This window comes from Megasphaera jansseni, assembly GCF_047974155.1.
GTDB lineage: Bacteria > Bacillota > Negativicutes > Veillonellales > Megasphaeraceae > Megasphaera.
Genome location: NZ_JBHYRR010000016.1, coordinates 1 through 57,671 on the forward strand (window position 1 = coordinate 1; position 57,671 = coordinate 57,671).

General features: G+C 53.4%; 47 protein-coding genes (1 of these 47 running past the window's edge). 40 read left to right on the top strand and 7 right to left on the bottom strand.

Going from position 1 to position 57,671, the window contains the following annotated elements; all coding sequences use genetic code 11:
* Positions 1–661: 661 nt before the first annotated feature.
* From ACE418_RS07315 to hpf, 11 genes are all read left to right on the top strand, one after another.
* On the top strand, positions 662–1,687 hold the full coding sequence (locus tag ACE418_RS07315; protein ID WP_416449999.1) for a hypothetical protein: 1,026 nt from the start codon (positions 662–664) through the stop codon (positions 1,685–1,687).
* Positions 1,688–2,487: 800 nt separating this feature from the next.
* Positions 2,488–3,855: an S-layer homology domain-containing protein gene (locus ACE418_RS07320; RefSeq protein ID WP_416450000.1), complete on the top strand. Its 1,368-nt coding sequence runs from the start codon at positions 2,488–2,490 to the stop codon at positions 3,853–3,855.
* A gap of 183 nt (positions 3,856–4,038) precedes the next feature.
* Complete coding sequence (locus tag ACE418_RS07325; protein WP_416450001.1) at positions 4,039–4,968, top strand: protein-tyrosine phosphatase family protein; 930 nt, start codon at positions 4,039–4,041, stop codon at positions 4,966–4,968.
* A 181-nt stretch (positions 4,969–5,149) separates the two neighbouring features.
* Positions 5,150–5,344, top strand: a complete 195-nt coding sequence (locus ACE418_RS07330; protein WP_416450002.1) for a hypothetical protein — start codon at positions 5,150–5,152, stop codon at positions 5,342–5,344.
* A gap of 50 nt (positions 5,345–5,394) precedes the next feature.
* Positions 5,395–6,741, top strand: a complete 1,347-nt coding sequence (locus tag ACE418_RS07335) for an S-layer homology domain-containing protein (RefSeq protein ID WP_416450003.1) — start codon at positions 5,395–5,397, stop codon at positions 6,739–6,741.
* 367 nt (positions 6,742–7,108) lie between these two features.
* Positions 7,109–8,548, top strand: coding sequence for an S-layer homology domain-containing protein (locus ACE418_RS07340; RefSeq protein WP_416450004.1), 1,440 nt, complete (start codon positions 7,109–7,111; stop codon positions 8,546–8,548).
* A 616-nt stretch (positions 8,549–9,164) separates the two neighbouring features.
* On the top strand, positions 9,165–9,416 hold the full coding sequence (locus ACE418_RS07345; RefSeq protein WP_416450005.1) for a DUF4160 domain-containing protein: 252 nt from the start codon (positions 9,165–9,167) through the stop codon (positions 9,414–9,416).
* 4 nt (positions 9,417–9,420) lie between these two features.
* Complete coding sequence (locus tag ACE418_RS07350) at positions 9,421–9,723, top strand: DUF2442 domain-containing protein (RefSeq protein WP_416450006.1); 303 nt, start codon at positions 9,421–9,423, stop codon at positions 9,721–9,723.
* 1,362 nt (positions 9,724–11,085) lie between these two features.
* Positions 11,086–11,487, top strand: a complete 402-nt coding sequence (locus ACE418_RS07355; RefSeq protein WP_416450007.1) for a pyridoxamine 5'-phosphate oxidase family protein — start codon at positions 11,086–11,088, stop codon at positions 11,485–11,487.
* A 143-nt stretch (positions 11,488–11,630) separates the two neighbouring features.
* A complete protein-coding gene (locus tag ACE418_RS07360) occupies positions 11,631–12,014 on the top strand; it encodes a winged helix-turn-helix transcriptional regulator (protein ID WP_292297902.1) in 384 nt (127 codons plus the stop codon).
* A 130-nt stretch (positions 12,015–12,144) separates the two neighbouring features.
* A complete protein-coding gene (hpf, locus tag ACE418_RS07365) occupies positions 12,145–12,669 on the top strand; it encodes a ribosome hibernation-promoting factor, HPF/YfiA family (protein WP_014017019.1) in 525 nt (174 codons plus the stop codon).
* 477 nt (positions 12,670–13,146) lie between these two features.
* Here hpf and putP read toward each other — a convergent pair whose 3' ends face one another.
* Positions 13,147–14,652: a sodium/proline symporter PutP gene (putP, locus tag ACE418_RS07370; protein WP_416450008.1), complete on the bottom strand. Its 1,506-nt coding sequence runs from the start codon at positions 14,650–14,652 to the stop codon at positions 13,147–13,149.
* Between the two features lie 231 nt (positions 14,653–14,883).
* Here putP and secA point away from each other — a divergent pair, with 231 nt between their 5' ends.
* The 21 genes from secA to ACE418_RS07475 all read left to right on the top strand — a co-directional run bounded on the left by secA (position 14,884) and on the right by ACE418_RS07475 (position 37,066).
* The gene (gene secA, locus ACE418_RS07375; protein WP_416450009.1) at positions 14,884–17,349 is read left to right on the top strand and encodes a preprotein translocase subunit SecA; all 2,466 of its coding nucleotides are present in this window, start codon (positions 14,884–14,886) and stop codon (positions 17,347–17,349) included.
* Between the two features lie 180 nt (positions 17,350–17,529).
* Positions 17,530–18,652 (top strand): peptide chain release factor 2 gene (gene prfB / locus ACE418_RS07380; RefSeq protein WP_416450047.1). Its coding sequence is split into 2 segments (ribosomal slippage): positions 17,530–17,598 and positions 17,600–18,652, totalling 1,122 coding nucleotides; the frame shifts between segments, so codons are not numbered across the junction.
* A 5-nt stretch (positions 18,653–18,657) separates the two neighbouring features.
* Positions 18,658–19,344, top strand: coding sequence for an LmeA family phospholipid-binding protein (locus ACE418_RS07385; protein ID WP_416450010.1), 687 nt, complete (start codon positions 18,658–18,660; stop codon positions 19,342–19,344).
* A 23-nt stretch (positions 19,345–19,367) separates the two neighbouring features.
* Positions 19,368–21,416: a DUF5693 family protein gene (locus tag ACE418_RS07390; RefSeq protein ID WP_416450011.1), complete on the top strand. Its 2,049-nt coding sequence runs from the start codon at positions 19,368–19,370 to the stop codon at positions 21,414–21,416.
* Positions 21,409–22,542: a polysaccharide pyruvyl transferase CsaB gene (csaB, locus tag ACE418_RS07395; protein ID WP_416450012.1), complete on the top strand. Its 1,134-nt coding sequence runs from the start codon at positions 21,409–21,411 to the stop codon at positions 22,540–22,542. Before ACE418_RS07390 ends, csaB begins: the two co-directional genes overlap by 8 nt.
* Positions 22,539–23,225 carry a cell division ATP-binding protein FtsE gene (gene ftsE, locus ACE418_RS07400; RefSeq protein ID WP_298589085.1) on the top strand — a complete coding sequence of 229 codons (687 nt, stop codon included), beginning with the start codon at positions 22,539–22,541 and terminating at the stop codon, positions 23,223–23,225. The genes csaB and ftsE overlap by 4 nt, the downstream gene beginning before the upstream one ends.
* Complete coding sequence (gene ftsX, locus ACE418_RS07405; protein ID WP_416450013.1) at positions 23,215–24,102, top strand: permease-like cell division protein FtsX; 888 nt, start codon at positions 23,215–23,217, stop codon at positions 24,100–24,102. The genes ftsE and ftsX overlap by 11 nt, the downstream gene beginning before the upstream one ends.
* Before the next feature lies 1 nt (position 24,103).
* Entirely contained in the window at positions 24,104–25,273 is a 1,170-nt protein-coding gene (locus ACE418_RS07410) for a murein hydrolase activator EnvC family protein (RefSeq protein ID WP_416450014.1), read from the top strand.
* A 157-nt stretch (positions 25,274–25,430) separates the two neighbouring features.
* Complete coding sequence (locus ACE418_RS07415) at positions 25,431–26,588, top strand: S41 family peptidase (protein WP_416450015.1); 1,158 nt, start codon at positions 25,431–25,433, stop codon at positions 26,586–26,588.
* Between the two features lie 135 nt (positions 26,589–26,723).
* On the top strand, positions 26,724–27,995 hold the full coding sequence (obgE, locus tag ACE418_RS07420) for a GTPase ObgE (protein ID WP_416450016.1): 1,272 nt from the start codon (positions 26,724–26,726) through the stop codon (positions 27,993–27,995).
* A 111-nt stretch (positions 27,996–28,106) separates the two neighbouring features.
* Complete coding sequence (locus ACE418_RS07425; RefSeq protein WP_036203926.1) at positions 28,107–28,400, top strand: YhbY family RNA-binding protein; 294 nt, start codon at positions 28,107–28,109, stop codon at positions 28,398–28,400.
* Positions 28,401–28,413: 13 nt separating this feature from the next.
* Entirely contained in the window at positions 28,414–29,544 is a 1,131-nt protein-coding gene (gene proB / locus ACE418_RS07430) for a glutamate 5-kinase (protein ID WP_416450017.1), read from the top strand.
* A 15-nt stretch (positions 29,545–29,559) separates the two neighbouring features.
* Complete coding sequence (locus tag ACE418_RS07435; RefSeq protein ID WP_416450018.1) at positions 29,560–30,804, top strand: glutamate-5-semialdehyde dehydrogenase; 1,245 nt, start codon at positions 29,560–29,562, stop codon at positions 30,802–30,804.
* Positions 30,805–30,951: 147 nt separating this feature from the next.
* A complete protein-coding gene (nadD, locus tag ACE418_RS07440; RefSeq protein ID WP_416450019.1) occupies positions 30,952–31,593 on the top strand; it encodes a nicotinate-nucleotide adenylyltransferase in 642 nt (213 codons plus the stop codon).
* Positions 31,551–32,147, top strand: coding sequence for a bis(5'-nucleosyl)-tetraphosphatase (symmetrical) YqeK (gene yqeK, locus ACE418_RS07445; protein WP_416450020.1), 597 nt, complete (start codon positions 31,551–31,553; stop codon positions 32,145–32,147). The genes nadD and yqeK overlap by 43 nt, the downstream gene beginning before the upstream one ends.
* A 2-nt stretch (positions 32,148–32,149) precedes the next feature.
* A complete protein-coding gene (locus tag ACE418_RS07450; protein WP_416450021.1) occupies positions 32,150–33,118 on the top strand; it encodes an LCP family protein in 969 nt (322 codons plus the stop codon).
* 39 nt (positions 33,119–33,157) lie between these two features.
* Positions 33,158–33,529 (top strand): ribosome silencing factor, encoded by a 372-nt coding sequence (rsfS, locus tag ACE418_RS07455; RefSeq protein ID WP_413465155.1) that lies wholly within the window; start codon positions 33,158–33,160, stop codon positions 33,527–33,529.
* Between the two features lies 1 nt (position 33,530).
* Positions 33,531–34,385, top strand: coding sequence for a CvfB family protein (locus tag ACE418_RS07460; RefSeq protein WP_416450022.1), 855 nt, complete (start codon positions 33,531–33,533; stop codon positions 34,383–34,385).
* Positions 34,386–34,967: 582 nt separating this feature from the next.
* Positions 34,968–35,522: an ECF transporter S component gene (locus tag ACE418_RS07465; protein ID WP_416450023.1), complete on the top strand. Its 555-nt coding sequence runs from the start codon at positions 34,968–34,970 to the stop codon at positions 35,520–35,522.
* A 13-nt stretch (positions 35,523–35,535) separates the two neighbouring features.
* Complete coding sequence (locus tag ACE418_RS07470) at positions 35,536–36,357, top strand: pyridoxamine kinase (RefSeq protein WP_416450024.1); 822 nt, start codon at positions 35,536–35,538, stop codon at positions 36,355–36,357.
* 46 nt (positions 36,358–36,403) lie between these two features.
* Positions 36,404–37,066: a TatD family nuclease-associated radical SAM protein gene (locus tag ACE418_RS07475; protein WP_416450025.1), complete on the top strand. Its 663-nt coding sequence runs from the start codon at positions 36,404–36,406 to the stop codon at positions 37,064–37,066.
* A gap of 229 nt (positions 37,067–37,295) precedes the next feature.
* Here ACE418_RS07475 and ACE418_RS07480 read toward each other — a convergent pair whose 3' ends face one another.
* Positions 37,296–37,769 (bottom strand): CBS domain-containing protein, encoded by a 474-nt coding sequence (locus ACE418_RS07480; RefSeq protein ID WP_416450026.1) that lies wholly within the window; start codon positions 37,767–37,769, stop codon positions 37,296–37,298.
* 396 nt (positions 37,770–38,165) lie between these two features.
* Here ACE418_RS07480 and ACE418_RS07485 point away from each other — a divergent pair, with 396 nt between their 5' ends.
* Positions 38,166–38,978: a hypothetical protein gene (locus ACE418_RS07485; protein ID WP_416450027.1), complete on the top strand. Its 813-nt coding sequence runs from the start codon at positions 38,166–38,168 to the stop codon at positions 38,976–38,978.
* Positions 38,979–39,219: 241 nt separating this feature from the next.
* On the opposite strand, the gene pckA is transcribed toward ACE418_RS07485, so the two are convergent.
* The gene (pckA, locus tag ACE418_RS07490; protein ID WP_416450028.1) at positions 39,220–40,806 is read right to left on the bottom strand and encodes a phosphoenolpyruvate carboxykinase (ATP); all 1,587 of its coding nucleotides are present in this window, start codon (positions 40,804–40,806) and stop codon (positions 39,220–39,222) included.
* 310 nt (positions 40,807–41,116) lie between these two features.
* Between pckA and htpG the strand changes: the two genes are divergently transcribed.
* Positions 41,117–43,066 carry a molecular chaperone HtpG gene (htpG, locus tag ACE418_RS07495; RefSeq protein WP_416450029.1) on the top strand — a complete coding sequence of 650 codons (1,950 nt, stop codon included), beginning with the start codon at positions 41,117–41,119 and terminating at the stop codon, positions 43,064–43,066.
* Between the two features lie 738 nt (positions 43,067–43,804).
* Here the strand turns inward: htpG and gltS are convergent.
* Both gltS and ACE418_RS07505 read right to left on the bottom strand, forming a co-directional pair.
* The gene (gene gltS, locus ACE418_RS07500) at positions 43,805–45,067 is read right to left on the bottom strand and encodes a sodium/glutamate symporter (protein ID WP_416450030.1); all 1,263 of its coding nucleotides are present in this window, start codon (positions 45,065–45,067) and stop codon (positions 43,805–43,807) included.
* A gap of 114 nt (positions 45,068–45,181) precedes the next feature.
* Entirely contained in the window at positions 45,182–46,393 is a 1,212-nt protein-coding gene (locus tag ACE418_RS07505) for a tRNA(Met) cytidine acetate ligase (protein WP_416450031.1), read from the bottom strand.
* A gap of 258 nt (positions 46,394–46,651) precedes the next feature.
* Between ACE418_RS07505 and ACE418_RS07510 the strand changes: the two genes are divergently transcribed.
* From ACE418_RS07510 to ACE418_RS07520, 3 genes are read left to right on the top strand one after another with little or no spacing between them, the layout of a single operon-like run.
* Positions 46,652–47,188 (top strand): hypothetical protein, encoded by a 537-nt coding sequence (locus tag ACE418_RS07510; RefSeq protein WP_416450033.1) that lies wholly within the window; start codon positions 46,652–46,654, stop codon positions 47,186–47,188.
* Positions 47,189–47,219: 31 nt separating this feature from the next.
* Positions 47,220–48,416, top strand: coding sequence for an acetate/propionate family kinase (locus ACE418_RS07515; protein WP_416450034.1), 1,197 nt, complete (start codon positions 47,220–47,222; stop codon positions 48,414–48,416).
* 36 nt (positions 48,417–48,452) lie between these two features.
* Positions 48,453–49,139, top strand: a complete 687-nt coding sequence (locus ACE418_RS07520; RefSeq protein ID WP_416450035.1) for an HAD family hydrolase — start codon at positions 48,453–48,455, stop codon at positions 49,137–49,139.
* A gap of 26 nt (positions 49,140–49,165) precedes the next feature.
* Here ACE418_RS07520 and ACE418_RS07525 read toward each other — a convergent pair whose 3' ends face one another.
* The gene (locus tag ACE418_RS07525) at positions 49,166–49,555 is read right to left on the bottom strand and encodes a hypothetical protein (protein ID WP_416450036.1); all 390 of its coding nucleotides are present in this window, start codon (positions 49,553–49,555) and stop codon (positions 49,166–49,168) included.
* 5 nt (positions 49,556–49,560) lie between these two features.
* Positions 49,561–50,472 carry a LysR family transcriptional regulator gene (locus ACE418_RS07530; protein ID WP_014016983.1) on the bottom strand — a complete coding sequence of 304 codons (912 nt, stop codon included), beginning with the start codon at positions 50,470–50,472 and terminating at the stop codon, positions 49,561–49,563.
* Positions 50,473–50,963: 491 nt separating this feature from the next.
* Between ACE418_RS07530 and nifJ the strand changes: the two genes are divergently transcribed.
* The 3 genes from nifJ to recJ form a co-directional block, all read left to right on the top strand.
* Positions 50,964–54,479 carry a pyruvate:ferredoxin (flavodoxin) oxidoreductase gene (gene nifJ / locus ACE418_RS07535; protein ID WP_416450037.1) on the top strand — a complete coding sequence of 1,172 codons (3,516 nt, stop codon included), beginning with the start codon at positions 50,964–50,966 and terminating at the stop codon, positions 54,477–54,479.
* A 272-nt stretch (positions 54,480–54,751) separates the two neighbouring features.
* A complete protein-coding gene (locus ACE418_RS07540) occupies positions 54,752–56,374 on the top strand; it encodes an EamA family transporter (protein ID WP_416450038.1) in 1,623 nt (540 codons plus the stop codon).
* A 318-nt stretch (positions 56,375–56,692) separates the two neighbouring features.
* A protein-coding gene (gene recJ, locus ACE418_RS07545) for a single-stranded-DNA-specific exonuclease RecJ (RefSeq protein WP_416450039.1) crosses the window boundary here: on the top strand, positions 56,693–57,671 show its 5' portion. 998 nt of this gene lie beyond the right edge of the window; 979 of the gene's 1,977 nt are visible here — the first part of the coding sequence; the start codon lies at positions 56,693–56,695; its stop codon lies off the right edge, out of view.

The following is a 57,671-nucleotide window of genomic DNA, read 5'->3' on the forward strand; positions in this document are numbered from 1 at the left end:
GCAGGCAGTCCTTTTGAAATACACGCAGGCCGCAGGTGGCCGGTCGCAGTTCGCAAAAAAAAACACGGCCAGCGGCCTTGTGCGTAGGGGCTTCCACGTGGGAAGCCCGCTAGAGAGATTCAACCACAGCCAATTCGGGTATAATGGCAGGTTTTTACGAGCTACGAACAACGAGACACGGCTTTTCCTCGGACTCAGATGCGGCGTTCCGCCGCGACAGACTCATGGAATAAACGCAGGCCGCAGACCGCAGATGGCAGGCCGCTGCGGTCCTGTGGACCGCAAAAAAATACACAGCCCACGGCCTGTACGTAAAGGCTAGACTGTAGGGGCTTCCACGTGGGAAGCCCGCTAGAGAGATTCAATCACAGCCAATTCGGGTATAATGGCAGGTTTTTACGAGCCACGAACAACGAACCACGAGCCACTATTTTTTCACGAGCCGAGGGTCATTCGAGGCGATGCCGTCAATTTGAGTTTGTCGACGTAAAGCGGCATCTGAGTCCGAAGCGGCCTGCGAACTGCGGCCTGCGGTCTGCAGGGCCGTTAGACTCCAAACTCGATGAACGACGAACGGCTTACGATAACGAAACATAACGATTTCCTGGTTGTACAAAAAAATCAAAATTTGGTACAATGAAGTCAAAAGGAGGTGTAGCCGATGAATGAAGAGATAATGCAGGATGTAAAGGAGCAGCTGGCAGGGGCGTTGGATTACGATCAAGCAGCGAAAGGCGTTTTGTCGCAGAAAAAGGTGCTGGCTTATATCTTGAAACGGACGGTTCCCGAATTTGAATCGGCCAGCCTCGATGATATTGCCAATATCTACATCGAAGGGACGCCAGAAGTCAGTACGGTTCCGGTCTCTAAGGATAAAACGAACGCGGTTCGCCACGCCTTAGAGCGACAGGATACACCGAAGATTAAAGGGGCACAGAATGAAGATAACAGCATAACGGAAGGCAGCATCGTCTTTGACATCTTGTTTCGGGCGAAGGCTCCGGAAACGAATGAGCTCATTACACTGATTATCAATGTAGAAGCACAAAAACGATTGAAACCGAAAAAGAAGAACGGAGATACCTATCCTCTATTAAAAAGAGCTGTCTATTATGCCAGCCGCTTGATTTCTTCGCAAAAAGGGACCGAATTCATCAATAGCGACTATGATAAAATAAAGAAGGTCTATACCATTTGGATTTGCATGGAAGCCCCACAGGGAAAAAGTGCGATCAACCGCTATCAGCTGAAAGAACAGCATTTGCTGCACCGCTATAAGGAACCTTGTCAGAATTATGACCTCATGGGCATCATCTTTGTCTATCTGGGAAACAGCAAAGTCAAGGATCAGCTGATAAATCTGCTCGATTTGATGTTCAAATCGTCAAAGGACGCCAGTGAAAAGATTACAACCTTGCATAATGATTTTGGAATTGATTTGACACAAGAAGGAGAGGGGGATTTGGCAGTCATGTGTAACTTAGGAGAAGGAATATACGAAGATGGCCTGATGAAAGGCAAGCAAGAAGGATGGGAGAAAGGTAGAGAAGAAGGCAGAAGAGAAGGAAAATTGGAATTCGCTCTCGAACTGTTGAAGGATGGGATGGCCTTAGAAAAAGTAGCAAAATATAGCAAACTATCACTTTCCATTATCAAAGAACTTGCTAAACAAAATAAATTGATTTAGGAATAATTACAAAAACACCGCCACGAGGCAAGAAATCATTGGCGGTGTTTTTTATAATCACAGTTCGCAGGCCGCCGATGGCAGGCCGCCGCTGATAGCGGACCGAAAAAAATACACGGCCAACGGCCTTGTGCGTAGGGGCTAGACTGTAGGGGCTTCCACGTGGGAAGCCCGCTAGAGAGATTCAACCACAGCCAATTCGGGTATAATGGCAGGTTTTTACGAGCCACGAACGACGAACCACGAGCCACTATTTTTTTCACGAGCCGAGGGTCATTCGAGGCGATGTAGTTCATTTGAACTTGTTGCCGCGCAGCGGCATTTGAATCCGAGGTGGCCTGCGAACTGCGGGCCGTCAGGCCCTAAATTCGACGAACGGCTCTACGCCGCGAACGATGCTATGTATAGGCTATTTTGATCTGTCGTGTACAGCGATACATTGAAAACAATGAAGTAAATTATACGTTTTACTTATAGGCTAAAAAGGGGAACTGAAAATTTTGTCGAAATTGTGACATATAGCTTAACAATGCTGATTACAGGCCCTCGTTTTGTGTCATTTTTAACTATACTTTTTGACAGCATAATGATAAAAGTGTATAATGGTAAGCGTCAGGTATGGTGTATATACAGGCATACCTGTTAAAAGAGCAAAAAAACAGTACCTTTTTCAAGGCAGTAAAAGAGAGGAAACTAGGACAACTCGCCAATGAACCCTTGGAAAAAATACGTTTCGGCGCTCGCTCGTAACGGTGTAAGGCTTAACGAAACTTATTTTTATTGGAAAAGGGGTAATTCTCATGAAATCCAAAGTATTAGCAGCTCTCGTAGCAACTATGGCTGTTGGCGCAACCTGCGCATTCGCAGCTAACCCGTTCGTCGACGTACCGTCTGACAGCTGGGCTTACAAATCCGTCGTAGAATTGGCTGACGCCGGCATCATCCAGGGCGTTGATGGTTCTTATTTCCAGGGCAACCGTAACATCACTCGTTATGAAGCCGCTGAAATGGTCGCCAAAGCTATGGCTCACATGGACAAAGCTTCTGTCGAACAGCGTGCCCTCATCAACAAACTGGCTGACGAATATGCTGACGAACTCAACAACCTCGGCGTTCGCGTAAGCGCTCTGGAAAACCGCGTTGGTAACGTAAAACTCACCGGTGACGCTCGTATCCGTTATCGTTACCAGGATGGTTCTAAAGAAAAAGACAATTCTTGGGATTATCGTGTTCGCGTTCGCGCTAATGCCCAGGTTAACGACCGCACGAAAGTTACTTACGGCATCAGCTCGGACAATAAGAACTTTGCTGATAACGCCCAGGCTAGCGATGAAGATCACGACATCTATACCGATGTTGCTAAAGTCGACTACAACTTCGGTGGCAACAACTGGAACCTCAGCGTTGGCCGTACCGATGCTTATGTCCTCGGCAATGCTTATGGCTACAACTACGGTGATGTTTTCGACCGCGCTGAATTGAAGTACCAGAACGATAAATTCGCTGCAACCGCTGGTTATGGTAAATTTAAGGCTAATGGCACTGACTTGGATAGTGGTTATTATACCAACGATAAGGGCAAAAAAGTTAGCACTTTCTCTGGCAATGATGACCAGAAGATTGATGGCGTCAAGACCGGTTATGGCGAATTAGAAGGCTTCTTCGGCGGCGGCCGTGCAGCTGGTTCGGCTCTCGGTGTTTACTATAATGACTTCACTCGTGCTGGCGGCACCAACTCCGGTGATTCCTTCGCAGCTGATGATCTCTGGGGTGCATATTTGAAAGGCAATCTCGGTAAATGGACAGCTCTCGCTAACTATGAACATGTTAAAAACAATGCTAATAGTGCAGTAACTGGCGATGATACCGCTGATGTTTGGATTGGCAAATTGTCTTATGGCAAAGCCAACTTCGCTACGCCGAAGTCCTGGGATGCTTGGGTTGAATACATCAACGCTGAAGACGGTGCCTTCATCGGTGGTTCCACAAATTCCTGGCGTTTTGCTAGCCAGATGGACAACATTGAATCCTGGGGCGTCGGTGCTGATTACACCTTCGCTAAGAATGCTATGTTCCAGGTTATGCAGTCCTTCGGTACCAACACCAAAGACGGCAACGCAAAAGATCCGGAAGAACAGACACGCGCTCAGTTCGTATTCGTATTCTAATCTCTCCTTTTTCAGGAAGATTGCAAAAGACCACTCAGAAATGGGTGGTCTTTTTTCTATATATAAAGGAGGAAGCCGATGAATTTGTATAAGATATTCTTGGCAGGCTGCCTGTTAATGTGCTATGGTCTGGGAACCCCTGTCTGGGGGAAAGACATAAACGCCGCTCAATCTGTATCAACCGTGGCATCAAGGCCTATACCCGCCTTGGGGCTTGGCTCTTATCGGGGCCATTTTTGGCGCCTAGATGCCAGAAATGAATCGGGCCTGCCGCGCAACTTCCGGACCTGTCAGTCGCCGTTCCATCCGGTAGAAGCGAAGTACGCCCAAGAAGTCGATGCGGCCTATGTCCCTTTGCGGAAGGGCTTAGATGACCTGCGGATTTCCGGGTCCGGCCAGTTTTCGACCCGCCAGTTCGATGCCCTTGTCCATGAGCTGCGGAAGAAGACGAAAGGCCCTATTTATGACATCGATTTGCGTCAGGAGTCGCACGGCTTCTTCAATGGCACAGCTGTCAGCTGGTATGGCCGCCACGATTGGGGAAATATCGGCAAGTCTCAGGCCGACGTCGTCGTCAATGAACAGCAGCGCTTACAGGCCGCTTTGGGGACAGATGTCACGGTCTACGATCAAGGGAAAGGAGATTTACCTATCCATCCCCAGACCATGGCCGTCCGGCGCGTCCAGACGGAACCGGAATTGGCAGCCAGCAAAGGCATCCATTACGTCCGCCTGGCCAGTACCGACCACCTTTGGCCGACGCCGGGTGAAATCGACGCTTTCCTGGCTTTTATCCGTACCTTGCCAGCCGATGCCTGGCTGCACTTCCATTGTGAAGCCGGAGCCGGCCGGACGACGGCTTACATGGTCATGTACGATATGATAAAGAATCCTGACCTGCCCTATAAGGATATCGTCTATCGCCAGTATGAAATCGGCGGCAACTACACCCCTCATGACGTGTCCCATCCTCAGCAAGGCGATTGGAAAGGGCCGTATTATCATGAAAAGCATGAGATGATTCAGCTGTTTTATCGCTATGTACAGGCTAATTATCATAATGGTTTTCTTCAGCCTTGGTCTTCCTGGATTTCTGAGAATGTCACGCAATAGAAATGAAACGCAGATATATCTGCAAAATGTATAAGTAATCAGCAAATGAATATTTATATAATTAAAAATAATTCTGAGATATATCACATAATTCATACGGGAATATATAAAAATGATGAAGATGTAGTAATATACTCGATGATTGGCATAATATAATGTATTAGAAAACTAAAAAGTAATTTTGAGTTTTGACATTTTAACAGTGGTGATGTATAATAATGCCAACAGGGGAAGTGCGGAAACTATCGATGAAGCAGGTTCTCCTGATAAAAAAGAGCAAAAAAACAGTAACTTTTTCAAGGCAGTAAAAGAGAGGAAACTAGGACAACTCGCCAATGAACCCTTGGAAAAAATACGTTTCGGCGCTCGCTCGTAACGGTGTAAGGCTTAACGAAACTTATTTTTATTGGAAAAGGGGTAATTCTCATGAAATCCAAAGTATTAGCAGCTCTCGTAGCAACTATGGCTGTTGGCGCAACCTGCGCATTCGCAGCTAACCCGTTCGTCGACGTACCGTCTGACAGCTGGGCTTACAAATCCGTCGTAGAATTGGCTGACGCCGGCATCATCCAGGGCGTTGATGGTTCTTATTTCCAGGGCAACCGTAACATCACTCGTTATGAAGCCGCTGAAATGGTCGCCAAAGCTATGGCTCACATGGACAAAGCTTCTGTCGAACAGCGTGCCCTCATCAACAAACTGGCTGACGAATATGCTGACGAACTCAACAACCTCGGCGTTCGCGTAAGCGCTCTGGAAAACCGCGTTGGTAACGTAAAACTCACCGGTGACGCTCGTATCCGTTATCGTTACCAGGATGGTTCTAAAGAAAAAGACAATTCTTGGGATTATCGTGTTCGCGTTCGCGCTAATGCCCAGGTTAACGACCGCACGAAAGTTACTTACGGCATCAGCTCGGACAATAAGAACTTTGCTGATAACGCCCAGGCTAGCGATGAAGATCACGACATCTATACCGATGTTGCTAAAGTCGACTATAACTTCGGCGGCAATAACTGGAACCTCAGCGTTGGCCGTACAGCTGATTACGTTATCGGTGGTCCGCGTGCCTATGGTTATCAGTATGGCGATGTCTTCGACCGTGCTGAATTGAAATATCAGAACGATAAATTCGCTGCTACTGCTGGTTATGGTAAATTTAAAGCAGACGGCAATAACCTTGGTTATGAAGGTAATGGCGTTACTAATGCCAATGGCGGTTTTGATGGCGTTAAGACCGGTTACGGTGAATTGGAAGGCTTCTTTGGCGGCGGCCGTGCAGCTGGTTCGTCTGTAGGCGTTTACTACAATGATTTTACTCGCTCTGGCAATGATGGTTCCGCTGTAGATCATCTCTATGCTGACGACCTCTGGGGTGCATACTTAAGTGCTAACCTTGGCAAATGGAATGCTTTAGTTAACTATGAAAATGTTAGCAACAATTATAAGAGCAACGTAACAGGTGATGATTCGGCAGACGTTTGGATTGGCAAACTGACTTATGGTCACGCTAACATTGCTACGCCGAAGTCCTGGGATGCTTGGGTTGAATACCTCAATGCCGAAGACGGGGCTTATATCGGTGGTTCCACGAACTCCTGGCGTTTTGCTAAACAGATGGACAACATCGAATCCTGGGGTGTTGGTGTCGATTACACCTTTGCTAAGAATGCCATGTTCCAGGTTATGCAGTCCTTTGGCACCAATACCAAAGATGGCAACGCAAAAGATCCGGAAGAACAGACACGCGCTCAGTTCGTATTCGCATTCTAATCTCTCCTTTTACAGGAAGATGACAAAAGACCATTCAGAAATGGGTGGTCTTTTTTTATATATATGCCAAATTGGCATAATACGTAAAACGTAGCTAAGTTATGCGTCTTATAGGATTTTTAATTGTAACAGAAACTTACATGATTTTGACAAAAATTACAAAATAAGGTATAGTGAAAAGGAGCTAGTGTAGTGCTGTGCAGGTATACTAGTGAAAAGAGGTACGAAGAAACAGACAGTCTGAGGCAGTAAAAGAGAGGAAACTAGGACAACTCGCCAATGAACCCTCAGAAAATACGTTTCTGTCTCTCGCTTGTAACGGTGTAAGACTTTATGAAACTTATTTTTTTGAAAAGGGGTAATCCTTATGAAAACAAAAGTATTAGCAGCTCTCGCAGCAACTATGGCTGTTGGCGCAACCTGTGCCTTCGCAGCTAACCCGTTCGTCGACGTACCGTCTGACAGCTGGGCTTACAAATCTGTCGTAGAATTGGCTGACGCCGGCATCATCCAGGGTGTCGATGGCTCTTACTTCCAGGGCGAACGTAACATCACTCGTTATGAAGCCGCTGAAATGGTCGCTAAAGCTATGGCTCACATGGACAAAGCGTCTGTCGAACAGCGTGCCCTCATCAACAAACTCGCTGACGAATATGCTGACGAACTCAACAACCTCGGCGTTCGCGTAAGCGCTTTGGAAAACCGCGTTGGCAACGTAAAACTCACCGGTGATGCTCGTATCCGTTACATTCACCAGAGCGAAGGCGATAAAATCACCAATGACAAGATTAACAATGTTTACGGCACGAAGAATAAAGATGAAAAAGTTGTTAACAAAGCAACAAAGAACGACAATTCTTGGTCCTACCGTTTCCGCGTTCGTGCCAATGCTCAGGTCAACGACCGCACGAAAGTAACGTACGGTATCAGCTCGGATAATCACAACTTTGCAAGCAATGCGCAGGCTAGCGATGAAGATACCGATATCTACACGGATCTCGCTAACGTCGATTACAACTTCGGCGGCAATAACTGGGACCTCCTCGTTGGCCGCTATACTTACAAAATCGGCGGCGACCGTACGTACGGCTTCCTCTTCGGTGATACCTTCGACGGTGCTCAGTTGAAATATCAGAACGACAAATTCGCTGCTACCGCTGGCTATGGTAAATTTAAAGCCGGCGACATCGCTGGTTACACTGTTACTGTTAAAGACAATAATGGTAATGATAAAGATGTTGCTTACATGGATGGCGTTAAGACCGGTTATGGCGAATTGGAAGGCTTCTTCGGCGGCGGCCGCGCAGCTGGTTCGGCTCTCGGCGTTTACTACAATGATTTCACCGTTGCTGGCGGTAATAACGGCAGTGAAATCTATAAAGATTCCTTCAACTTTGATGATATGTGGGGCGCTTATGGAAGCTTGAACCTCGGCAAATGGAATCTCTTGGCTAACTACGAAAAATATAACAGCACAAACAGCGTTGACAACGACCCGGAAGTATGGGTTGGTAAGCTGACTTATGGTGCTGCTAACTTCGCTGCACCGAAATCTTGGGATGCCTGGGTTGAATACCTCAATGCTGACCAGGGCTTCGCTGACGCAAAGGGCAACTTCGTTGGTTCCACCGATGGCTGGAGAAATGATAGCCTCTTGAACAACGTTAAATCTTGGGGCGTTGGCGTCGACTACACCTTCGCTAAGAACGCTCAGTTCCAGATCATGCAGTCCTTCGCAACCAGTGCCAAAGACGGCAATGCTGATCCGGGCGAAGAAACACGTGCTCAGTTCGTATTCGTATTCTAATCTCTCCCTTTACAGGAAGATTACCAAAGACCACTCAGAAATGGGTGGTCTTTTTTTGCACAAAAATAAAAAGACGCAGGCCGCAGTCCGCAGATGGCAGGCCGCAAAAAAACGGCCAGTGGCCTTGTGCGTAGGGGCTTCCACGTGGGAAGCCCGCTAGAGAGATTCAACCACAGCCAATTCGGGTATAATGGCAGGTTTTTACGAGCTACGGCTTTTCCTCGGACTCAGATGCGGCGTTCCGCCGCGACAGACTCATGGAATAAACGCAGGCCGCAGACCGCAGATGGCAGGCCGCAAAAAAAAACGGCCAGTGGCCTTGTGCGTAGGGGCTTCCACGTGGGAAGCCCGCTAGAGAGATTCAACCACAGCCAATTCGGGTATAATGGCAGGTTTTTACGATGAACGAAAAAGGATAGTGTCATTATTCTGAATTTGTTGCGCGCAGCAGTATTTCAATTCGACGTAAGTTTCTATTTATGGTGCAGTTATACGGCCATAGAAATGTGTAGGATTAGTCTTAATTTGCCCTATGTTTTCTAAATAAATTTGAGTATAATATAAATATAGTTTTGCTTTCAGTATTAGGGATGTGATGATGATGCCTGTAATTAGTATGTTTTTTGGTATTCGTATTACGATTTATTATAATGACCATAATCCACCACATATTCATGCGGAATACGCAGGTAATAAAGCATTAATTGATATTCAAAATGCTTGTGTTATTCGTGGATTCTTACCGAGCAGGCAATTGAAAATTGTTTTAGCTTGGTGTGTATTGTATCAAGATGAACTTATGCAGAATTGGGAACTGGTTAAAGATGGAGAGGAACCTGTTCCTGTACCGCCAATGAGAAAGGGCTGATTTTATGGATGATTTCGTTCCGGAAGTTTTACAGGCTGTTCCCGGTGAAGGTTATTCTATATTTGTGTATTTCAATGATGGAACCGTACGGAAATATGATGCTTCTCGATTAGTTACTCAGCCAGGTGTTTTTCAGAAGTTACAGGATATGGATACATTTCGTTCATGTATGACTGTGTTAAATGGTACTGTCGCTTGGGATTTAGAAGGCAATCGTGATGAAACACGATGCATTGATATTGATCCCTTTACCGTTTATGATTCGCCAGTCGTCAAAGACCCGTTAGAAAGTATGCAGACGGCATAAAATAATACACGACGGCACTATCTTTAGATGAAATGCTGTTGTGCTTTCCTCGGACTCAGATGCGGCGTTCCGCCGCGACAGACTCATGGAATAAACGCAGTCCGCAGACCGCAGATGGCAGGCCGCCGCGGCCCTGCGGACCACAAAAAATACACGGCCAACGGCCTGTACGTAAAGGCTAGACTGTAGGGGCTTCCACGTGGGAAGCCCGCTAGAGAGATTCAACCATAGCCAATTCGGGTATAATGGCAGGTTTTTACGAGCTACGGACAACGAACAACGAGCCACGGCTCTTTTCTCGGACTCAGGTGCGGCTGCAACAAACGCATGATTGTATTACAACCGTGTGCCGTACGTCATAAATTCAGGCTGTGCCCAGGATTCACGCGGCCTTTTTGGCCCGTCAGGTGCCGACCGTCGGGAGGTGCAGGACGGCTGTCAAAACGGACAGCTGTGGCTGGGCAGCCCGTTGTGAGATTTGGCCACAACCTATTTGAGTATACTGGTAGACTTTTGCACCTATGAATCAATGCTTTTTCTGTGAGTTCATATTTGACTTTGCATAAGCATATGCTATAATAATTTTGAAAGAAGTAAAGTAATGCAATATGACGAAACCCCGCAGAGTGGTGGCTCTGCGGGGTTTCTAACGTATTTGCGGAACGTCATACCGAGGCTAGTTGCTCATAAAAAAACACGTTACTCGTCACCAAACGGACAGCCGTAGCTGGCGGACCGCTGCGATATTCAGCTACAGCCTATCCTGGCATAATAGTAAGTCTGTAGGGGCTTCCACGTGGGAAGCCCGATAGAGAGATTCGATTACAGCCCATTTAAGTATAATCGCAGACCTTTTTACGAGACACGAACAACGAGACACGGCTTTTCCTCGGACTCAGATGCGGCGTTCCGCCGTGACAGACTCATGATTATATTACGACCGTGTGCCATTCGTCATAAATTTCGGCTATACCTAGGATTCACGGCGGGACGCCCTCTGGGCGTCCCCTACGGTATCGCATACAGGCGATGGGAGAGAAAGAGGTCACAGATTGCAAAAAAACACGGCCAGCGGCCCTGTGCGTAGGGGCCGACCTTTAACCTCTCAGACCGCCTTTGGCGGCCAGCTCCCCTATAAAGGGAGCCTTGTGCGTCCCGTTGCGAGATTTCATCACAGCCTTTTCGAGTATAATGGCAGGCTTTTACGAGCCACGAACCACGAGCCACTGCTTTTCACTCATAAATTTATGAGTCGCTCATTAATTTCTTTATATCTTCCAAAAACGGTGTAATTTTCATATACTAAGTGTGTCGATAGAAAGCCATGGCTTAGTTTTAGATTATCTTTTGTTGGGAGAGATTATGATGAATGAAGCTGTAAAGAATATTTTGAAGAATTCCATGTGGGATTTGGCTACTTGTGCTAATGGGGAACCGAATGTCGTTCCTGTCGCTTTTAAGGATATCACTGATGATGGCAAACTCGTCGTCGGCGACGTATTCTTGCAGACGACGTTGGACAATTTGAAGGCCAATGACGGCAAGATTGCTATTTCGGCTTATGATGCACAGAAACTGGAAGGCTATCAGATCAAGGGCAAGGCTGCTTATGTTACCGAAGGGCCTGTCGTCGATACGTTCAAGAAAATCGTCGAAGATATGTTCAAGGGCGCTGCTACGGCTAAAGGCGCTTTGGTCATTACGCCGGAACGCATCATCGTTACGACACCGGGTGCCGATAATAAGAAAGTCATCTGCGGTTAATCGGCGATGAGGTTATGAAGAAAGGGCTGTTGCATGGGTATCGGACATCATGCGCAGCCCTTTTTTGTGGATGCGATTTGTTGAAATGACCTTGCAAATCAGCAGCATAAGGGATAAGATGCAATAAAGGAGGGGAGAGAAGGATGTATAAGAAAAAACTGGAAGAGGATATCCGTTGTCCGCTGGAATATGGTCTGGAACTCTTTGGCGGCAAATGGAAATCGCGGATCATCTGCGTCCTGGCGGCCTGCGATGTCCTGCGCTACAGTGAACTCCGCCATGAGATGTACAATATTACCGATGCGGTCCTGGCGACGACGCTCAAGCAGCTCATCCATGATGGCCTGATTATCCGCAAATCATACGATGAAGTACCGCCGCGGGTCGAATACAGCCTGACAGAAAAAGGGAAATCTGTCGTGCCGATCCTGCAATCTATCTGTCATTGGTCCGGTGCCTTTTACAAAGAAGAGACGGATCATCCCATGACGCAGTGCCAAAAATGTGATTTTCCCAAAAAAATTTGAAATTTTTCATTTTCTTAGAAGGAATTTGCATCCCCGTGTTGAATACTATACATATAAGGGAAGAGACCACAAGGAATGAAAGCCATACATTCTTTAGACAGGATCTCCCCACGAAAGGAAGGGATGTTTTATGGCAACCATCGTTAGAGGTAAAAATTTAGAAATTACACCGGCTCTGAAAGATCACGTTGAAAAACAGGAAAAGAAAGTTACGAAATACTTTGATAACGAAGTCAATGTCCAGGCCCTGCTTTCTGTAGAAAAAGATCGGAAAATCGCTGAAATCACATTGAAAGTCGACGGTGTCGTTCTCCGCGGCGTCGAAGCCAACGATGATATGTATGCTGCTATCGATTTAGTCTATGATAAACTGGTCCGCCAGATTCATAAATACAAAACAAAAATCGCCCGCCGCATGAAGAAAGGTGCTTTCAATGACGCTCTCGTCGAAGGTCCGGCCGTTCCGGAAGAAACCTTTGAAGTCGCCCGCGTCAAGAAATTTGCCGCTCGTCCGATGGACGTCGAAGAAGCTATCTTGCAGATGAACCTCGTAGGCCACGACTTTTTCGTTTTCCTCAACTCCAAGACCGACACGATTAACGTCGTCTATAAACGGAAACACGGGAAATACGGCCTCATCGAACCGGAATATTAGGGGCTAGCCGTTAGCAAGTTAGCAGTTAGTGGCTCCCTTGATAGGGGAGCTGTCAGCGTAGCTGACTGAGAGGTTAAAAAAATGAATAATAAAAAGGAGCTGTCGCATCGCGACAGCTCCTTTCAAGTTGTTAGGGGCTAGTTGTTAGCGGATGGGTTTAAATTTAAAGCTTTTCTCTGCAAACTACAAACTCTGTGCTACAAACTATAAAGTAAACGGGGCATCACATGATGGCAGAAGCCTTCGTGCGACAGTCCCTTTTCCCAATGTGCTGTCCCTACGGTACCAGCTTATGGAATTCCCACAACGGGCCGCCCAGCTACAGCTGTCCGTTCCAGCAACCGTCCTGCGCTTCTCGTTGATCAGCACCTGACGGGCTGGAAAGGCTTGGGACGGCCCCTACGACGGCCTGCGGACAGCGAACTGCGGCCTGCGGCCTGCGAACTGCGGCCTACGACCTGCGAACGGCGGGCGCCCCTACTCATCCTCATTATGGAGGACACTGATTTTGGGTGTATGGTGGATGGCCTGGTCAAATTCGTCCAGGATTTCCTGGCTCGGGCCGCCATCGAGTTTGCTGACGATGTAGATGGCGATGAGCGAGAAGAGGAAGCCCGGTACGATTTCATAGAGGCCGAACCAGGCGAACTGTTTCCAGATGAGGACGGTCAGGCCGCCGACGATGATGCCGGCCAGGGCGCCGTTCTTGGTCATGTTCTTCCAGTACAGGGACAAGAGGATGGTCGGGCCGAAGGCGGCACCGAAGCCAGCCCAGGCGTAAGAGACCATGGTCAGGATGTAGCTGTTCGGGTTGAGGGCCAGGACGATGGCCAGGGCGGCGACGATGAGGACCGTCAGGCGGCTGACGTAGATCAATTCTTTATCGTTGGCGTTCTTGTGGACAAAGGCGTGGTAAAAGTCTTTGGAAATGGCCGATGCCGTGACCAGGAGCTGCGACGATGCCGTACTCATGATGGCGGCCAGGACGGCGGATAAGATGAGGCCCGACGCAAAGGGCGGGAAGAGCTGGCGGCTCATGACCAGGAAGACTTTTTCCGAATCGGCGCCAACCAGCGGCGTCGGCAGGATGACTTTGCCGACCAGGCCGACCAGGACGGCAGCGGCCAGGGAGATGACGACCCAGGTCATGGCGATGTGTTTCGACTTCTTCAGTTCCGTCGGATCGCCGATGGCCATGAAGCGGACCAGGATGTGCGGCTGGCCGAAGTAGCCGATGCCCCAGGCCAGGGCGGAGATGATGCCGATGATACCCGTCGTCGACGTATCCGGTGCCATTTCCAGGAGGTTCGGTGCTGTCGTGGTCAGGCGGGTCATGACGGCGTCACAGCCGCCAAAGGCAATCATGCCGACCAAGGGAACCAGGACGATGGCCAGGAACATCATGCAGCCCTGGATGAAGTCGGTCCAGCAGACGGCCATGAAGCCGCCCAGGAAGGTATAGACGACAACGACGCCGGCACTGAGCAGGAGGGCTGAGAAATAGTCCATGCCGAAGACCGATTCAAAGAGTTTGCCGCCAGAGACGAAGCCCGATGACGTATATATAAGGAAAAAGATGAGGATGAAAATAGCCGAGATGATGCGGATGATATTTTTTTCATCGTGGAAGCGGTTCTTCAAATAGTCCGGCATAGTCAGGCTGTTATTGGCCACTTCTGTATAGTTACGCAGCCGCTGGGAGACGAACTGCCAGTTGAGGTAGGTGCCGATGGCGATGCCAATGGCAATCCAGGAGGCAGAGATACCTGTGGAGTAGGCGAAACCCGGTACGCCCATGAGCATCCAGCCGCTCATGTCCGATGCTTCGGCACTCATGGAAGTAATCCACGGTCCCAGGCTGCGCCCGCCGAGGATATAGTCGCTCAGCCGCTGCTGGGAACGGGAATAATAGACGCCAATCGCCAGCATTGCCAACAAATAGAGGGCAAAGGCTGTCAATATGGACACATCATATTGCATCATAATGATAAAACCCCTTTCACGTGGTGGATAAATAAATAATAAAATCATTTTAGCATATTCATGCGGTGTTGTATATGGGGAAAGGTCACTTGTTTTCTGCATAGCCTGCCTTATATTTTCTTAAATCCCGTTGAAACGGTTGCAAAATAGGAGCCAATCACGGTATAATGTATAATTGATATAATATCACAGAGTAGATTGCAAATTGTGTAAATTGGAGGTCTCGGATAGGTGTTTAATAAACTGATACAAAGACTGCTCGGGAATAATACGGAGCATGAATTAAAGAAGATGTGGCCCATTGTCCGCCGCATCAATGATCTGGAACCGAAATTGGCAGGCCTGAGCGATGCGTCGCTGCAGGAAAAGACCTTCGAGTTCAAGAATCGTCTGGCCAACGGCGAAACGTTGGATGACATTCTGCCCGAAGCCTTTGCCGTCGTCCGCGAAGCTTCACGCCGCGTGACGGGGATGCGCCATTTTGACGTCCAGCTCCTGGGGGGCATCGTCCTCCATCGCGGCGACATCGCCGAAATGCGTACAGGTGAAGGCAAGACCCTGGTTGCAACCCTGCCGGTTTACCTCAATGCCCTGACGGGCAAGGGCGTCCACGTCGTCACCGTCAATGACTACCTGGCTACCCGTGACAGCGAAGATATGGGACGCATTTATAAGTTCCTCGGCCTGTCTGTCGGCCTCATCGTCCACGACCTCACGTATGACCAGCGCCGCCGGGCTTACAACGCTGACGTCACCTATGGGACGAATAACGAATTCGGCTTCGATTACCTGCGCGATAACATGGTCATCAGCGAAGACCAGATGGTACAGCGGCCGCTCAACTATTGTATCGTCGACGAAGTGGACTCGATCCTCATCGACGAAGCGCGGACGCCGCTCATCATTTCCGGTCCGGGTGAAAAATCGACGGACCTGTACTATACGCTGGCAGGCATCGTCAAGACCTTTACCAAGGACGACTACACGATGGACGAAAAACAGAAGACCATCGCCCCGACCGATTCGGGCGTCGCCAAAGTCGAAAAGATGCTGGGCATCAGCAACATGTTCGACAACGACCACCTCGACTTGAACCACCTGGTCATCCAGGCCCTGCGGGCGCGCTTCATGATGCACCGCGATAAGGATTACGTCGTCAAGAACGGCGAAATCGTCATCGTCGATGAATTCACAGGCCGCCTCATGTTCGGCCGCCGTTACAGCGATGGCCTGCATCAGTCCATTGAAGCCAAGGAAAACGTCAAGGTCCAGGGCGAAAGCAAGACCCTGGCGACGATTACCTTCCAGAACTACTTCCGCATGTACGACAAGCTGGCCGGCATGACCGGTACGGCCAAGACGGAAGAAGACGAATTCAACAAGATTTATAAACTCGACGTCTACGTCATCCCGACCAATAAGCCGGCTATCCGCCGCGACTTGCCGGACGTCATCTACAAGACGAAGAACGCCAAGTATCGCGCCGTCGTCCGGGAAGTCAAGAAGCGCCACGCTACGGGCCAGCCGATCCTGGTCGGCACGACGTCCATCAACCAGTCGGAAATCCTCAGCCAGCTCCTGGACAAGGAAAATATCGTCCACAACGTGCTCAACGCCAAGTACCATGAAAAAGAAGCGGAAATCATCAAGAACGCCGGCCAAAAGGGCATGGTCACCATTGCCACCAACATGGCTGGCCGTGGCACGGACATCAAGCTCGGGCCGGGCGTCGCTGAACTGGGCGGCCTGATGATCATCGGTACGGAACGCCACGAAAGCCGCCGTATCGACAACCAGCTGCGCGGCCGTGCCGGCCGTCAGGGCGACCCGGGTACGACGCAGTTCTTCCTGTCTCTGGAAGACGACCTCATGCGTATCTTCGGCTCGGACAACATTTCCAAGTTCATGGATAAGCTGGGCATGGATGAAGACGAACCGATTACGGCCAAGATGATCACCCGGTCCATCGAAAAGGCCCAGAAGAAAGTCGAAAGCCACAACTTTGAAATCCGTAAATACGTCCTGGAATATGACGATGTCATGAACCAGCAGCGTGAAGTCCTCTACGGCCAGCGCCGTCAGGTCCTCACGGCCGATTCCCTGCGCGATACCATCATGGGTATGGTCGACGATATCATCCACGAAGGCCTGGATAAATACGCCAATGAAAAGCTCTATCCGGAAGAATGGGATTTCGCCGGTCTCCTGACCCAGATGCAGCAGTATTTCGTGCCCAAGAACGCTACATCTGTGGAAGAACTGGAAAACCTGAGCCGTGTCGAAGTCCAGGATAAATTGAAGCAGATCGCCGTCGACCTCTATGAAGAACGCCTCAAGGAAATCGGCGAACAGACCATGAAGGAACTGGAAAAGGCCATCATGCTCCGCGTCGTCGACAGCAAGTGGATGGACCACCTCGACGCCATGGATGCCCTCAAGGAAGGCATCAACCTGCGGGCTTACGGCCAGAAGAATCCGCTCGTCGAATACAAATTCGAAGCCTATGAAATGTTCGAGGAAATGATCGAATCCATCAAGCGGACGGTCGTCACCTTCCTCTATCATATCCAGGTCACGTACAGCAAGCCCGTACCGCAGGCGGAAGATCATCTCCAGGGCGCTCATGAAGTCCACGAAGAAAGCAAACCCGTCAGCGCCGAAGACATCAAGAAAGACGAAGAACGGGAACGGCAATAATGGCGTAGGGGCGTCCACGCGAATCCCGTATAAATTATCCCGTGTAGGGGCGCCCGCGTGGGGCGCCCGCGCGAATTCCGTATAAATTATCCCGTGTAGGGGCGCCCACGTGGGGCGCCCGCGCGAATTCTGTGAACATCCTATTATAGTTATGTTTTATGAAAGATGGTGATACTTGTGTTGTTAGATGAAATGCGTAAACCGCTGGAAGACCTCAAACATAGAATACAAGAAATCGGGGATTCACTTTAACTTACCTCGGAAAAAAGAACGAATCATGGATTTAGATATGCAGATGAGCGACCCTTCTTTCTGGGATGACCCGGACAAGGCCAAGAAGATTTCCCAGGAAGCGACGCTGCTCAAGACGGAAGTCGAAGGGCACGAAGAACTCGTCCGCAAAGCAGACGACCTCAGCGACTATTTGGAAATGGCCATGGAAGACGGCGACGCCTCCTTTGCCGAAGACATTGAAAAGCAGTACCACGACCTGCTCAAGGACATCGAAAAGCGGGAAGTACGGCTCCTCTTGTCCGGCGAATATGACAAGTGCAACGCCCTCATTACCTTCCATGCCGGTGCCGGCGGTACGGAAGCCCAGGACTGGGCCCAGATGCTCATCCGCATGTATACCCGCTGGGCCGAACGCAATGGCTACAAGCTGACGGTCCTGGACATGCAGCCCGGCGATGAAGCGGGCATCAAGAGCGCGGCCTTCCGCGTCGAAGGCGAATATGCTTATGGCTATTTGAAATCGGAAAAAGGCGTCCACCGCCTGGTCCGCATTTCGCCTTTCGATGCCGCAGCCCGGCGCCACACGTCCTTTACGGCTGTCGATGTCATGCCGGAACTGCCGGACGACGTCGATGTCGAAATCAATATGGATGACGTCCGCGTCGATTACTTCCGCGCTTCCGGTGCTGGCGGCCAGCACGTCAACAAGACGAGTTCCGCTGTCCGCATGACCCACTTGCCGACGGGCATCGTCGTCCAGTGCCAGAATGAACGGTCGCAGCTGCAAAATAAGGAAATGTGCCTGAAATACCTGCGGGCTAAACTCTTTGAACTGGAACAGGAAAAGCAGGAAAAACTGAAAGCCGAAATCGGCGGCGTCCACCAGGCCATCGAATGGGGAAGCCAGATCCGCTCGTACGTGTTCCACCCGTACAACCTGGTCAAGGACCACCGGACCAATGTCGAAACGGGCAACATCCAGGCTGTCATGGACGGCGACCTGGACATCTTCATCGAAGGGTATTTGCAGCAGGAAAAAGAAAAGAAGTTAGCAAAGCAGGAGCTCTAAAGTAAATGAAAAAATGGATGATTTTCTTTGTCATCGTCGCAGCCCTCTTGGTCGGCGCTAATTCCTATGCGCCCCAGCTGGCCGAAGCCGGCCTCTGCCAGGCTTTGTCGGCGACACTGAATCTGCACAGTGATGATGTCCGCGTCCAGGCATCGCCGGGAGCGAAGATTTTCCTCGGCGACATCGATGCCATTACGGTCCATGCCAATAATTTCCAGGCTGGCGATCTGACTTTCGCCCACTTCGACTGCAATCTCTACGACGTCCATTTCAAGCCGCTCCTGGCCCTGGCCGATCAGGAAGTACGGGTCACCCGGGCAGAAAGCGGCGAGATGACGGCGTCTATCCGCAGCGAGGAACTGGAAAAGTTCCTGGTCAAGAAGGTCCAGGGCCTGACGGACCCGCAAGTCTCTTTTGAAGACGACGCCGTCCGCGTCCAGGGCCGGATGAAACTGGGCGGCCTCGTGTCGGCCCAGGCTGACGTCCGCGGTCATTTTGGTATGAAAGGGTCGAAGCTCATGTTCATCCCGTCGTCCGTGACGGTAGAAGGCATGGGCATGCAGATCAGCACGACGCAGATGGCGAATGCTGAGATTTACGACTTTGCCGGTTTTCCCTTGGGAATCCAGCCGGACAGCGTAACCATGCGCGACGGCCTCCTGACCATCCATGGCCAGGTGAGCAACTCATAGATAAGGTGAAGAGAATGACAAACATGAATAAACGCAGTATGCTGGCGATGATACTGGCCGTCCTCATCGGTCTGGTATGTGCGCTGGGCATGTGCGTACAACGCAATGCGATAGAAAATAAGTCGACGACGGTAGAACAGGCTATGGACTATGATGCCATCGTCGTCATGGCCCGTAACGATGGCTACGATCTCGACACGGCACTCCAGATGTGCCGCGATGCCGGCGTTACGAGCTTTACCATTTACGATACTACCCTCAACAAGCTGACCCAGCGCGGGGAACTGTCGCTGGTGACGAAGCTCGGTGCCGACCTCTATTATCCTCAGTTCGGCATTACTGACAAATCGTATGATTACTACCTCATCGGCAAGCCTCAGGGCCAGACAGACCTCTATTTCGACGAAGTCGTATCCGACCTCAAGGTCCGCCTGGGGGACGATAAGGTCAAGATCATGTCCCATGGCCCGTACCGCATTGCTGGCATCCAGGGCGTCATGCCTGGCTTAGGCGATGTCAACCTGGGCATCCTCAGTGCCGATGCCAAGACCATCAGCGACCACGGATTCCACGTCATCCTGCGGCCAACGAATTACAGCAATCCGACGAAGGAACAGGTTGCTCATTTCTTCGACCGCGTCGATAAAATCCAGAACGTATCGGGTATCATGTTCGTCGGCAAAGAAGTCCTGGGCTACACGCCGGTCAATGCCGAACGCAAGACGATGCTGGACTATACGGCGGACAACCTCAACGACAGGGATATTCCTTTCTATATGATCGAATCGGTCAACCAGCTCCAGTATAACCAGCAGGACGGCATGTACGACCTGGCCGGCCTGGTCCATTACCGTACGGCCCGCGTCTACGCCATGGCCAAGGAAGAGCTGGAAAAGATTACGCCCGAAGAAGCGGCCATGCGCTTTTATATCAGCGACCTGGAACGCAATGCCCGGGTCAATCTCTATCCGCTCTATAAGAAGCCCCTCCACGGCATGAACCTGACGCAGACTAACTTGTCTTATGTCAAGCTGGTTTCGCAGAAATTGACAGACCGCGGTTATACTTTGGGCAAGGCGTCCATTATGCCGGCCTACTATCCGAACCGCCTGCTCCTGGCCATTACGGCAGCAGCAGCGGCCTGCGGCTTTGTCTTTGTCCTCAACTTGCTCCTGCCCCTGACGGACCGCAAGAATTATATCCTCATGGCCATCGGCATCGTCTGTGCTGTCATCGGCGCCATCGTTGCCAAAGGGGCCTTGTTCCTCCAGGTCTGGGCTATCGGCTGTGCGACGGCTGCGCCGACAGCGGCCATCTTATTGGCCCTGGACCACTGGAAGAAGATGAAGATCACCAGGAAGCTCGGCTATGGCCGCGTCGTCCGCGATGGGACCATCGGCTTGTTCTTTGCCGTCGCCGTCGCCATGATCGGCGGCCTCTATATCGCCGCCATGCTGGGTAATATCCGCTTCTTCATGGAATTCGACTTCTACCGTGGCGTCAAGCTGACCTTCGTCCTGCCCCTGCTCCTGGTGGCTATCGGCTATCTGCGCCGCTTCCCGCTGTTTGGGCAGACCTTTACGTCGCCGGAAGACTTCAAGGTCTTCGTCAAGGATTTCCTCAATATTCCCATTAAGATGGGGACTATCCTCATCCTGGCCGTCCTGGCCCTGGCAGGCGTCGTTTTCGTCGGCCGCAGCGGCCACACGGCAGGCGTCCCCGTACCGGGCGTGGAAGTCGCTATGCGCCGTTTCCTGGAAAACGTCCTCTATGCCCGTCCGCGGGAAAAGGAATTCCTCATCGGCCATCCGGCCTTCTACCTCATGGTAGCTGCGCTGTATCGTAAATGGCCGCAGCTGCTGCACTTCTTCCTGGTCATTGCCGCTGCCATCGGCGTCGGCTCCATGGTCGAAACCTTCGCCCATATCCGCACGCCTTTCCTCATGTCCTTCATCCGCGGCATCAACGGCTGGGTGACGGGCATGGTCATCGGTATCGGCCTGATCATCGCCATCGCCATCGTCAGCTATGTGACGACGTGGCTGGGAAAGCAGGTGGCCCATCGTGACTAGAGTCGTCATTTCCGGCTACTATGGCTTTGCCAATGCCGGCGACGAGGCCATGCTGGCAGCCATTGTCGGCTCCTTAAAAGACATTATTCCCGACGTATCGATTACGGTCATCACTGGCAACTGCCGTATGACCCGGGAAAACCATAACGTACAGGCTGTGCACCGCCTGAATTTCTTTGCTATCGCAGCGGCTATTCGCCGCTGTGATATTCTTATAAGCGGCGGTGGCAGCCTCTTGCAGGATGTGACCAGCGCCCGCAGCCTCTATTATTATCTGTGGATCATGAAAATCGCCCTGTTCTTCAGGAAGCCCGTCATGCTCTATGCCCAGGGTATCGGCCCCGTCCGCGGCGCCAAGGCCCGCCGGGCGGTGCGCGACGTCTTGCAGCGCGTCGCCGTCATCGGCGTCCGCGATGCTGACTCCAAGGCTGAACTGGCTGCCATGGGTGTGGATAGACCGCCTATCCACGTCACGGCCGACGCCGTCTTATCCATGCATCCCGTCGACAAGAACATCGGCCTCTACATTTTAAAGAAACACGGCATCACCGGTATCCGCCGGCGCCTGGGCATTGCCGTCCGCAACTGGCAGGACCATGAAGCCTATAAGGACGCCATCGCCGCTGCCGCCGACGAGCTGCAGGAAAGGGAGGACGTCCACGTCATCTTCATCCCCATGCAGTACCCGGCCGACGTCGAAGCCGGCCGCGACATTGCCAGCCGCATGAAGACGAAAGCCGTCGTCCTCGACGGCCACTATACGACGGTGGAATTCATGTCCCTCATGGGCTGTATGGATGCGGTCATTGCCAACCGCCTGCACGCCTTGATCTTTTCGGCTATCATGCAGGTGCCGGCGACGGCCGTGTCGTATGACCCGAAGATCGACAGTTTCATCGACCTCATCGGTGATAAGGTCTGCGGTACGACGGAAGACGTCCAGGCTGCGGATATCGTCGCCGACGTGACCCAGAAGTTGTCCCTCGGCCATTTGGCGCCGGAAATCAAGGCCCGTCTCAACCACCTGCGGCGCCAGTCCCTGCGCAATGCTTATCTGGCCCTGCGCATCCTGGAAGGAAGGAAGGGCGTCCGCAAGCGCCTGCAACAGCATCGGAGGTCCTTATGATCGAATTAAAGAACGTATCCAAGGTCTATGACAATGGCTCCATTGCCTTGGACCACGTATCGCTCCATATCGGCAAGGGCGAATTCGTCTTCGTCGTCGGCGCTAGTGGTGCCGGCAAGTCGACGCTCATCAAGCTCTTGTCTCACGAAGAACTGCCGTCGCGGGGCTCGGTCTTCGTCAACGGCATTGAAGTCAACAAATTGGCCAAGAACCGCGTCCCTTATCTGCGGCGCAAAATGGGCATCGTCTTCCAGGATTTCCGCCTCCTGCCCAACAAGACGGCCCAGGAGAACGTGGCCTTTGCCATGGAAGTCATCGAAGCGCCGCGGCGCCTTATCCGCCGCCGCGTCCGCGATGTCCTCGACCTGGTCGGCCTCGTCGGCAAGGCCGATGCCCTGCCCAAGAACCTCAGCGGCGGCGAACAGCAGCGCGTGGCCATTGCCAGGGCCATCGTCAACCGGCCGCTGCTGCTCATTGCCGATGAACCGACGGGGAACCTGGACCCGGAAACGTCGCGGGACATTATGGAAGTCTTCAAGAAAATCAACCACATGGGGACGACGGTCCTCATGGTGACTCATGATAAGACCCTCGTCGACATGATGAACAAGCGGGTCATCGAAATCGATGGCGGCAAAGTCGTCCGCGACGAACAGAAGGGGGGCTATGACGATGAAACTTAGGACCATGCGCTACTACATGGCTGAAGCCGTCCAGTCGTTCTGGCGCAACCGCTTCATGTCCATCGCGTCCATCGCGACCGTCGCCTTGTCGCTGTTCATCCTGGGCCTTTTCCTGACCCTTGTGGCCAACCTCGATTATTTCGCCGAGAACCTGGAAAGCCAGGTCGAAATCACAGTCTATCTTAAAGACGACGTGACCCAGAAGGACATCGACAGCGTCGGCCGCCGCCTGAGCGCCCTGCCCGATGTGAAATCCGTGGCCTTTACCGATAAGGACCAGGCCATGGATATCCTCAAGGAACGCATGAAGGACCAGCCCGGCATCCTCGACGCCCTGGACGGGAAGAACCCCCTGCCCAGTTCCTATGAAGTGACCTTTACGGAACCGGAAGCTGTGCGCCGTACGGCCGACATCGTCGCCGATTATCCTGAAGTCGAAGGGACCCATTACGGCCAGGAAATCATTGAACAGCTCTTCCAGATCACGCGCATCATCCGCTGGGGCGGCATTGCCCTGATCATCTTCCTGACCCTGGCCATGTTGTTCATCATTTCCAACACCATCCGCCTGACTGTCTTTGCCCGGCGCAAGGAAATCGCCATCATGAAATACGTCGGCGCGACGAACTGGTTCATCCGCTGGCCCTTTCTCCTGGAAGGGCTGCTCCTGGGCTTCATCGGCGGCGTCCTGGCCGACCTGGCTTTGTGCCAGTTCTACGGCTTCGTCGTCACGGCTATCCACCAGTCCCTGGCCTTTTTGCCCATGGTCAGCGTCTATCCCTTTATGTACCGCACGGCAGCCATCCTCCTGGTCATCAGCATGGTCATCGGCGCCCTGGGCAGTACGATTTCGCTGAAACGATATATGAAGGTGTAATATGCTAAGAAAATATATCATCCTCGCCGTGACGGCCGCTCTCTTATCGCCGTGCCTCCTGACCTTTGCCGACGATGACCTGCAGGGCCAGCTGGACGATGTCCAGACCCGCATGGCCGAGCAGAGTGAAAAGAAGGCCCAGGCCCAAATGGTCATCGACAACGTCAGCGATAAGCTCTACGAAATCCAGAAGAGCCTGGAAGCCGCGCAGGGCGAATACCAGACGGTGACGGCGGATCTGGCGGCGACGGAAGAAAAAATCGCTTCGACCCAGGCCGAGCTCGACGAAAACCGGGCGCGCCTGCAGAAGCGGGAAAAAGTCTTTACCAAGCGTATCCGCGATATCTATATGCACGGCCAGCTGAGTTATCTCGACGTCGTCCTCGGCGCCAAGGATTTCAGCGACTTTTCCAATCGTCTGGAACTCCTGCGCCGCGTCGTCGATGCTGATATTTCCCTCATTTCGGATATCCGTCAGGAACGGGCGGCTATCGAAGCGGCCCAGAAAGAATTGGAAGTACAGCGCGACCGTCAGGCCCAGCTGCGCGATGAAGCGGCAGCCAAGCGCGATGAAATCGCATCCCATAAGGACGAACAGCAGGCCGTCCTCTACCAGGCCCAGAACGATAAGGCCACAGCCGAGAAGGCTTATGCGGAATATCAGCAGGCCTCCCAGTCCTTGGGCGACAGGCTGCGCCAGCGCGCGGCAGAAGAAGCTGCCGCTCAGGCCGCCCCGGATGTGTCTGACAGCGGAAGCAGCGATTCTCCGCCGGCTGGTGGTGGCGGAACGGGGGCCATGATCTGGCCGGTCAACGGCGTCATTACCTCGCCGTACGGCTATCGGACCCATCCTATTTTCGGGACGACCATTTATCATAGCGGCATCGACATCGGCGTCGATTATGGGACGCCTGTCCATGCCGCCGATGGCGGTACCGTCGTCGAAGCCGGCTGGATCAGCGGCTATGGCTATGCCGTCGTCATCGACCATGGCAATGGTTTGTCGACGTTGTACGGCCATAATCAGGAATTAGCCGTTTCTGCCGGCCAGGCCGTCTCGCAGGGCCAGGTCATCGCCTATGCCGGCTCGACAGGTAACTCCACGGGCCCGCACGTCCACTTTGAAGTCCGCGCCAACGGCGACCCCGTCGACCCTCAGGGATATCTGTAGGGGGAGGCGGCGCATCACAGTTTCTGCTGATAGGCACGGGTACCTAATCGTTTTTCGTTCGTCGTTCATCGTGACGGGTAATTTTTTATCTTTTACCTTTTACGATCAACGATGAACGGCCTACGATGAACTTTTTTACACACAAGGAGGCACCATAATGGGGAAACATAGTTTACGGCAGACGTGGGAAAAGGTCCGCCAGCCGCTGGGATATGTCTGCAGCGGTATGATCATCATGATTGTCGCCATGGTTGGCCTCTTTTGGTACTATACAGGCCGGCCTTCGTCGATGTTTGAATTTTTTCGGACTTTGGAAATCATTGAAAGCCACTACGCCGAAAATGTCGATAAGAATGCCATCTTTGACGGGGCCCTGCAGGGGATGGTCAATACCCTGGGGGATAAACATTCGACCTATCTCGGCGGCGATTTGTATAAAGATTTTTCTGCCCAGATGAGCGGTACCTATGCGGGTATCGGCGTCTATATCGCCTCGACGGATGACGGCATCCTCATTGCCGGCGTCATGGAAGGCAGCCCGGCTGAAGAAGCGGGCCTCCAGCGCGGCGATATCCTGGTATCCATTAACGGTACGTCCGTCGAAGGCTATCAGCTGGAAGATGTATCCAAGAATATCCGCGGACCCGTCGATACGTCGGTCGACCTCGTCGTCCGCCGCGATGGGGAAGAAAAGGATTTCACCGTCCAGCGCCGTCAGATCCATGTGCCGACCGTAGCCGGCCGGATGGTCGATGGAACCGATGTCGGGTATATCCGCGTTGCCGTCTTCAGTGATGGTACGGCTGACGATTTCACCCAGGAATTCAACAAGCTCCGGGAACAGGGCATGAATAAGCTCATCCTCGACCTGCGTGATAACCCTGGCGGCATCGTCGAACAGGCCGTCGGCGTGGCCAGCAATTTCGTTCCGCCTAACAGCACCATCGTGTCCTATACGGAACAGGATGGCAAGGAAGATAAGTACACGGCCCAGGGAACGGATAATCCCATTCCCATCGTCGTCCTGGTCAATGAAAATTCAGCCAGTGCTTCGGAAATCGTCGCCGGCGCCGTCCAGGACATGAAACTCGGCCCCATTGTCGGCGTCAAGACTTATGGCAAGGGGACGGTTCAGGGCGTTTTTCCGGTCGATTCGGAATCGGCTGTCAAAGTGACTGTGGCCAAGTATCGGACGACCAATGGCCGTGAAATCGACGGAGTCGGCATCGAACCGGATGTCGTCGTTCCCCTGACGCCGTCCGACCCGGAAGACAGCCAGTTTGAAAAGGCTTTGGAAATTATTCAAGAAAAATGACTTTACAGATGAGCGAATATGCTTTAAAATTTGATAGTAACGTCAATTAGATATTTTTGGACAGATAGACAGGAGACATGGTATATGTATGCTGTGTCTCTTTCTGTATCCGCATGTATTCCTATGAGGTGAAATATGTTTATAGACAGAGCAAGAATTTTTGTACAGTCCGGCAAGGGCGGCGACGGCATGAGCAGTTTCCGTCACGAAAAGTTCGTCCCCAAGGGCGGGCCGAATGGCGGTGACGGCGGCCAGGGCGGCAACGTCGTCCTCGTCGCTGACCGCAACGTCAATACCCTCGTCGACTTCCGCTACCGCCGCCTGTTCAAGGCCAAACCGGGCGGAAAAGGCGAAGGCAGCAACAAGTACGGCCGCAATGCCGAAGATTTATTGATTACCGTTCCCTTGGGGACCATCGTCAAAGACGAAGAAACGGGCCAGGTCATGGCTGATTTATCCCGTGACGGCCAGCGGGCCATCGTTGCCAAAGGCGGCCGCGGCGGCCGCGGCAACTGGCATTTCCGCACTAGCGCCAACCGGACGCCGACCTTTGCCGAACGGGGCGAACCGGGGGAAGAACGGTGGCTGCGCCTGGAACTGAAGGTCTTGGCTGACGTCGGCCTCCTGGGCTACCCCAGCGTCGGCAAGTCGAGTATCCTGCGCAAGGTTTCGGCGGCCCAGCCGGAAGTGGCAGCGTATCACTTTACGACGCTCAACCCGATCCTGGGCGTCGTAAACCTGCCGGACCACCGCAGCTTCGTCATGGCCGATATCCCCGGCCTCATCGACGGCGCCAGTGAAGGCGTCGGCTTGGGGCACGATTTCCTGCGCCATATTGAACGGACGAAGATCCTCATCCACGTCGTCGACGTGTCGGGCATCGAAGGCCGCGACCCCATCGAAGACTATGAAAAAATCAATGCCGAACTGGCGAAATACAGCGAAAAACTGGCGCGTAAACGCCAGGTCGTAGCGGCTAACAAAATCGACCTCCTCGGCGATTCGGACAACCTGGAACGGCTCATGGATTACATGGCCGCCCACGGCGTCGAAGTCTATCCTATCTGCGCCATGACCGGCGAAGGCATGGACAAGCTCCTGGAACGGGTCTGGACGATGCTCGATGAATACGTCGAAGAACCGGACGAAACGACGGAAGAAGTCGTCTACAAGGCCCAGGATAAGCCGGACTTTGAAGTCAAGCGCGACGACGACGGCGCCTTCGTCATCACCGGCGCCCGGATCGAAAACCTCGTCGCTATGACCAACTTTGACGACGACCAGTCCCTGCGCCGTTTCCAGCGCATCTGGCGTTACATGGAACTGGACAAGCTCCTCCAGGAACACGGTATCCAGGACGGCAACACGGTCCGCATCTATTCTATGGAATTTGAATACCATAAGTAACGCGGCCCGCCATTGGCTCCCCTGATAGGGGAGCCATCGTAGGGGCTCGCGCGTGGCGAGCCCGCCTGAGTCCACTATGTTTTATATAATAATGAGCACAAGGAGATCCACATGAACAATAAAGATAAGAAGCAACTCAAGGGCATGGCCAGTCTCATGCCGTCTGTCGTCCAGATCGGCAAGGACGGCCTCAGCGATGCCGTCATCGACAGCGCCCGGGCCGCCATTACGGCGCGGGAACTGATCAAGGCCCACGTCCTCAACAACGCCAATCTGCCGACCAAGGAAACCATGGAAGACCTGGCCGACATGCTCGGCGCCGAACTCATCCAGGTCATCGGCCATTACGGCATTTTATTTAAGAAGAAAGATAAGAAATCCCATTACGAATTTATTAAAGACTAGGACGTGAGGCTTTGTGAACCGTACAAGCAGGGACTTCGGCCAAAAGAAACGCATCGTCGTCAAGGTCGGGTCCAGCACTATTTCCCATGCTACAGGAAAATTGAACTACCGGCGCATGGAACACCTGGTCCGGGAACTGGCGGATCTCCAGAACCAGGGTAAGCAGATGATCCTCGTCAGCTCCGGTGCGACCAATGCCGGCATGGCACCGCTCCACATAGACCACCGGCCCCGGTCGATCCGGGAAAAGCAGGCCCTCGCCGCCGTCGGCCAGGGCGTCCTCATGCATACATATGAACGTCTCTTCCGCGAATACGGCCAGGTCGTCGGCCAGGTCCTGCTGACCCGCATGGACTCCCAGGACCGGAGTAAGTTCATGAACTCCCGCAACGCCTTGCTGACCATGCTCGACATGGGCATCATTCCCATCATCAATGAAAACGACGTCGTCGCCGTCGATGAATACAAAATCGGCGACAACGACACGCTGTCGGCTATGGTCAGCGGCCTCGTCGACGCCGACCTGCTCATCCTCTTGTCCGATATCGACGGCCTCTATACGGGTAATCCGCGGACCCATGCCGATGCCAAGATCATCCCCGTCGTCGACAACATCGACAAGCACATCTACGAAATCGCCGGCGATGCCGGGTCCAGCATGGGCACGGGCGGCATGTATACTAAGATTCAGGCCGCGTCGATCGCTACAGCAGCCGATGTGGACATGGTCATCGCTTCGGGCAGTGAAGACGGCATCATCAGCCGCATCTGCGCCGGCGAAGAGGTAGGGACGCTGTTCAAAGCCAAGGAAACGCCGCTGCATTCCAAGAAGCGCTGGCTCGTATCGGGCAGCAAGGCCCAGGGCCGGATCGTCGTCGACCAGGGCTGCCGCAATGCCATCATCGACCACGGTTCGAGCCTTTTGCCCGTCGGCATTACAGCTGTCGAAGGCATCTTCGACGAAGGGGAAATCGTCAGCGTCGTCTATGACGGCCTGACCATCGCCAAGGGCATCAGCAATTACAGCAGTGTCAACATCAATGCCATCAAAGGCCTGCAGTCTGCGGACATTCCCAAGGTCCTGGGCCACAATGGCATTTATGAGGAAGTCATTCATCGCGACAATCTCGTCGCCATGTATTAAAAGGGGGTATTTTCTATGATATCCGAAGTATTCCGCAAAGGCCGCGACGCCAAGGAAGCCTCTTACGTCCTGGCCGCTGCCTCTACGGCTGAAAAGAATCAGGCCCTGGCCGCCATTGCCGATGGCCTCGTCGCTCATGAAGCCGATATCCTGGCAGCCAATGCCGTCGACTTGCAGCGGGCCAAGGCCAAGGGCATGGCTCCGGCCATGGTCGACCGCCTGACGCTGACCAAAGAACGCATCGCCGCCATGGCTGAAGGCGTCCGCCAGGTCATCGCGCTGTCCGACCCGGCCGGCGTCGTCCTCGACGAATGGGACCGTCCCAACGGCCTGCACATCCGCAAGGTCAGCGTGCCCTTAGGCGTCATCGCCATCATTTATGAATCGCGGCCCAACGTCACCGTCGACGCGGCCGTCCTCTGTGTCAAAGCCGGCAATGCCTGCGTCCTCCGCGGCGGCAGTGAAGCCATCGCTTCCAATACGGCCCTGGCCCAGGTCATCCGCGAAGGATTGGCGAAAGCCGGCCTTCCGGCCGATGCCGTGAGCCTCATCGAAAATACCGACCGGGCCCTGGTCAAGGAACTGTTGACCCTGCGCGGCTATATCGACCTGGCCATTCCCCGCGGCGGTGCCGGCCTGATCCGTATGGTCGTCGACACGGCGACGGTGCCCTGCATCGAAACGGGAAGCGGTGTCTGCCACGTCTACGTCGATAAGGATGCCGATTTGGACATGGCCGTCAAGATCGTCGAAAACGCCAAGGTCTCGCGGCCGTCGACGTGCAACGCCATGGAAACGCTCCTGGTCCATCGCGACGTAGCCGATGCTTTCCTCCAGAAGCTGGCCCCTGTTATGAAGAATGATGGCGTCGAACTGCGCGGCGACGACGAAGCCTGCCAGTCGAGTGCCATGAAGGCGGCCAGTGACGAGGACTGGGCGACGGAATACAATGCCCTCATCATGTCGGTCAAGGTCGTCGGTTCCCTGAAGGAAGCCCTGGACCACATCCGCCGCTTCAGCACGCATCATTCCGAAGCCATCATTACGGAAAACAAGGCTACGGCCGCTGCTTTCCAGGCCGCTGTCGATTCGGCCGCTGTCTACGTCAACGCTTCGACGCGCTTCACCGATGGCTTTGAATTCGGCTTTGGTGCCGAAATCGGCATCAGCACGCAGAAGCTGCACGTCCGCGGTCCGATGGGGCTGGAAGCGCTCGTATCGTATAAATACCTCGTCGACGGCAACGGACAGGTCCGCTGATGCTGCGCCGGCTGCGCGGGTATGGACGGACCCTGCGCCAGTATGCGGCATCGCCGAAGACACAGTTTGAATACCGGCATTATGCCAAATTTTTATTGCTTTACGCGTTAGCAGTAGCTATCGCCTGGGGAGGAATCTATTGGTACCATGGAAATCACTAGGCTCGGCATCATGGGAGGGACCTTCAATCCCATCCATCTAGGCCATCTCATGATTGCCGAAGAAGCGCGCCAGACTTTTCATCTGGACAAGGTGCTCTTTGTGCCGTCCTATATTACGCCCAATAAGAACGTCAACGGTGCGACGGCAGAACAGCGCCTGGCCATGACGCGCCTGGCTACGGCTGACAACCCGCATTTTACAGTCAGTGACATGGAGATGCGCCGCAAGGGCAACTCCTATACGGTCGATACGCTGCGCTTCCTGAAAAAGCTCTACGGACCGTCGTATATTTTGTATTTCATATCCGGCACAGATACGATCCACGACCTGCACAACTGGAAGGAACCGGAAGAAATCCTGAAGTTGTGTCAGTTCGTCGGAGCGACCCGGCCCGATGGCTCAGAACAGATCGACTCCATCATCACCTCTTTCGGCGAGCTGGGGAAGCATATCCTCAAGCTGCCCGTACCGACGATGGAGATCTCGTCGACGGAACTGCGCCGCCGCATCCGCCTGGGCCTGTCTGTCCGCTATATGATACCGCCGGCTGTGGCCGAATACATCAGAAAAAATGGAGTATATCAATGTACAACGAAGAATTCAAAGATAGAATCAAAAAGGATTTAAAAGAATCTCTGTCTTCTCATCGCTATACCCATGTACTGGGTGTAGCAGCAGCGGCCCGCGAACTGGCAGACCGCTACGGCTGTGACGCCGATACGGCCGAAGTAGCCGGCCTCTTGCACGATGCTGCCAAACAGCTGCCCCTGCCGGAGATGCAGGCACTGGCGGAAAAATCCTTTCCCGTCCTGTCGGCCCCCATCCTGGCTAACGGCGGCCTGCTCCACGGCTATGCAGCCGTGACTATCGCCAAGGAACGCTATGGCATTAGCGACCCGGACCTCTTAAGGGCCGTCGCCCACCATACGACCGGGGCGGAACAGATGAGCACCTTGGAAAAAATCATTTTCCTCGCCGATTACATCGAAGTGAACCGCGACTTCGACGGGGTCGGCGACCTGCGCCAGGCAGCCCGGCGCAATCTCGATGAAGCCGTCCTCTTAGGCTATGATTCGACGATCCGCCATCTTCTCGACCAGGGCAAACCTATTTTCGTCGGCACCGTCGTCAACCGCAATGCTCAGATCGACGTCGTCCGTGCCGCAGATGGGAAGGCCTGAGGATGACACAGGAGAAACGAAGAAAGATTTTATACCGCATCCTGGCCGTCGTCGCCGTCATCGCCGTCGTACTGGCAGTCCGGTCCCTGTACCTGCATTACCAGTCCATCAAGGAGGCGCCGATCCAGCAGGACGCGCCGGACACCAGCCAGACCCAGAGCGACAGTTCCGTCTTTGCCCAGACTAGTCCGGACAAGCCGCTCTACGTCCTGCTTCTCGGTACGGATGGCGGCGACCCGCAGCAGGCGAATTTCGTCGGCGTCGCGGCCATCAACAAGGACAAGAAGCACATCGACATCATTATGCTGCCAGACGATACGAAAATCGAAGGGCGCAAGGAAAAGGGCATCCAGGAATTGCAGGATGTCTACAGTGAAGGCGGCATGAGCCTGGTACGGGCCGTCGTCGAAGATATTTTCCACATTCCCATCCCGTATTATGCGACCTTTACGGCCGAATCCTTCTCGAAGATGGTCGACCTCAGCGGCGGCGTGCCGATTTACGTCGAAAAGAACATGTACCACGGCGACGAAGCGACGGGCCAGACCGACATCAACCTCTTCCAGGGCTATCAGACCCTGAACGGGAAGGAAGCCGCCGGCTATATGCGCTATATCGACGCCGACGGGTATCTGTCGCGGACGCAGCGGCAGGAACGGTTCATCAAGAATTTCTATGAAGACCGGCAGGACTGCTTCGGCGTGACTAATGCCTTCTTCATGTACCGGGCCTGGCACAACGTCGATTCCAATATTTCCGCCAAGGACATGGCCCAGCTGGCCTTTGATTTCCGCGGCGTGACAGCCGACAATATCGATTTCTATATCCTGCCCGGCGAAATGGCCATGAGCGGCAAGAACGGCGATACGAAGTACTATTGGACCTATGACCCCGTCGAAGTCCAGAAAGTCATTGGCCGCACGAACAATGCCATCTCGACGGCGCCGGAACCGGATGATACGAAACCTTAATTACGTCAAAAAGGAGTTACTACATACATGCCAATTACCATGAAAGCAGCGAAAGCTGAACAACCGAAAGAACTGAAGAGCTATGAAATTGCCTGCAAGGCCGCTGACGACAAGAAAGCCTGGGACATCGTCACCCTCGATATGAGTGACTCGTCCCTCATGGCGGACTACTTCGTCATCTGCAGTGCCCGCAATAATCGGCAGTCCCAGAGTATTGCCGACAACATCGAAGAACAGATGGAAAAGAACGGCTATGACGTCCGTCACGTCGAAGGCTACCGCGAAGGCAAGTGGATCCTCATCGACGCCGGCGAAGTCATTGCCCACGTTTTCGTCGAACAGGATCGTCAGTATTACGACCTGGAAAACTTATGGTGCGACGCACCGCGCATTGCCTACGAAGGTGAATAAGATGACGACACTTCAGGAAAATAGTATTGCTACGCTGGAAGTCCTGCGCCAGAGCGACATGGGCGTCTTTTTGAACGGCGGTACGGGCAATACGAACGACGATATTTTACTCCATAAGAACCAGCAGACAGGTGACGTCAAAGTCGGCGACAAAGTGACGGTCTTCTTGTACCACGACCCGTCAGGCCGCCTGACGGCTTCGATGCGCCTGCCGAAGATCAAAGTCGGCCAGATCGGCTATGCGCCGGTCATCAATACGACGCGCTTCGGCGCCTTCGTCGACGTCGGCACGGAACGGGGCATCTTTATGCCCTTTGCCGAAATGAAAGGCCGCCCCAAAGAAGGGGAATACGTCTGGGTCAAGCTTTATGAAGACAAATCGCACCGCCTGGCCGTCTCCATGGAAGTCGAAGACGAAATGCGCCGGGCTTCGCGGGCGGCGACAGACGCCAAAGTCGGCGACTGGGTCGAAGGGGCGGTCTACAACATGACCGACCAGGGAGCGTATCTCATGACCCGCGAACGCTGGATCGCCTTTCTGCACCGCAGCGAATTCAACGGTCCTATCCTCATCGGCCAGATGATCAAAGGCCGTATCACCTACCTGCGTGAAGACGGCCGCATCAACATCTCCCTGCGCCAGACTAAGGAAAATGCCATCAATCCCGATGCCGAACGGATCCTGGCCTTCCTCAAGCAGCGCAAAGGCAAGATGCCCTATGGCGACAAGACGGCGCCGGCCGTCATCAAAGCCAAATTCGGCCTGAGCAAAGCCGCCTTCAAGCGCGCCTTGGGCCACCTCATGAAAGAAAAGAAAATCCACCAGGACCAGGGCTGGACCTATTTGGATATGTAAGGGCTCGCGCGTGGCGAGCCCGCCGTTCGCAGACCGCAGGCCGTAGTTCGCAGCGACATGAATCATGTCGCCGTAGGGGCCATCGCATTTTGATTTGTAGGGGCTCGCGCGTGGCGAGCCCGCCGTTCGCCGGTCGCAGGCCGCAGTTTGCAGCGACATGGATCATGTCGCCGTAGGGGCCATCGCATTTTGATTTGTAGGGGCTCGCACGTGGCGAGCCCGCATGCGGTCCGTTGTGAGAATCCCGCAAGCTGGTGCGATTGAGCGGTTCGTATAACCAACGGGACCGTGCACGAAGACATATGTCGTCATGCACGGTCCCCTTTTGATTTTGTAGGGGCTTGCACGTGGCGAGCCCGCTCCGGAATATGAGCACTTTTCCAGTTTGAGAAGCGTGTCGCCAAATACCCAACGGACTCCCCACGTGGGAGCCCCTACGGATTTATTTTTTTCTGGTAGACAGAAAAAAATAAATCTGTCCCATTTACAATAGGATAAATATACCCTAAAATAGAGTACAGATTAATCATAACCATACATTGGCCAATGTGTGAAACTCGATAACCGTTAGGGGGATTTCACATGTCATCATATTCTATGGATCACAAACAGCAGGTCGTTTCGGCTGGGAGTCTTTGTTATGCTGCCGTTTTGACGGCGTTGGTCTTCGTCCTCACTTTTGTGCCGAAGATTCCGATTCCGCTGGGCTATGCCCATTTGGGAGATGCCATTATTTTCGCGTCGGTTTTGTTCAGTACGCGCCGGCAGGCGGCCCTGGCCGCTTCCATCGGCTCGGCCCTGTCCGATTTCATCGGCGGTTTTCCCATTTGGATCATCCCGACGCTGATCATCAAGTACGTCATGGTCGAAGCTGTCTTCTATACGGTCCGCCCGGATAAACGGGAATGGAAGCTGACGTCGCCGCGCGTCTTCCTGGGCTTTTTCTTGTCTGCCGCCTGGATGGCCTTGTCTTACACCGTGTCGGGCAGTCTCCTCTATGGCAGTTGGGCCGTCGGTATCCCCATGGTACCGGGACTCATCGGGGAAGGTGTCGTCAATATGATTGCCGCCTATGCGCTGGCTGCTTGTCTGGTCAAGGCTAAATTCCATGGTTATGGTTACAGCCTGAAAAGATAAGGAATGATTGTATATGCATCAGAAGAAACTGGCCTTGGTCAATGATGTGACTGGTTTTGGCCGCTGCAGCATCGCCGTGGCCCTGCCCATCGTGTCGGCGTTGAAAGTCCAGGGCTGTATTTTGCCGACGGCTATCTTGTCGGTCCACACAGGGTTCCACGATTATTATCTCGACGACTATACGGACCACATGACGCCGTATATCGAGAGCTGGAAGAAGAACGGCCTGACCTTTGACGGCATCAGTACGGGCTTCCTCGGTTCGGCCCGGCAGATCGACATCGTCCTCGATTTCCTCCGCGATTTCAAGGGACCCCATACGCTGGCTATCGTCGACCCCGTCATGGGCGACAATGGTCAGCTGTACCCGTCGTATACGCAGGAGATGTGCGATGAAATGCGGCGCCTCCTGGCCTATGCCGACGTGGTGACGCCCAATGTGACCGAAGCCTGTGAGCTTTTGAACCTGCCGTACCGGTCGGACCGCGATCTCAGCGAGGCCGATTTCGCCGCCATGGCCCAGGCCCTGGCCGACAGGGGGCCGCAGGGCGTCATCCTGACGGGTATCCACGATGGGCCGTATATCGGCAATTTCATCTATGACCAGGGGAAGATGAGCTGGGTCCGGGCTAAAAAAGTCGGCGGCGACCGCAGCGGCACAGGCGACGTCTTTACGGCTATCGTATCGGCCTCTGTCATCCGTGGCGAAAGCCTGGAACAGGCCGTACAGAAGGCGTCAGACTTCATCTGCCGCGTCATGGCCTATACGGAACAGCTGGATCTGCCGCATAACGCCGGCCTGGCCTTTGAAGAATATCTGACGACATTGAAATGATATGGGATGTTCAGGCATATAATCATAGAAAAGGGGATAGGGTATTATGATCGTTTACACTGTAGTAGGACAAGGACAATATGTAGATCTCGAAGACGGCTTGAAGATGAAACCCGAAGGGCAGTGGGGCATGTACGTCAATCTGACCAACCGCTGCACCTGTTCGTGTACCTTCTGTCTGCGGTCCATGAAGAAGATGGCCGAAAATGAAACGCTGTGGCTGAAGCGGGAACCGACCGTCGATGAAGTGAAGAAAGCCTTCGACGGCGCTCCCTGGGACCACATCAATGAAGTCGTCTTCTGCGGCTTCGGCGAACCGACGGAACGACTCGATGATTTGACGACGCTCTTGAAATACATCAAGGAAACGCATCCCGGCATGAAGACCCGCGTCAACACCAACGGCCTGTCCGACCTAGCCTATGGCCGCGATACGGCCCCTGATTTTGGCGGCGGCATCCTGGATACCATTTCCATCAGCATGAATGCATCCAATAAGGAACGCTATCTGGAACTGACGCGCAGTAAATTCGGCATCCAGTCTTATGACGCCATGCTCAAATTCGCCGTCGACTGCAAACAGTATGTCCCCAACGTTGTCCTCACCGTCGTCGACCACGTCGAAGACAGCGAAGAAATCAAGAAATGCCGCGCCATCTGCGACAAACTGGGCCTCCACCTCCGCGTCCGCGTGTACGAGGATAAATAACGATGTAGGGGCTCGCACGTGGCGAGCCAGCTGCCATAATGGGTTTGTAGTGGATAGCCTAACATGTAAAGCATGCGATTCCGTAGAGGCGAGAATTAACCTCTCAGTCAGCTGCGCTGACAGCTCTCCTAGCAGGAGAGCCGGGCCGCTAGCCACTAGCCACTAGCCACTAACCACTAACCACTAACCACTAAAAAAGGGCTTGTCGCACGTGCGACAAGCCCTTTTTTTACTGCCCATTATCTCCGTATTCATTATAGAGTTGTTTGAGGATATTCTTTCGTTCTACCATGCCCAGGAGTTTCTTGTCCTTGACGATAGGGATGGCTTTCAGGTGTTCGGCGACCATGACGCTGGCCAGGTCTTCCATGGTGGCATCCGGGCCGGCCATGATGACTTTTTTGGTCATGAGCTGCTCGGCTGTGCAGGCGAAGAGTTTCTTGAAGCCCTGCTGGTATTCCTTGAGGTTGCCGTAATAGATGTTGGCTCCCAGGAGATTGACGTATTGCGGGACGCAGGGCTTGACTTCCTTGTACAAGAGGTCGGCGTCAGTGACGATGCCGATGATTTCCTTGTCCTCTTTGATGATAGGAATGGCCGTGATGTTATTTTCGACGAACATATCGACGAGGTCAAAGATGGACGTATCTTTCTGCGCCGTAATGACATTTTTTTCCATGATATCTGCTGCCGTTTTCGACATAAGATCAACCCCTTTATCATAAGTTCAATGGAAGCATACCTCCTATTCATTTATATTATACCATATTTTGGGAATATAGGGACGGCTGTTGCCGTCCCGCCGGTCGCCGGTCGCCATACACCAACCCCCTAGCCCCTAACTGCTAACCCCTAACCGCTAACCCCTAACCGCTAACCCCTAACTGCTAACCCCTAATCCCTAATCCCTAACCCCTACCCCCTACAGCGGCCTGCGAACTGCGGCCTGCGTTTCCTGCTAAATTTAAAACCATCCACTAACCCCTAGCCACTAACTGCTAACCACTAAAAAAGGCGCTGTCTTCATGCGACAGCGCCTTTTTTCACCAAATCATGGTATAATAGATTCATATTTTACTATACTAAAGGAGCGATAGAGATGACGATAGATTATTTAGTGGCCGATCCTAGCGGCAATACGACGATTCTGGTGCTGACGCCGGTTGCGAAAGAAGCGCACAGTGCCCTAGCGGCGAAGTTATTGGCCCTGCCGGGCATCGAAGCGGAACAGGTCGGCTATGTGACCCGTGAAGCGGGGAAGCCGTTGCGCGTCGACATGATGGGCGGCGAGTTCTGCGGCAATGCGTCGCGGTCGGCGGCGGCCTGGGCCCTGGCCTGCGATGGCGGGTCACAAGGCGTATACGATGTATCTTGTTCGGGATGTGACACCGTCCTGCCGGCCAAGGTCGCTCAGAAAGGCGATGGCCTGTACGAAGCCTTTATTGAAATGCCTTATCCCGAAGATGTGAGCGGTATCCTCGTCGACGCCGGCGATGTGCCGGCCCGCTTTTTCCGCGTCGATTTGCCGGGCATTACACACTTCGTCCACTTCGTGCCCGATTTAGAGGGCATCGACAAGGAGAAATACTGGCATATCCTTGAAGATTACGTCGATGGCGAGGATTTCCCGGCTTACGGCCTGATCCTTTGCGATACGAAGAAACAGGCCATGATCCCGGCCGTCTACGTCCGCGATACGGATACGCTCTATTGGGAAAACAGCTGCGGCAGCGGTTCGGCTGCCGTCGCAGCAGCTCTGGCCTGCACGACCCACAAGAACGTGGCCTGCTACATGAAACAGCCTGGCGGGACACTGGCTATTGCCGCCAAAGTCGGGGAAGAAGGGGAACTGCAGCAGATCTTCATCGGCGGCCCTGTGAAATTGGGAGAAGTCCGAACGGCGTCTTTGTGAAGAATAACGGGATTCCCACAACGGGCCGCCAGCCACGGCTGTCCGTTGTGGCAGCCGTCCTGCACCTTCCGCTGGTCGGCACCTGACGGGCCAAAAAGGCTTGGGACGGCCCCTACAGTGCGACATCGTGGATGTCGCTGCGGCCTGCGACCTGCGCCCTGCGAACTGCGGCCTGCGACCTGCGAACTGCGACCTGCGACCTGCGAGCTGCGGCCTGCGGGCGCCCGGGATGGGCGCCCATCTACACCCGAGGACCGGCTTCGATGATTTCTTCGGGCATGTCCGGGTATTTGCTCTTGAAGTTTTCGTAGAACATGGCAGCGACTTTCTTGGCCATGATGTCGTAGGACTTCTTATTATCCCACGTCGCCCGCGGGTTGAGTATCTGGTTGGGCACACCTGGGCAGACCTGAGGGATGTCGACGTTGAAGCGCATGTCGTGGCGGTAGGGGACGTCGTCGAGATGACCGTTCAGGGCCGCCGTGATCATGGCCCGCGTGTATTTCAGGTCCATGCGGCTGCCGATGCCGTAAGGACCGCCGGTCCAGCCCGTATTGACCAGATAGACCTTCGTGTTGTATTTTTCGATGCGTTCGCCGAGCATACCGGCGTAGATATCCGGAGCCAGGGGCATGAAAGGTTCGCCGAAGAGGGTCGAGAAGGTCGGAATCGGTTCGGTGATACCCTGTTCCGTGCCGGCGACTTTTGACGTAAAGCCCGTGACGAAGTGGTACATGGCCGCTTCTTTGCTGAGCCGCGAAATGGGCGGCAGGACGCCGAAGCTGTCGGCCGTGAGGAAGATGATGACCGTCGGGATACCGCCTTTGCCGGGCTGGGCGGCATTGGGGATGAAGTCGATGGGGTAGCCGGCCCGCGTATTTTCCGTAATCTTGCTGTCGAAGTAGTTGGGATGGCGCGTGTCTTCGTCGAGGACGACGTTTTCGACGAGCGTGCCGGCCTTGATGGCGTTATAGATATACGGTTCCTTTTCGGGATTGAGGTTGATGCACTTAGCGTAGCAGCCGCCTTCGAAATTGAAGATACCCCGCGACGACCAGCCGTGTTCGTCGTCGCCGATGAGCTTGCGGTTCGGATCGGCCGAGAGCGTCGTCTTGCCCGTCCCGGACAGGCCGAAGAAGATAGCCGTCTCCTTGGTGACCGGGTCCATATTGGCCGAGCAGTGCATGGGCAGGACGCCTTCATTGGGCAGGAAGTAGTTCATGACGGAAAAGATGCTCTTCTTGATTTCCCCGGCGTAGCGCGTACCGGCGATGAGGACGGTGTGCGATTCGTAGTCGATGAGGATGGCCGCCTGCGAGTGGGTACCGTCGATTTGGGGACTGCACTGGAAGCCCGGTGCGACGAGAATGGTGAAGTCCGGTTCCCCGTACTGGGCCAGCTCTTCGGCAGTAGGCCGGATGAGGAGGTTGCGGATGAAGAGACATTCGCTGGCCAGTTCATTGACGACGCGGAATTTCTTGCGGCACAGCTCATCGGCTCCGGCGAAGCCGTCGAAGAGGTAAATCGGCCGGTTCTGGAAATAAGCCACGATCTTGCTCTTGAGGGCATTGAATCTTTCTTTGGAAATGGGACGGTTGATGTTGTTCCAGGCGATATAGTCGTGAATGGACGGCGTGTCGACGATGAATTTGTCATCCGGTGCCCGGCCGGTATATTTGCCTGTCCGCACGACCAGGGCGCCGGTATCGCTGAGGATGCCTTCGTGATTCATAAGGGCCTGTTCTGTCAGCCAGGCCGGCGACATATTGCGGTATACTACTTTAGGATTCATGAGTCCGATGCGATCTAAACCATAAGTCTGTTGCATATCTATCACTCCTTTGAGATTCGTGGTTAGGCTCTCCTGCTAGGAGAGCTGTCAGCGCAGCTGACTGAGAGGTTAATCAGCGGCCGGCGAACTACGGCCTATAAATAGCTATCTCTTTTGCTCATACCAATGTGCTAAATATAGTATAATACAATCTAGTACACTATTTCAAATTGCATACTGGATACACGATAAAGGTCAAATTTTTAAAAAATACTTGACTATTTGACTTTTTGCTGTATGATATTGGTGTAAGGGTACCGGCAGGTATCCGCCACTACGGCAGAATCATACAAAGGAGTGTTTGAGTATGGCGAAAGAAACCCATGAATTTCAAGCAGAAACAAAACAATTACTGGACTTGATGGTCCATTCTATTTATACGAATCACGAAATCTTTTTGCGTGAATTAATTTCCAATGCATCCGATGCCATCGACAAGCTGCATTATCAGTCCCTGACCGATGGAGACCTTCTCGAAGGGGATACGGCTTTTGAAATCCATTTGACGCCGGATGCGGACGCCCACACGCTGACCATCTCCGATAACGGCCTGGGCATGAATAAACAGGATTTGATGGATAACCTCGGCACCATCGCCCAGTCGGGCACCAAGGCTTTCCTGGAAAAACTGAAGGAATCCCAGGATGCAGACAACACGGACAAAGACCTTATCGGCCAGTTCGGCGTCGGCTTCTATTCGGCCTTCATGGTCGCCGATAAAGTCACGGTCGTCACCCGCAAGGCTGGCGAAGAACAGGCTTATAAATGGGAATCCACCGGAGACGGCGAATACAGCCTGGAAGAATGTCAGAAACCGAAACACGGCACGACGATCATCCTCAGCCTGGGCAAGGACTTCTACGGTGACAACAGCGAAGAAAACTATACCGATAAGATGACCCTCCAGAGCCTGGTCAAGAAGTATTCCGATTACATCCGCTACCCGATTACCATGGACTTCACGACCAAGGAAAAACCGAAGGATGCCGACGGCAAGGTCATCGAAGATGCTCCGGAAGAAGAACATACGGAAACGCGGACGCTGAACTCCATGCAGCCGTTGTGGACACGCAATAAATCGGACATCAAACCGGAAGAATATAAGGAATTCTTCCAGCACCAGTTCTATGAATGGGAAGAACCGATGGAAATTTTCCACAACCGCGTCGAAGGGGCCGTCGATTACACGGCGCTGCTCTTCATTCCGGGCAAAGCCCCGTTCAACCTCTACTATGCCGACTATGAACCGGGCATCCAGCTCTATTCGCGCCACGTCTTCATCATGGATAAATGCAAGGACCTCCTGCCGGATTACCTGCGCTTCGTCAAAGGCCTCGTCGATTCGCCGGACCTGTCGCTGAACATTTCCCGTGAACTCCTGCAGAAGAGCCGCGAACTGAGCCTCATCGGCCGCAACCTGGAAAAGACCATCCTCAAGACGTTGAAGCGGAACCTGGAAAAAGACCGTGAAAAATACGAAAAATTCTGGGCTGAATACGGCAAATCCCTCAAGATCGGCGTTTACAGCGGCATGATGACCGGCGAAAACAACGTCGAAAAATTGAAAGACCTGCTGCTCTTCATGTCGTCGAAAGATGGCAAACTGTGCACCATCAAGGAATACGTCGACCGCATGAAAGACGGCCAGCAGAAGATTTATTATGCAACCGGCAAGGATAAAGAAGCCATCGAAGGCCTGCCGCAGATGGAAATGCTCCGCGACCGCGGCATCGAAGTCCTCTACATGACCGACCCGGTCGATGAATTCGCCGTCGAAGCCATCGGTGAATACGAAGGCCATCGTTTCCACTCCATCAGCCGCGGCGACCTGGACCTGGAAGATGACGCCTTCAAAGAAGAAAAGAAGAAGAACGAAGAATTGGCCAAGGATAACGAAGGCCTCTTGAAGGACATGAAAGACTTCCTGGGCGATAAAGTCGCCGATGTCCGCTTGTCCAACCGCCTCAAGAGTGGTGCCGTCTGCCTCGTCGCCGACGCTGCCGGCCCGTCGCTGGCCATGGAACAGGCCTTTGCCGCTGCCAACAACCCCATGCTCAAGGCCCGCCGCATCTTGGAAATCAACCCGCAGCATGAACTGTTCAACAAACTGACGGCCGTCCACGACCAGGGCAAAGACAGCCAGTCCTTCAAAGACTACTGCAACCTGCTCTACGATCAGGCCTTGCTCCTGGAAGGCATCATGCCCGACGATCCCGTCGCCTTTGCTAATAAAGTAGCCAGCCTGATGGCTAAATAATTCCATATAAAAAAGCCCCTCCCAGTGTGTGACCGGGAGGGACGTTCCTCCAGCAAAAGGGGCTGTCGCATTAAGACAGCCTCTTTTTACGTTGATCGTAGGTCGTTCATCGTTTGTCGTATGGGATTAAAAATATCAATCCATCGCGATGAACGATGAACGACGAACGAAAAACTTTTAAGTTGAAGGGGCCTCGCATGATGGCAAAAACCTTCGTGCGACAAGCCCTTTTGCCGTAGGGGCCGCCCCAAGCCTTTTTGGCCCGTCAGGTGCCGACCAGCGGAAGGTGCAGGACGGCTGCCAAAACGGACAGCCGTGGCTGGCGGCCCGTTGTGGGAATTCCGCGACCTGGTGCCGTAGATCGCCGATTAACCTCTCAGTCAGCTGCGCTGACAGCTCTCCTAGCAGGAGAGCCGGGCCGCCTTATCAGGACGGCCCCTACGAACCACGGGCCACGGGCCACGAGCCACGAGCTGCGAGCTGCGGGCCGCCTTTCAGGACGGCCCCTACGCAAGCGGTCCCTGGGACCGCGGCTGACTGCTAACCATGAGCCACGAACCACGAGCCACGAACCACGAGCCACGAGCCACGAGCCACGAGCTGCTAACCCCTAACCGCTAGCCGCTAACCCCTAACCGCTAGCCGCTAACCCCTAACCCCTAACCCCTAACCCCTAATCCCTAACCCCTAATCCCTAGCTGCTGACTGCTGGCCGACCCTACGATGGGATGACATATATCAATGGAATATGTTGATAAAGATGGTGATGATCGAGGCGTTGACCGGGTCGATGATGAGCGAGCCGATGAGGGGGATGACGAAGAAGGCTGTCGGTGCCGGGCCGAAGAGTTCGGTCATGGCTGTCATGTTGGCGATGGCGTTCGGCGTGGCGCCCAGGCCGAAACCGCAGACGCCGCTGGTCATGACGGCTGCTTCATAGTCTTTGCCCATAGCGCGGAAGACGATGAAGTAAGCGAAGATGGCCATGAACAGGGCCTGGCTGAGGAGCATGACGACCAGGGGAATGGCCAGGTCGGCGAGCTGCCACAATTTCAGGCTCATGAGGACGCAGGTCAAAAAGACGGTCAGGCTCAGGTTGCCCAGGACTTCGCTTTCACGCTGATAGATTTTATAGGCGTGGGTGAAGTCGGCGATGTTGCGGATGACGGCGGCGACGATCATGGAGCCGATATAGCCGGGGAAGACCAGGCCGATGCTGCTGAAGAAGCCGCTGACTAGGGTGCCCAGGCCCATGGCCAGGAAGAGGTGGGCCATGGCGTTCATGAAGCGGTAATTGTCGATGGTCTGGCCGATTTTATTTTCAATCTTGATGGCGTTTTCTGCGCGTTCCTTATTGCCGGCCACGGCTTTGAGCGTAGAAACGGTGCCGGCATTGAAGGACGGGTCGAAGCGTTCCGATTCAGCCGAGCTGACGAGATGGAATTTGTGGACCAGTTCTTCACCAATCGGGCCGCCGATGACGCCGCCGGCGACGAGGCCGAACGTAGCGGCTGCGACGGCAATGGTCGCGCCGCTGTCGAGGCCGATGCTTTCCAGGAGCGGGCCAAAGGCGGCTGCCGTACCGTGGCCGCCGACCATGGGGATGGAACCTGTTGCCAGGCCCATGAGCGGGCTCAGATCAAAGGCCATGGCCAGGCTGGAGCCGATGATGTTCTGACAGATGATCAGAATCGTCGTGACGATGGCCATTTTTAAGACCATGACGCCGCCGCGCTTGATGAGGCTGATGCTGGCCGTATAGCCGACACTGGTGAAGAAGAGCATCATGCAGATGTTCTGCATGATTGTATCCTGTTCGTATTTCCAGATGCCTTGGGTATATAAGATACAATTAATAATAGCGAATAAAATGCCGCCGACAACGGGAGCCGGGATACAGTACTTGCGCAGGACGCTGATCTTGACGCGCAGGAAGACGCCGACGTAGTATACGACGATGGCCGCTGCCAGTGTTTGATAGATATTAAGATTTAAAGACACGCGGAAAACCTCCTTATAATTTTAAGAATACAATAAATATCATAACAGATTTTTGACAGTAACACAATTATAAAGCTTGAAAACAGCTTGATTTTTTTAGGAATAAGGCAAATCTTATTTTTGAATGGGCAGGAAAATCGGCGAATGATAATAATCTTGATGGCCTTTCCGCTGGTTTTCTTTAGAAAAACAAAAAGACTGGATGTCACTGGCCATAAGGTCCAGCCGCAGCTGTTCCTGTCCCAGCGGAGAGAGGCCGGGAGCATCAGCACGCACTTTGGTGACGACCGGGAGCTGTCCCTTGGCTCCTTTCAGGAAGGCGGCGCCGCGCCCGTTGAGGGCCAGGAGGCGGGTATATTGCGGCCCTGCGGCATAAGAATGGTCCATGAGGTCCCGCGAGGGCTGCAAGAGGGTATAGGCCCCCATGCGGCAGAGGCGGCTGTAGGCATAGCGCCGCGTCTTGATGGCCGCCAGAGCCCGGTCATAACTGCCGTTTTCCATGAAGGCGCGGTGCCAGCGGTTTTCCAGGCCTTCCGTAAAGGCCGGCAGGCGGCGCAGCTGGTCCGGCGTCAGCAGTCGGTTCTGGCTGGCGACGAAATCGCCGTAGCGGTCGTAATCGGTGAAGGCGCCCCGGGCCAGCTGGTCTTCTACGTCGGCCAGGCTGGCCGCCGGGATATAAGGCCGGCAGGCGGCGGCTGTCCCGCTGCCGCTCATGGCCTGGCGCAAAGCCGTGGCGCTGGCAAAAGCGTTGCCTAGGCCGGTATCGCCGTGACGGCCCTGGCGGGGGAAGGGCCAGAAAGCCATGGGCCGGGGCTGCTGGATGAGGACTTTGGCATATTCAAAGGCCAGCAGGCCGTTGGGCTGTTCCAGGAGCCTGCCCTTTTCCGGAGATGTTGCCAGCAGGCTGTCTGTCTGCCTGCGGCCAGCCGTTTCCTTTCGGGCCGGGTCCGGGAGGTTGTCCGGCAGGGACTGAGCCAGGCGGGCCAGGTCCAGGAAGTCTTCGGCCGTCCCGTCTTCTACGCCGCAGGCCAGGGCCTGGCAGCCGAGACGGCCGGCCAGGGCGACGCCGCCTTGGGCGAAGCCGGCTGCGCTCGACAGGGCATAGACGGCCGGGAGTTCGATGACGATGTCGGCACCGCCTTCGATGGCCCAGGCCGCGCGGTGCCATTTATCGAAAAAGGCCGGCTCGCCGCGCTGGACGAAGGCGCCGCTCAGGATGATGACGATGGCCGCATCCGGGCCGGCAGCCTGGCGGACCTGGGCGATCAGATGGGCGTGGCCAGTGTGGAAAGGGTTGAATTCGGCGATGATGGCAATGGATTCCATAGAGCCTCCTATATGTTCAAAATTTCACAAAATCTCGAAAAAGTATAGCCTGACGAGAATTATATTATATGTTTTAAATAAAATCATACTAATGGTTATAAGTATACGGGCCACTCCGGGATACGTCAATGGTGTATACTCATTCCCTCTGGGAGGGAGGACGAAAGTATTTGCAATTCGTCGCTTTTTTTAGGTGACGCTATAAGCCTTTTATGCTATAATGAACCTAGTCTGTAGAAAGCATAAATAGGTGATTGCATGAAAGGATTGAAATTATTAGCAGTTGCGGCCATGACCGCAGCTGTCGTATTGTTGTCCGGATGCGGCAACACGACGATGCTCGAAGAATACAGCTTCGGGTATGTCCAGCTCAAAGCCGGGAATTCGGAAGTCTATGTCATGACACCGTTCGACCTGGCCCATGTAAGCCGCCAGAATGGGGAAGGCATGATGTACATCAACAACGATAAGCACATCAATGTCGTCGCTGTTTCCGAAACGGCTGGCGAAACGACGCCTGTAGCCATGGCAGAAGAATACGTTGCCATGCTGAAACAGACACCGGATGTTTCTGATCTGCAAACGAAGGTCACCGACGCGGAAGAAAGCGGCCGTAAGGCCACGGTTGTCGACGCTTCCTATACGGAACCGCTCAACGGCCAGCCGGCCAAGCTCATCGTGCGGAGTCTCTTCTTTGAAGATAATGGCCAGATATGGCACGTCATGTACATGTACAAAGACGGCGATGCCCTGGCTAAAGAAGTAGTTGACCACGTATTTGGCCAGCTCAAATAATTCTAAGACAAATGAAAGAGGGTAAATTTTCATGATCGTATTGGTTGTAAACTGCGGCAGCTCGTCCTTGAAGTACCAGCTCATCAACATGGACAATGAAGAAGTAATGGCAAAAGGTTTGGTCGAAAAAATCGGCCTTCCCGATTCGCAGCTGACCCACAAATGGAATGGCCAGAAGAAAGAAATCAAACAGTCCATCCCGGATCACAAAGTCGCTGTCAAACTCGTCCTCGACATCCTCACCGACGCTGAATGCGGCGTCATCAAATCCATGGATGCCATCGATGCTGTCGGCCACCGCGTCGTCCATGGCGGCGAAGAATTTGCTGCTTCCACGCTCATTACGGATGAAGTCATGAAAGCTTTGGAAAAATGCTCGGCTATGGCTCCGCTCCACAATCCGCCTAACATCATCGGCATCAACGCCTGCAAAGCTATCATGCCTGGCGTTCCCCAGGTCGGCGTCTTCGATACGGCCTTCCATCAGACCATGCCGGCGAAAGCTTTCATGTATGGCCTCCCGTATGAACTCTACACCGAAGACCACATCCGCCGTTATGGCTTCCACGGCACGAGCCATCGCTATGTAGCTGGCGAAGTCGCTAAAGTCATGGGCGTACCCGTTGAAAAACTGCGCATCATCAACTGCCACCTCGGCAACGGTTCTTCCCTGGCTGCCATCAAATACGGCAAATGCGTTGATACGACCATGGGCTTCACACCGCTCGCCGGCGTCCTCATGGGTACCCGCTGCGGCGATATCGACCCGGCTATCGTCCTCAACGTCATGGACAACCACCACCTTTCGACGAAAGAAATGGATACGCTCATGAATAAAAAATCCGGCGTCCTCGGCATTTCCGGCGTTTCCAGCGACTTCCGCGATCTCGGCCAGGCCGCTGCTGAAGGCAATGAACGCGCTCAGCTCGCCCTCGACATGTTCCATTATCAGGTCCGCAAGGAAATCGGTGCTTTCGCAGCTGCTATGGGCGGTGTAGACGTCATCACCTTTACGGCTGGCGTCGGCGAAAACGGTATCGAAGACCGTGCAGCCATTGCCGAAGGCCTGGAATACCTCGGTGCTAAACTCGACCCGCAGCGCAACAACGTCCGCGGCAAAGATGCCCTCATCAGCACGGATGATTCGACGGTCAAGATGTACGTCATCCCGACGAACGAAGAAATCATGATCGCCCGCGATACGAAGGAAATCGTATCCAAACAGTAATGACCAAAGTGCGTGCCCGAAGAGGGAGTGAATACTGTGAAATTACTATACTGGGACATTGACGGAACCCTATTGAATACGGGCCGGGCCGGTTTATACGCCATTGAAGAAGTCTTCCACGACCTCAAGGGCGCTGACGTGCCCGTGCCGAAGATCGCCGCCGGCGGCCGGACGGACAATTTCATCTGCCAGCAGCTCTTGTATAAAGCCACAGGCATCATGCCGACAGACGATGAAGTCCATGCCTTTTGCCGGGGCTATGAAAAGAAGCTCCTGAAATGGCTGAAGCGCAAGGCGGAAGAAGGCGTCGTCCTGCCTCATGTGGAAGAGAACCTGGCTTTCTTCCAGCAGCGTAAAGACTACAAGCAGCTTCTCCTGACCGGCAACAGCGCCATCGGTGCCCGCATGAAAATGGACGTCTTCGGCCTGTCCCAGTATTTCGATTTCCCTCATTCTGGGTTCGCCTTCAATTATTACTACCGCGATGATCTGGCCCGCAATGCCCTGGCCATCGCCAAGGAGGCCTGGGGCGATGCCATCGAGATGGCTTATGTCATCGGCGACACGCCTTACGACATCCAGTGCGGCAAGGCCATCGGTGCCCGCACCATCAGCGTGGCGACAGGCCGTTATTCTTACGAAGACCTGGCGAAATGCGCGCCCTGGAAAATCATGCGGTCCCTGCCGGACCCGGAAACATTCCTGAAAATCATCGAAAATTAAAGAAAAGTGTAAAAAAAGACCCGGACTCATAAAGAGTCCGGGTCTTTTTCCGGTTCTTCGATGCGCCACGTGTTTTCGAGGACGCGGAAATTGAGGCGATGCCATTTCTTTTCGATATCATCCAGTGTTTGTGAGGCTGAATATAACATATTATTTTGTTTCTTGGCCTGCTTTTCCAATTGGGCGATGCGGACACGCTGGGTGGATACCGTGTCTGCCAGCTCATAGACCTGGAACTGTAAAGCGGCGATCCAGAAGAACTCCAGGAGGGCGACGATGACGACGCACTTCTGGGCCTTGGGGAGGCTGTGCCAGGCCTGACAGAAGCGGCGGTGCAGGCGGGACAGGACCGCCCGGCTCTGCTGCTCCTTTTTGCTGATCCCCGTCAGGTCAGGGGGAAACTTGTGTCTGTCCATAAGCCTTATAAATTGGAAATGACGCGGGCCTTATTGCGGACGAAGTCAAGCCATAACTGAGCGGCATGGGAGAGGTAGTGGCCCCGTTTCCAGATGACGTAGAGGACGTGCATGATTTCCGGTTCTACCAGGGGACGGACGACGACCGATTCCGATACGCGGGGGTTCGTTTCCTTCGTCGGGCACAGGCGGCTCGGCAGGAGGGCGACGCCCAGGTTGGCGACGACGGTCTGGATCATGAGGTCCCGCTGGCTCGTTTCGAAGACGATCTTCGGCTGGAAACCGATCTTCTTACAGTGCTGGATGATTTCGTCGTGCAGGTTGAAGTCATCGCGGTAGAGGACCAGCGATTCATTGGCCAGCTTCTTGAGGGGAATCGTCTTTTCCTTGGACAGGATGTTGTCCCGGTGGATGATGACGTTCATCGGGTCCTGGGTCAGGAAGAACGATTCAAAGTCCTTTTCCTTCGGCTGCGTGCAGACGATGCCCAGGTCGATGAGGCCTTCCTGGACGCTGATTTCGACTTTCTTCGAGCCGTGTTCGTAGAGGTCTAGTTCGATCTGCGGGTATTCCTGCTTGAAGGCCCCCAGGAGGTTGGCGAAGATCGGAGCCCCTGTGATCGGCGGCAGGCCGATGAGGACCGTCCCTTGTTCCAGCTTGAATTCGTTTTCAAAGTCCGTCTTCAAGTGTTCGAACATGAAGACGACGCGCTTGGCGTGGGAGAGGAAGATCGTGCCAGCATCGGTGAGTTCGACGGCCTTGGCGTTGCGCATGAAGAGGACGACGCCCAGTTCTTCTTCCAGGGCCTTGATGGTGCGGCTGATGGCGGACTGGGAAATGTGCAGCGTCCGCGCGGCTTTGCTGAATGATTTCTTGTCGGCTACTTCGACAAAGTATTTAAGATGATGAAAATCCATACTAACACCTCCACTAATGGTGTACACCAAATCGGCACTTTAATATACACTCGATTGGTATACGTTTACAAAATAGCACTGAATGATGCATAAACTAGCATCACATTCCTATTGAATTTAGCATTACTTAGGCATATAATTAACTTGTAAGAAAAAGTTACAAAGTCGTTCGGTTTGTGATGGTCAGCAAGCTTCAAAAGGCATGTTGGTGTGCAAATCTGTAATATCACTATAATAGTATTACAGATTGAGAATATTAGCAATACCTTTTTTGAATATTGTTGAACCTTCCCGCTTTTCATTGCATTTTTTTCAAGATAGGGACGTGTATGGACGATACGTGAACAGAAGTCATCCATGGAACCTGGGTGATGGGAGTCCGCGCCGCCCGTATGAGGATGCAACAGAACGTCTTTATAGCTTTCTTAAGCCTATCAGTATGGTGTTTCCATATTGAAAGTATACTTTTATTTAAGGAGCGTGTTTTATCTATGAGCAAATTTAAAACCATGGATGGTAACGAAGCAGCTGCATGGGTGTCCTATGCATTTACTGAAGTTGCCGCAATTTATCCGATCACGCCGTCTTCTCCTATGGCAGAACATGTCGATGATTGGGCAGCCGCTGGCATGAAAAACATCTTCGGCCACAAAGTCAACGTTGTTGAAATGCAGTCCGAAGCTGGCGCAGCTGGCGCATTCCACGGTTCTTTACAGGCTGGTGCTTTGACAACTACGTACACGGCATCTCAGGGCTTCCTCCTCATGATCCCGAACATGTACAAAGTTGCTGGTGAACTCCTCCCGGGCGTATTCCACGTAGCTGCTCGTGCTTTGGCTAACCATGCACTGAACATCTTCGGTGACCATCAGGACGTTATGTCTGCTCGTGCAACAGGCTGCTGTCTCTTGGCCGAATCCAATGTTCAGGAAGTCATGGATCTCGGTGGTGTCGCTCATTTGGCAGCAATTAAAGGTTCCCTGCCGTTCATCAACTTCTTCGATGGTTTCCGTACTTCTCACGAAATCCAGAAAGTTGAAGTCATGGACTTCGAAAACTTCAAGAAACTCGTTGACTGGGACGCTATCGCAGCATTCCGTAAACGTGCCCTCAACCCGGATCATCCGGAAATCCGCGGCACTGCAGAAAACCCGGACGTATACTTCCAGCACACAGAAGCTTCCAACAAATTCTATGACGCTATGCCGGATATCGTAGCTGACTACATGGACAAGATTTCTGAAATCACTGGCCGTACGTACAAACCGTTCAACTACTTCGGCGCTCCTGACGCTGAATACGTTGTCGTTTCCATGGGTTCTCTCTCCGACGTCGCTAAACAGACTGTCGAATACTTGCAGAGCCAGGGCGAAAAAGTCGGTGCCATCAACGTTCACCTCTATCGTCCGTTCTCCAACAAATACCTCCTCAACGTTCTTCCGAAAACTGTTAAGAAGATCGCTGTCATCGACCGTACGAAAGAACCGGGCTCCCTCGGCGAACCGCTCTACCTCGATATCGTTGGCTTCGTAAAAGAAGAAGGCCTCAACATCGACGTTATCGGCGGCCGTACAGGTATGGGCTCCAAAGACGTTCTTCCGGAAGACTTCCTCGCTGTCTTCAAAGAACTCAAGAAAGAACATCCGCTCAACGGCTTCACGCTGGCTATCAACGACGACGTTACCAACCTCAGCCTTCCGCGCGAACCGAAAATGCCGGTTGACACGACTGGCCTTACGTCCTGCAAATTCTGGGGCTTCGGTTCTGATGGTACTGTCGGCGCTAACAAATCCGCTATCAAGATCATCGGTGACCACACCGACATGTATGCTCAGGCATACTTCGCTTATGACTCCAAGAAATCCGGCGGCGTAACTATTTCTCACCTGCGTTTCGGTACTCGCCCGATCGATATGCCGTACCTCATCGACGCAGCTGACTACATCGCTTGCCATCGTCAGTCCTATGTAAAACGCTTTGACATCCTCCGCGGTATCAAAGAAGGCGGCACATTCATGCTGAACTGCACCTGGACTGATGAAGAACTGGAAAAAGAACTTCCGGCTCGCATCAAACGCGCTATCGCTAAGAACCATGTTAAATTCTACACCTTGAACGGTGACGCTATTGGCCAGAGACTCGGCCTCGGCACTCGTATCAACATGGTCATGCAGGCTGCATTCTTCGCACTCGCTAAGATCATTCCTATCGATGACGCTGTTAAATACTTGAAAGACTCCATCGTCAAGAGCTATGGCAAGAAAGGCCAGAAAGTCGTTGACATGAACAACGGCGCTGTTGATGCTGGTATCAAAGAATTCCATGAAGTTAACTATCCGGCTTCCTGGGCTGACGCTAAAGACGAAGTCGTCGAAGGCCGTCCGGCTCCGAAGTACTTCACGGAAGTTGCAAAACCGATGCTCGAACAGGTTGGCGACGATCTCCCGGTTTCCGCATTTGCTGGCCGCGAAGATGGCACCATGCCTTCCGGTACTGCTAAATTCGAAAAAGCAGGCCCGGCTCTCCACGTTCCTTCCTGGGATGCTGAAAAATGTATCGGCTGCTTGCAGTGCTCCTTCGTCTGCCCGCACGCTACTATCCGTCCGGTATTGACGACGAAAGAAGAAACAGCTGCTGCTCCGGCAGGCTACAAAGTAGCTCCGAAAGCTAAATCCGGCAAAGAATATGATCTCTCCATCATCGTTGACCAGCTCGACTGCCTCGAATGCGGTTCCTGCGTAAACGTTTGCCCGGTTCAGGCTCTCACCATGGTTCCGAACACCGACGCAGAACGTCAGAAGATGGACCTCTGGTACTATGGTACGGAAACGGTTGCTCCGAAAGCTAACCCGCAGAACAAGAAGACCGTCATCGGTTCTCAGTTCGAAACTCCGCTCCTCGAATTCTCCGGCGCATGCGCAGGCTGCGGTGAAACACCGTATGTCAAACTCATCACGCAGCTCTTCGGCGATCGCATGATGATTGCAAATGCTACTGGCTGCTCCTCCATTTGGGGTGCATCCGCTCCGGTTTCCCCGTACACCATGAACGCTGCTGGCCATGGCCCGGCTTGGGCAAACAGCCTCTTCGAAGATGCTGCTGAATTTGGTCTCGGCATGTTCCTCGGCGTAGACAAAGTCCGCAAAGACTTGGCTGAAAACCTCGACGCTGCTAAAGCCGTTGCTTCTCCGGAACTCCAGGCTGCACTCAGCGACTGGGCTGCTAACATGAACGAAGGCGAAGGCTCTCGTGAACGCGCTGACAAACTGACAGCTCTCCTCGAAAAAGAAGCTGCTGGCAAACCGGTTCTCGAAGACTTCCTCGCTAAGAAACAGTTCTTCGTTAAACGTAGCCAGTGGATTATCGGTGGTGACGGCTGGTCCTACGATATCGGTTACGGCGGTGTTGACCACGTCCTCGCTTCCGACCACGACGTCAACGTCCTCGTCCTCGATACCGAAGTTTACTCCAACACTGGCGGTCAGTCCTCTAAAGCTACCCCGACTGCAGCTATCGCTCAGTTCGCTGCTGCCGGCAAACGCACGAAGAAGAAGGACCTCGGCATGATGGCTATCTCCTATGGCTATGTCTATGTAGCTCAGGTAGCTATGGGTGCTGATAAGAACCAGCTCATGAAAGCTATGACTGAAGCTGAAGCTTACCATGGCCCGTCCCTGGTTATCTGCTACGCTCCTTGCATTAACCACGGCATCCGTAAAGGCATGGGCAAGAGCCAGCTGGAAGAAAAACTCGCTGTCGAATGCGGTTACTGGGATCTCTTCCGCTACAACCCGGATCTCAAAGCTCAGGGCAAGAATCCGTTCAGCCTCGACTCCAAAGAACCGGATTACAGCAAATTCCAGGAATTCTTACAGGGTGAAGTTCGTTATGCTTCCCTTAAGAAAGGCTTCCCGGAAGAAGCAGACGCTCTCTATGCTAAGACAGAAGCAGACGCTAAGAACCGTCGCGAATCCTATGTACGTTTACAGAAGGGTTTTGAAGACTAATTTGATTGCACTCGCTGCATGAGAATAGAAGAAAGGCCCCGCATGAAGGTTTCGACCCTCATGCGGGGTCTTTTTGTTTTAACCCTAGCCCCTAGCCCCTAACCCCTAACCCCTAACCCCTAGCCCCTAACCCCTAGCCCCTAACCGCTAACTGCTGACTGCTAAAAAAGGGCTTGTCGCACGACGACAAGCCCTTTTTTATTGCCATCCCTTCTCAATGGGTATATAATAAAGCGTGTTTTTAAGAACCATTTAGAAAGGGGCCATTCTGTATGTCATCTAAACTGGGTACATTATGTATTGTTCTGACGGCCATAGCCTTTGGTACGATGGAAATTTCCTTGAAGATTGCCGGGACGGCGTTCACACCTTTCCAGCTAACCTTTCTCCGGTTCCTCGTCGGTGGGCTATTGCTCATGCCGCTGGCCATCCGAGATTTGAAGAAGCGCAGCATCCACCTCGATCGTTCCGATTGGGGTTATTTGGCTGTCCTCGGGCTGATCAACATCTGTTTCAGCATGATCCTCTTCCAGATCGGGGTCAACATGGCTAATGCCGGTCTGGCGGCTATCGTCTTTTCCAGTAACCCGATTTTTGTCATGATTTTTTCGTATTTCATCATTCACGAAGCCTTTACCCGAAAAAAGGCCATTACCCTGGTCCTGAGTATCATCGGCCTGGTCATCGTCGCCAATCCGATGGCTATCATCCGCAGTGGTAATATCGGCCTGCTCGTGTCGCTGTCGGCAGCGATTTCCTTTGCCCTCTATACGACACTGGGGAAACTCCGCATTGAAAAACTGGGCGGCAACGTAGAAAATGCCTTCAGCTTCCTCATCGGCTGTGTTTTCCTGTTTTTCATCCTCATGTTCCACGGCGACCCGATTCTGGCCGGTATTGATTCTCATACCGTATGGCCCCTTATTTACTGTTCCTTAGTCGTCACGGGCTTCGGCTATCTCTGCTTCATGAAGGCCATCGAACTGACAGGGCCGTCCAATGCGTCCTTTGCCTTCTTCATCAAGCCGATCATCGCCTTGATCTTGTCGGCTATCATCTTGTCAGAACCGATTACGGTCAATGCCGTCGTCGGCCTGGCCCTGATCCTCCTGGGCTGCACCATGGCAGGACCTATTGAACACTTGCTCTTTCGCCATCACGCTATCGGCGAAATCGAAGGCCGCGAAAATCATCCGGCCTGGATCAAAGAAGATACCGAAAGTCCCTTGGTCATTACGATTTCCCGTGAATACGGCAGCGGCGGCCGCAACATCGGCAAGCTCGTCGCCCGCAAGCTCGGCATCCCGTATTACGACACGGAAATCCTCAATCTGACCCGCAAGGAACATCCGCAGACTTTCGCCGCCTGGTGCAAAGACCGCAAGCGCCTGCTCGGACCGTTGCTGACCAAGGTCTATGATGATTATATCCACTATGCATCGGGCTATGAATCGAAGCAGCAGGAAATGTTCCGCGATGAAGCTGAAGTCATCCAGGCTCTGACCGATGGGAAGTCATGCGTCATCGTCGGCCGCCTGGCCAACTACATCCTGCGCAAACGGCCGAATACGTTCAACGTCTTCATCTCGTCCGACCCGGACTGGGCCATTCAACGCATCATGCTCCGCGAACACGTCGATGCCGAAAAGGCGCGGAAGATACGCAACCACGTCAACCACGAACGGCGCGATCACTGCATGTACTGCACCGATTCCTATTGGGGCTACGGCGCCAACTACGACTTGAGCCTCAAATCCAGTGACTACGGCGTCGTCAAGACGGCCGACCTCATCTTACAGGCCGCCCAGCACCGCCTGACCATTTCCAAAGAAGATATCAACCCCGCCGCCGACCACAACGCCATCTCCGCGCCAGCAGCTGCTGCCGAATCGTAATTTTGTAGTTTGTAGTAGGGGCTTGCACGTGGCAAGCCCGCAACTGGATATGTATGGATTTTCCCATCCGGATTCGTAGGGAATTTACCAAAATACCGAAGCGGGTCGCCCACGTGGCGACCCCTACAGAAAAAGCGCTGTCTTTATACGACAGCGCTTTTTTTATGCCCCCAATATTAAACAAATCTTAAATTTTCTCAAAATTGACAAATAATGGCAAGTGTATATAGATTTGGCCTTTATTTTGAGAATAGAAAGTGATAAAATAATAATTGATTTATTGATAGTGATTATTCTTGAGAATGTGTCGTGATAGCTATGGAGAAACGATGGCAGTTCAGCAGCCCCGACAGGGAGCTCATCGAGGCCTTGTCTGTACAATTACATATATCCCCGATATTGGCCCAGGTACTGGCCAGCCGCGGCATCGCCGATGTCCGTGAAGGGGACCATTTTCTTCACGATACTTTGGCCGATATGGCCGATCCTTTCCAGATGAAAGGCATGGAGACGGCCGTCATCAGGTTGGGACAGGCGATAACCGAAAAGCAGCGCATCGTCATTTACGGTGACTATGACGTCGACGGCATTACGTCGACGTCTCTTGTTTATTCGGTCCTCCGTGACCTCGGCGCGTCGCCGCAGTTCTACATTCCCGAACGGGAGAGTGAAGGCTATGGCCTCAATGAGGGGGCCCTGGAGCAGCTGAGCCGGCAGGCCGACCTGCTCATCACCGTCGACTGCGGCATTTCATCCTATGACCTGGTCCGGCAGTTCTCGCCTGTCCTGGATATGATCATTACGGATCATCACGAACCGCCGGAGCAGATCCCGCCAGCCCTGGCCGTCCTCAATCCCAAGCAGGCCGGCTGCCCGTATCCTTTCAAGGAGCTGGCCGGGGCCGGCGTGGCTTATGTCCTTTGCCGGGCCCTGTGGCAGCATCACTGCCATGAAGACCTGCCGGGCTATACGGACCTGGCGGCCCTGGGGACCATCGCCGACCTGGTCCCCCTGACCGGGGAGAACCGCATCCTCGTCCGCTATGGCCTGGCGGCCATGAAGAAAGGGAAGCGGACGGGCATCAAGGCCCTCCTCGATGCGTCGGATCTCAGCGGCAAGGACATCACGGCCGGGCGCATCGCCTTCACGGCGGCGCCGCGCCTCAATGCCGCCGGGCGCATCAGCCATGCCACGAAAGGCGTCGAGCTGCTCCTGGAAAGCGATGCGGCCAAGGCCGCCGCCGATGCGGCGGAACTGAGCCGTCTCAACACGGAGCGCCAGGACATCGAGCACACCA

Bases quoted from the DNA above. Each gene is read 5' to 3' on its own strand.
- ACE418_RS07315 (WP_416449999.1), top strand. From the start codon at position 662: ATGAATGAAGAGATAATGCAGGATGTAAAGGAGCAGCTGGCAGGGGCG.
- ACE418_RS07320 (WP_416450000.1), top strand. From the start codon at position 2,488: ATGAAATCCAAAGTATTAGCAGCTCTCGTAGCAACTATGGCTGTTGGC.
- ACE418_RS07335 (WP_416450003.1), top strand. From the start codon at position 5,395: ATGAAATCCAAAGTATTAGCAGCTCTCGTAGCAACTATGGCTGTTGGC.
- ACE418_RS07340 (WP_416450004.1), top strand. From the start codon at position 7,109: ATGAAAACAAAAGTATTAGCAGCTCTCGCAGCAACTATGGCTGTTGGC.
- ACE418_RS07345 (WP_416450005.1), top strand. From the start codon at position 9,165: ATGTTTTTTGGTATTCGTATTACGATTTATTATAATGACCATAATCCA.
- ACE418_RS07350 (WP_416450006.1), top strand. From the start codon at position 9,421: ATGGATGATTTCGTTCCGGAAGTTTTACAGGCTGTTCCCGGTGAAGGT.
- ACE418_RS07355 (WP_416450007.1), top strand. From the start codon at position 11,086: ATGATGAATGAAGCTGTAAAGAATATTTTGAAGAATTCCATGTGGGAT.
- ACE418_RS07360 (WP_292297902.1), top strand. From the start codon at position 11,631: ATGTATAAGAAAAAACTGGAAGAGGATATCCGTTGTCCGCTGGAATAT.
- hpf (WP_014017019.1), top strand. From the start codon at position 12,145: ATGGCAACCATCGTTAGAGGTAAAAATTTAGAAATTACACCGGCTCTG.
- putP (WP_416450008.1), bottom strand. From the start codon at position 14,652: ATGATGCAATATGATGTGTCCATATTGACAGCCTTTGCCCTCTATTTG.
- ACE418_RS07385 (WP_416450010.1), top strand. From the start codon at position 18,658: ATGAAAAAATGGATGATTTTCTTTGTCATCGTCGCAGCCCTCTTGGTC.
- ACE418_RS07390 (WP_416450011.1), top strand. From the start codon at position 19,368: ATGAATAAACGCAGTATGCTGGCGATGATACTGGCCGTCCTCATCGGT.
- ftsE (WP_298589085.1), top strand. From the start codon at position 22,539: ATGATCGAATTAAAGAACGTATCCAAGGTCTATGACAATGGCTCCATT.
- ftsX (WP_416450013.1), top strand. From the start codon at position 23,215: ATGAAACTTAGGACCATGCGCTACTACATGGCTGAAGCCGTCCAGTCG.
- ACE418_RS07410 (WP_416450014.1), top strand. From the start codon at position 24,104: ATGCTAAGAAAATATATCATCCTCGCCGTGACGGCCGCTCTCTTATCG.
- ACE418_RS07415 (WP_416450015.1), top strand. From the start codon at position 25,431: ATGGGGAAACATAGTTTACGGCAGACGTGGGAAAAGGTCCGCCAGCCG.
- obgE (WP_416450016.1), top strand. From the start codon at position 26,724: ATGTTTATAGACAGAGCAAGAATTTTTGTACAGTCCGGCAAGGGCGGC.
- ACE418_RS07425 (WP_036203926.1), top strand. From the start codon at position 28,107: ATGAACAATAAAGATAAGAAGCAACTCAAGGGCATGGCCAGTCTCATG.
- ACE418_RS07435 (WP_416450018.1), top strand. From the start codon at position 29,560: ATGATATCCGAAGTATTCCGCAAAGGCCGCGACGCCAAGGAAGCCTCT.
- nadD (WP_416450019.1), top strand. From the start codon at position 30,952: ATGGAAATCACTAGGCTCGGCATCATGGGAGGGACCTTCAATCCCATC.
- yqeK (WP_416450020.1), top strand. From the start codon at position 31,551: ATGTACAACGAAGAATTCAAAGATAGAATCAAAAAGGATTTAAAAGAA.
- ACE418_RS07450 (WP_416450021.1), top strand. From the start codon at position 32,150: ATGACACAGGAGAAACGAAGAAAGATTTTATACCGCATCCTGGCCGTC.
- rsfS (WP_413465155.1), top strand. From the start codon at position 33,158: ATGAAAGCAGCGAAAGCTGAACAACCGAAAGAACTGAAGAGCTATGAA.
- ACE418_RS07460 (WP_416450022.1), top strand. From the start codon at position 33,531: ATGACGACACTTCAGGAAAATAGTATTGCTACGCTGGAAGTCCTGCGC.
- ACE418_RS07465 (WP_416450023.1), top strand. From the start codon at position 34,968: ATGTCATCATATTCTATGGATCACAAACAGCAGGTCGTTTCGGCTGGG.
- ACE418_RS07470 (WP_416450024.1), top strand. From the start codon at position 35,536: ATGCATCAGAAGAAACTGGCCTTGGTCAATGATGTGACTGGTTTTGGC.
- ACE418_RS07475 (WP_416450025.1), top strand. From the start codon at position 36,404: ATGATCGTTTACACTGTAGTAGGACAAGGACAATATGTAGATCTCGAA.
- ACE418_RS07480 (WP_416450026.1), bottom strand. From the start codon at position 37,769: ATGTCGAAAACGGCAGCAGATATCATGGAAAAAAATGTCATTACGGCG.
- ACE418_RS07485 (WP_416450027.1), top strand. From the start codon at position 38,166: ATGACGATAGATTATTTAGTGGCCGATCCTAGCGGCAATACGACGATT.
- pckA (WP_416450028.1), bottom strand. From the start codon at position 40,806: ATGCAACAGACTTATGGTTTAGATCGCATCGGACTCATGAATCCTAAA.
- htpG (WP_416450029.1), top strand. From the start codon at position 41,117: ATGGCGAAAGAAACCCATGAATTTCAAGCAGAAACAAAACAATTACTG.
- ACE418_RS07505 (WP_416450031.1), bottom strand. From the start codon at position 46,393: ATGGAATCCATTGCCATCATCGCCGAATTCAACCCTTTCCACACTGGC.
- ACE418_RS07510 (WP_416450033.1), top strand. From the start codon at position 46,652: ATGAAAGGATTGAAATTATTAGCAGTTGCGGCCATGACCGCAGCTGTC.
- ACE418_RS07515 (WP_416450034.1), top strand. From the start codon at position 47,220: ATGATCGTATTGGTTGTAAACTGCGGCAGCTCGTCCTTGAAGTACCAG.
- ACE418_RS07525 (WP_416450036.1), bottom strand. From the start codon at position 49,555: ATGGACAGACACAAGTTTCCCCCTGACCTGACGGGGATCAGCAAAAAG.
- ACE418_RS07530 (WP_014016983.1), bottom strand. From the start codon at position 50,472: ATGGATTTTCATCATCTTAAATACTTTGTCGAAGTAGCCGACAAGAAA.
- nifJ (WP_416450037.1), top strand. From the start codon at position 50,964: ATGAGCAAATTTAAAACCATGGATGGTAACGAAGCAGCTGCATGGGTG.
- ACE418_RS07540 (WP_416450038.1), top strand. From the start codon at position 54,752: ATGTCATCTAAACTGGGTACATTATGTATTGTTCTGACGGCCATAGCC.